Annotated in this window: 50 protein-coding genes, 8 pseudogenes and 1 riboswitch (2 of these 59 cut by a window edge); of the genes and pseudogenes, 44 read left to right on the top strand and 14 right to left on the bottom strand. The window is 60.0% G+C overall.

Annotated elements, in window-relative coordinates:
* Positions 1-244, bottom strand: partial view of an Ig-like domain-containing protein gene (locus tag OMP38_RS07135; protein WP_277564462.1) — the 5' portion only. 3473 nt of this gene lie to the left of the window's left edge; only the first 244 of its 3717 coding nucleotides appear in the window; the start codon lies at positions 242-244; its stop codon lies beyond the left edge, outside the window.
* 348 nt (positions 245-592) lie between these two features.
* Between OMP38_RS07135 and OMP38_RS07130 the strand changes: the two genes are divergently transcribed.
* The 13 genes and pseudogenes from OMP38_RS07130 (at position 593) to OMP38_RS07070 (ending at position 14442) form a co-directional block, all read left to right on the top strand.
* Positions 593-2260, top strand: coding sequence for a GspE/PulE family protein (locus OMP38_RS07130; RefSeq protein ID WP_277565197.1), 1668 nt, complete (start codon positions 593-595; stop codon positions 2258-2260).
* A gap of 28 nt (positions 2261-2288) precedes the next feature.
* Positions 2289-3332, top strand: coding sequence for a type IV pilus twitching motility protein PilT (locus tag OMP38_RS07125; RefSeq protein ID WP_277565196.1), 1044 nt, complete (start codon positions 2289-2291; stop codon positions 3330-3332).
* A pseudogene (locus tag OMP38_RS07120) lies at positions 3332-4541 on the top strand (type II secretion system F family protein). The gene OMP38_RS07125 and the pseudogene OMP38_RS07120 overlap by 1 nt, the downstream one beginning before the upstream one ends.
* Positions 4542-4659: 118 nt before the next feature.
* Entirely contained in the window at positions 4660-5139 is a 480-nt protein-coding gene (locus tag OMP38_RS07115) for a prepilin-type N-terminal cleavage/methylation domain-containing protein (RefSeq protein ID WP_277564461.1), read from the top strand.
* 69 nt (positions 5140-5208) lie between these two features.
* Entirely contained in the window at positions 5209-5967 is a 759-nt protein-coding gene (locus OMP38_RS07110; RefSeq protein ID WP_277564460.1) for a prepilin peptidase, read from the top strand.
* Positions 5968-5984: 17 nt separating this feature from the next.
* Positions 5985-7496, top strand: coding sequence for a pilus assembly protein PilM (pilM, locus tag OMP38_RS07105; RefSeq protein ID WP_277564459.1), 1512 nt, complete (start codon positions 5985-5987; stop codon positions 7494-7496).
* Positions 7468-8091 carry a type 4a pilus biogenesis protein PilO gene (pilO, locus tag OMP38_RS07100; RefSeq protein WP_277564458.1) on the top strand — a complete coding sequence of 208 codons (624 nt, stop codon included), beginning with the start codon at positions 7468-7470 and terminating at the stop codon, positions 8089-8091. The genes pilM and pilO overlap by 29 nt, the downstream gene beginning before the upstream one ends.
* A gap of 151 nt (positions 8092-8242) precedes the next feature.
* Positions 8243-9754 (top strand): DnaD domain protein, encoded by a 1512-nt coding sequence (locus tag OMP38_RS07095; RefSeq protein WP_277564457.1) that lies wholly within the window; start codon positions 8243-8245, stop codon positions 9752-9754.
* A 325-nt stretch (positions 9755-10079) separates the two neighbouring features.
* Complete coding sequence (locus tag OMP38_RS07090) at positions 10080-11027, top strand: ATP-binding protein (protein ID WP_277564456.1); 948 nt, start codon at positions 10080-10082, stop codon at positions 11025-11027.
* A 261-nt stretch (positions 11028-11288) separates the two neighbouring features.
* On the top strand, positions 11289-12419 hold the full coding sequence (locus OMP38_RS07085; RefSeq protein WP_277564455.1) for a sulfate ABC transporter substrate-binding protein: 1131 nt from the start codon (positions 11289-11291) through the stop codon (positions 12417-12419).
* Between the two features lie 36 nt (positions 12420-12455).
* Positions 12456-13292: a sulfate ABC transporter permease subunit CysT gene (gene cysT, locus OMP38_RS07080; RefSeq protein WP_090110531.1), complete on the top strand. Its 837-nt coding sequence runs from the start codon at positions 12456-12458 to the stop codon at positions 13290-13292.
* Positions 13293-13304: 12 nt separating this feature from the next.
* Positions 13305-14190: pseudogene (cysW, locus tag OMP38_RS07075) on the top strand (sulfate ABC transporter permease subunit CysW).
* A 48-nt stretch (positions 14191-14238) separates the two neighbouring features.
* A complete protein-coding gene (locus tag OMP38_RS07070; RefSeq protein WP_090110527.1) occupies positions 14239-14442 on the top strand; it encodes a YezD family protein in 204 nt (67 codons plus the stop codon).
* 93 nt (positions 14443-14535) lie between these two features.
* Here OMP38_RS07070 and OMP38_RS07065 read toward each other — a convergent pair whose 3' ends face one another.
* The 3 genes and pseudogenes from OMP38_RS07065 to OMP38_RS07060 form a co-directional block, all read right to left on the bottom strand.
* Positions 14536-14703, bottom strand: a complete 168-nt coding sequence (locus tag OMP38_RS07065) for a hypothetical protein (protein ID WP_277564454.1) — start codon at positions 14701-14703, stop codon at positions 14536-14538.
* A 46-nt stretch (positions 14704-14749) separates the two neighbouring features.
* Positions 14750-15637 (bottom strand): annotated as a pseudogene (locus OMP38_RS35645) (acyltransferase family protein); the annotation flags it as partial.
* Positions 15638-15776: 139 nt separating this feature from the next.
* Positions 15777-15926 carry a YqzM family protein gene (locus OMP38_RS07060; RefSeq protein WP_090110524.1) on the bottom strand — a complete coding sequence of 50 codons (150 nt, stop codon included), beginning with the start codon at positions 15924-15926 and terminating at the stop codon, positions 15777-15779.
* A 170-nt stretch (positions 15927-16096) separates the two neighbouring features.
* On the opposite strand from OMP38_RS07060, the gene uvrC reads away from it, so the two are divergent.
* Entirely contained in the window at positions 16097-18148 is a 2052-nt protein-coding gene (gene uvrC, locus OMP38_RS07055) for an excinuclease ABC subunit UvrC (protein WP_277564453.1), read from the top strand.
* Here the strand turns inward: uvrC and OMP38_RS07050 are convergent.
* Entirely contained in the window at positions 18086-18655 is a 570-nt protein-coding gene (locus tag OMP38_RS07050; protein WP_277564452.1) for a hypothetical protein, read from the bottom strand. The two genes, uvrC and OMP38_RS07050, sit on opposite strands and share 63 nt — an antisense overlap.
* A 35-nt stretch (positions 18656-18690) precedes the next feature.
* On the opposite strand from OMP38_RS07050, the gene OMP38_RS07045 reads away from it, so the two are divergent.
* Together OMP38_RS07045 and OMP38_RS07040 are read left to right on the top strand one after the other, a co-directional pair.
* Positions 18691-19479: an ABC transporter substrate-binding protein gene (locus OMP38_RS07045; protein WP_277564451.1), complete on the top strand. Its 789-nt coding sequence runs from the start codon at positions 18691-18693 to the stop codon at positions 19477-19479.
* Between the two features lie 450 nt (positions 19480-19929).
* Positions 19930-20541, top strand: coding sequence for a hypothetical protein (locus OMP38_RS07040; RefSeq protein ID WP_277564450.1), 612 nt, complete (start codon positions 19930-19932; stop codon positions 20539-20541).
* On the opposite strand, the gene OMP38_RS07035 is transcribed toward OMP38_RS07040, so the two are convergent.
* Positions 20518-22221 (bottom strand): hypothetical protein, encoded by a 1704-nt coding sequence (locus tag OMP38_RS07035; protein ID WP_277564449.1) that lies wholly within the window; start codon positions 22219-22221, stop codon positions 20518-20520. The genes OMP38_RS07040 and OMP38_RS07035 overlap by 24 nt on opposite strands.
* Before the next feature lie 274 nt (positions 22222-22495).
* A riboswitch (cyclic di-AMP (ydaO/yuaA leader) is annotated at positions 22496-22640 on the top strand.
* 79 nt (positions 22641-22719) lie between these two features.
* Here OMP38_RS07035 and OMP38_RS07030 point away from each other — a divergent pair.
* From OMP38_RS07030 to OMP38_RS07015, 4 genes and pseudogenes are all read left to right on the top strand, one after another.
* The gene (locus OMP38_RS07030; RefSeq protein ID WP_277564448.1) at positions 22720-24063 is read left to right on the top strand and encodes a TrkH family potassium uptake protein; all 1344 of its coding nucleotides are present in this window, start codon (positions 22720-22722) and stop codon (positions 24061-24063) included.
* A 25-nt stretch (positions 24064-24088) separates the two neighbouring features.
* Complete coding sequence (locus OMP38_RS07025) at positions 24089-25432, top strand: TrkH family potassium uptake protein (RefSeq protein WP_277564447.1); 1344 nt, start codon at positions 24089-24091, stop codon at positions 25430-25432.
* A gap of 18 nt (positions 25433-25450) precedes the next feature.
* A pseudogene (locus tag OMP38_RS07020) lies at positions 25451-26114 on the top strand (potassium channel family protein).
* Between the two features lie 77 nt (positions 26115-26191).
* Positions 26192-27034, top strand: coding sequence for a polysaccharide deacetylase family protein (locus OMP38_RS07015; protein ID WP_277564446.1), 843 nt, complete (start codon positions 26192-26194; stop codon positions 27032-27034).
* A 103-nt stretch (positions 27035-27137) separates the two neighbouring features.
* Here the strand turns inward: OMP38_RS07015 and OMP38_RS07010 are convergent, their stop codons facing one another.
* Positions 27138-27776: a 3D domain-containing protein gene (locus OMP38_RS07010; RefSeq protein ID WP_277564445.1), complete on the bottom strand. Its 639-nt coding sequence runs from the start codon at positions 27774-27776 to the stop codon at positions 27138-27140.
* Between the two features lie 179 nt (positions 27777-27955).
* Complete coding sequence (locus OMP38_RS07005) at positions 27956-28864, bottom strand: LysR family transcriptional regulator (protein WP_277564444.1); 909 nt, start codon at positions 28862-28864, stop codon at positions 27956-27958.
* Between the two features lie 155 nt (positions 28865-29019).
* Here OMP38_RS07005 and OMP38_RS07000 point away from each other — a divergent pair, with 155 nt between their 5' ends.
* The 5 genes and pseudogenes from OMP38_RS07000 (at position 29020) to odhB (ending at position 36745) form a co-directional block, all read left to right on the top strand.
* Positions 29020-29685 carry a succinate dehydrogenase cytochrome b558 subunit gene (locus OMP38_RS07000; protein WP_277564443.1) on the top strand — a complete coding sequence of 222 codons (666 nt, stop codon included), beginning with the start codon at positions 29020-29022 and terminating at the stop codon, positions 29683-29685.
* Between the two features lie 18 nt (positions 29686-29703).
* Positions 29704-31461 carry a succinate dehydrogenase flavoprotein subunit gene (gene sdhA / locus OMP38_RS06995; RefSeq protein ID WP_277539594.1) on the top strand — a complete coding sequence of 586 codons (1758 nt, stop codon included), beginning with the start codon at positions 29704-29706 and terminating at the stop codon, positions 31459-31461.
* 3 nt (positions 31462-31464) lie between these two features.
* Positions 31465-32238: a succinate dehydrogenase iron-sulfur subunit gene (gene sdhB / locus OMP38_RS06990; protein WP_277564442.1), complete on the top strand. Its 774-nt coding sequence runs from the start codon at positions 31465-31467 to the stop codon at positions 32236-32238.
* A 345-nt stretch (positions 32239-32583) separates the two neighbouring features.
* Positions 32584-35457, top strand: coding sequence for a 2-oxoglutarate dehydrogenase E1 component (locus OMP38_RS06985; RefSeq protein WP_277564441.1), 2874 nt, complete (start codon positions 32584-32586; stop codon positions 35455-35457).
* A gap of 6 nt (positions 35458-35463) precedes the next feature.
* Positions 35464-36745 (top strand): annotated as a pseudogene (gene odhB / locus OMP38_RS06980) (2-oxoglutarate dehydrogenase complex dihydrolipoyllysine-residue succinyltransferase).
* Between the two features lie 525 nt (positions 36746-37270).
* Here the strand turns inward: odhB and OMP38_RS06975 are convergent.
* Positions 37271-38006, bottom strand: a pseudogene (locus OMP38_RS06975) (M15 family metallopeptidase).
* Between OMP38_RS06975 and OMP38_RS06970 the strand changes: the two are divergent.
* From OMP38_RS06970 to OMP38_RS06920, 11 genes are all read left to right on the top strand, one after another.
* The gene (locus OMP38_RS06970) at positions 37987-38307 is read left to right on the top strand and encodes a hypothetical protein (RefSeq protein WP_277565244.1); all 321 of its coding nucleotides are present in this window, start codon (positions 37987-37989) and stop codon (positions 38305-38307) included. The pseudogene OMP38_RS06975 and the gene OMP38_RS06970 overlap by 20 nt on opposite strands.
* A 179-nt stretch (positions 38308-38486) precedes the next feature.
* Positions 38487-38840, top strand: a complete 354-nt coding sequence (locus tag OMP38_RS06965) for a TrfB-related DNA-binding protein (protein ID WP_277564440.1) — start codon at positions 38487-38489, stop codon at positions 38838-38840.
* On the top strand, positions 38783-39085 hold the full coding sequence (locus OMP38_RS06960) for a helix-turn-helix domain-containing protein (RefSeq protein ID WP_277564439.1): 303 nt from the start codon (positions 38783-38785) through the stop codon (positions 39083-39085). Before OMP38_RS06965 ends, OMP38_RS06960 begins: the two co-directional genes overlap by 58 nt.
* A 17-nt stretch (positions 39086-39102) precedes the next feature.
* Complete coding sequence (locus OMP38_RS06955) at positions 39103-39582, top strand: hypothetical protein (protein WP_277564438.1); 480 nt, start codon at positions 39103-39105, stop codon at positions 39580-39582.
* Positions 39579-40712 (top strand): hypothetical protein, encoded by a 1134-nt coding sequence (locus OMP38_RS06950; RefSeq protein ID WP_277564437.1) that lies wholly within the window; start codon positions 39579-39581, stop codon positions 40710-40712. Before OMP38_RS06955 ends, OMP38_RS06950 begins: the two co-directional genes overlap by 4 nt.
* Positions 40675-41445: an ATP-binding cassette domain-containing protein gene (locus OMP38_RS06945; RefSeq protein WP_338130481.1), complete on the top strand. Its 771-nt coding sequence runs from the start codon at positions 40675-40677 to the stop codon at positions 41443-41445. The genes OMP38_RS06950 and OMP38_RS06945 overlap by 38 nt, the downstream gene beginning before the upstream one ends.
* Positions 41442-41918 (top strand): TlpA family protein disulfide reductase, encoded by a 477-nt coding sequence (locus OMP38_RS06940; RefSeq protein WP_277564436.1) that lies wholly within the window; start codon positions 41442-41444, stop codon positions 41916-41918. Before OMP38_RS06945 ends, OMP38_RS06940 begins: the two co-directional genes overlap by 4 nt.
* Entirely contained in the window at positions 41884-42087 is a 204-nt protein-coding gene (locus OMP38_RS06935) for a hypothetical protein (protein ID WP_277564435.1), read from the top strand. Before OMP38_RS06940 ends, OMP38_RS06935 begins: the two co-directional genes overlap by 35 nt.
* A gap of 79 nt (positions 42088-42166) precedes the next feature.
* Complete coding sequence (locus tag OMP38_RS06930; protein WP_277564434.1) at positions 42167-42724, top strand: MauE/DoxX family redox-associated membrane protein; 558 nt, start codon at positions 42167-42169, stop codon at positions 42722-42724.
* Entirely contained in the window at positions 42705-43172 is a 468-nt protein-coding gene (locus OMP38_RS06925; protein WP_277564433.1) for a hypothetical protein, read from the top strand. Before OMP38_RS06930 ends, OMP38_RS06925 begins: the two co-directional genes overlap by 20 nt.
* A gap of 61 nt (positions 43173-43233) precedes the next feature.
* Positions 43234-44049 carry a sensor domain-containing protein gene (locus OMP38_RS06920; protein WP_277564432.1) on the top strand — a complete coding sequence of 272 codons (816 nt, stop codon included), beginning with the start codon at positions 43234-43236 and terminating at the stop codon, positions 44047-44049.
* A gap of 77 nt (positions 44050-44126) precedes the next feature.
* Here OMP38_RS06920 and OMP38_RS06915 read toward each other — a convergent pair whose 3' ends face one another.
* From OMP38_RS06915 to OMP38_RS06900, 4 genes are all read right to left on the bottom strand, one after another.
* Positions 44127-44435: a winged helix-turn-helix transcriptional regulator gene (locus OMP38_RS06915; protein ID WP_090110453.1), complete on the bottom strand. Its 309-nt coding sequence runs from the start codon at positions 44433-44435 to the stop codon at positions 44127-44129.
* A gap of 120 nt (positions 44436-44555) precedes the next feature.
* Positions 44556-45479, bottom strand: a complete 924-nt coding sequence (locus tag OMP38_RS06910; RefSeq protein WP_277564431.1) for an EamA family transporter — start codon at positions 45477-45479, stop codon at positions 44556-44558.
* A gap of 219 nt (positions 45480-45698) precedes the next feature.
* The gene (locus OMP38_RS06905; protein WP_277564430.1) at positions 45699-46514 is read right to left on the bottom strand and encodes a histidinol-phosphatase; all 816 of its coding nucleotides are present in this window, start codon (positions 46512-46514) and stop codon (positions 45699-45701) included.
* 44 nt (positions 46515-46558) lie between these two features.
* Positions 46559-47461, bottom strand: a complete 903-nt coding sequence (locus OMP38_RS06900; RefSeq protein WP_277564429.1) for a LysR family transcriptional regulator — start codon at positions 47459-47461, stop codon at positions 46559-46561.
* A 204-nt stretch (positions 47462-47665) separates the two neighbouring features.
* Between OMP38_RS06900 and OMP38_RS06895 the strand changes: the two genes are divergently transcribed.
* From OMP38_RS06895 to OMP38_RS06880, 5 genes and pseudogenes are all read left to right on the top strand, one after another.
* Positions 47666-49228 (top strand): MDR family MFS transporter, encoded by a 1563-nt coding sequence (locus OMP38_RS06895; protein ID WP_277564428.1) that lies wholly within the window; start codon positions 47666-47668, stop codon positions 49226-49228.
* Positions 49229-49232: 4 nt separating this feature from the next.
* Positions 49233-49841 carry a PadR family transcriptional regulator gene (locus tag OMP38_RS06890; RefSeq protein ID WP_277564427.1) on the top strand — a complete coding sequence of 203 codons (609 nt, stop codon included), beginning with the start codon at positions 49233-49235 and terminating at the stop codon, positions 49839-49841.
* Positions 49842-50050: 209 nt separating this feature from the next.
* Positions 50051-50533, top strand: a pseudogene (locus OMP38_RS35640) (MCP four helix bundle domain-containing protein); the annotation flags it as partial.
* 34 nt (positions 50534-50567) lie between these two features.
* Positions 50568-51797 (top strand): methyl-accepting chemotaxis protein, encoded by a 1230-nt coding sequence (locus tag OMP38_RS06885; protein WP_277564426.1) that lies wholly within the window; start codon positions 50568-50570, stop codon positions 51795-51797.
* Between the two features lie 107 nt (positions 51798-51904).
* A pseudogene (locus tag OMP38_RS06880) lies at positions 51905-53138 on the top strand (MFS transporter).
* A gap of 22 nt (positions 53139-53160) precedes the next feature.
* Here OMP38_RS06880 and OMP38_RS06875 read toward each other — a convergent pair.
* Positions 53161-54102 (bottom strand): zinc dependent phospholipase C family protein, encoded by a 942-nt coding sequence (locus OMP38_RS06875; RefSeq protein ID WP_277564425.1) that lies wholly within the window; start codon positions 54100-54102, stop codon positions 53161-53163.
* A gap of 246 nt (positions 54103-54348) precedes the next feature.
* On the opposite strand from OMP38_RS06875, the gene OMP38_RS06870 reads away from it, so the two are divergent.
* The 3 genes from OMP38_RS06870 to OMP38_RS06860 form a co-directional block, all read left to right on the top strand.
* On the top strand, positions 54349-54807 hold the full coding sequence (locus tag OMP38_RS06870) for a chemotaxis protein CheX (RefSeq protein WP_090110437.1): 459 nt from the start codon (positions 54349-54351) through the stop codon (positions 54805-54807).
* Positions 54808-55009: 202 nt separating this feature from the next.
* Positions 55010-55786 carry an SDR family NAD(P)-dependent oxidoreductase gene (locus OMP38_RS06865; protein ID WP_420869625.1) on the top strand — a complete coding sequence of 259 codons (777 nt, stop codon included), beginning with the start codon at positions 55010-55012 and terminating at the stop codon, positions 55784-55786.
* A 40-nt stretch (positions 55787-55826) separates the two neighbouring features.
* Positions 55827-57481 carry the 5' portion of a DEAD/DEAH box helicase gene (locus OMP38_RS06860; protein ID WP_277564423.1) on the top strand. It continues 100 nt past the right edge of the window, so the window shows 1655 of its 1755 coding nt (coding positions 1-1655); the start codon lies at positions 55827-55829; its stop codon lies beyond the right edge, outside the window.

The raw sequence follows: 57481 nt of genomic DNA, 5'->3' as shown, positions 1-57481 counted from the left end.
TGCCGTTCGCCTGCGCGCGCAGCGAGACGGTGCCGTCGCCCCAATCGGTCATGACGAATTTGGCCGCGGTCCCGGTCCCAAACTGCAACTGCGTGCCGTTCAATACGACGTTCTGAAAGGCATTGTTCGACGTCGTTCCGGTGAGCGTAACGATCGTGTACGTAGCCGCATGCGAATGAGCCGGCCCAAGTCCGGTTAACGGCAAGCCTCCGAAGATTAGAACGGTCGCCAATGCCAAGCTCAACCATTTCCGAACTCGCGACATCTTTTTCCCCTACGTGGTTTTATCTGAGCGCAATCGTTGAATAAGTGAGTTGAAAACGAAATTATGACATAAATAGGATGATAGACCTAGAACTCTCCGAAACGATTTTACCATATTCTTCTGAAAAATTACTGAACAAATTTCATGTCGCGTTATGGATAATTATGCCACAAAAAGCTGCTTGTCTTTTCATTATACGACAATATATAATCCTTCTGAGAAAGAACTTGGAAAAATGTCGGCTGGTATCATTAATTTCACTGGAAATTCCTAAGACATTAAACATATAGATGCAGGACTATCGGACTAGTGTCAGGGGTGATCGGATTGGCGATCGTGAAGAAAAGATTGGGAGACTTGCTAGTCGAGAGCCAGATCATCTCCGAGGCGCAGCTTCAGGAAGCGCTCCAGGAGCAGCGCAAGACGAAGCAGAAGCTGGGAGACCTGCTCATCACGCAGGGGTATATCAACGAACAGCAATTGATCGAAGTGCTCGAATTCCAGCTCGGCATTCCGCATGTCAGCCTTTTCAAATACCAGATCGAGCCATCGATCACGCAGATTCTTCCCGAAGCGCTGGCGAGGCGCTATCAGGCGATCCCGATCCATAAGGAAGGCGGCAAGCTGCTCGTCGCGATGGCGGATCCGCTCGATTACTTCGCGATCGAAGAGATGCGGATGAGCACGGGGTTCCGGATCGAGCCCGCCATTACGAGCCGGGACGAGCTCAACCGCGCGATCGCCCGCCATTACGGCCTGCAGGATTCGATGAGCCAGATCATGGGCGAGCTTCCGACGACGCAGGAAGAGATCCGCGAGACCGAGATTACCAACGAAGACTCTCCCGTCGTACGCCTTGTCAACCAAATGATTCAACAGGCGATGCAGCTGCGAGTATCGGATATACACGTCGATCCCGGCGAGGCGAGCGTGTCGATCCGATACCGGCTGGACGGCGTGCTGCGGACGGAGCGGACGATTCCGAAGCAAATGCAGGGCTTTATTACCGCTCGCCTCAAGATCATGGCCAGGTTAAACATCGCCGAGCGGCGCTTGCCTCAGGACGGCCGGATGAAGATGACGTTCGACAATCGGACGATCGATATCCGGGTCTCCTCGCTGCCGACGATTCACGGGGAAAAGATCGTGCTTCGGCTCCTGGATCTCAGCACCGGGGTGAAGTCGATCGACCTGCTCGGCTTCGGCAAACGCAACCAGGCTATTTTCCGGGAAATGATCGAGCGCCCATACGGCATTCTGCTCATCACCGGGCCGACCGGCAGCGGCAAAACGACGACGCTCTACTCCGCGCTGAACCATTTGAACCAGGAAGCCGCCAACATCATCACGGTCGAAGATCCGGTTGAATACCAGCTCGAAGGCATCAATCAGGTCCATGTCAATCCGACCATCGGGTTGACGTTCGCGGCCGGCCTTCGCTCCATCCTTCGTCAGGATCCGAACATCGTCATGGTAGGCGAGATCCGGGACACGGAGACGGCGGAGATCGCGATCCGCGCCTCGCTCACGGGACATCTCGTGCTGTCCACCCTGCACACGAACGATGCGATCAGCACGGTGACCCGGCTGCGCGACATGGGCGTAGAGCCCTACCTCGTCGCTTCGTCGCTCATCGGGGTCGTCGCCCAGCGGCTCGTGCGCCGCATCTGTCCGGAGTGCAAGACCGAGCAGGCGCCGACCGAGCAGGAGGCGATGCTGCTCCAAGGACGCGGCCTGCAGGCGGACAAGCTCCATGTGGGCAAGGGCTGCGGCAACTGCAACAAGACGGGCTACCGGGGACGCGTGGCCATCCACGAAGTGCTGGGCATGAACGACGCGCTGCGCCGGATGGTCTCGGAGAACGCGACCGTAGAGGAGCTTCGGACCGCGGCGGCGGAGCAGGGCATGATCAGCCTGATGGACGACGGCTTCGCCAAGGTGCTCGGCGGCATCACGACGCTTCAGGAAGTCATTCGCGAGACTGTCGCCTACTAGTGGAAGGGGGAAAATGATGACAGCTGTGATGAAGAGCCGCATGGTAGACCTGCTGCGAGCGGCGCACGAGGCCGGCGCGTCCGACCTGCATATCTCGGTCGATTCGCCCCCGATCCTGCGGGTGAACGGCAAGCTGCAGCCCGTCGGCAAGGAGAAGGTGATGGCCGACGAGGCGGCGCACATGGCGCTGGCGCTCATCGATGAGGAGCAGAAGGAGCGTTTCGAGCGAGCGGGAGAACTGGACTTTTCCTATGAACTCGAAGGGCTGTCGCGGTTCCGGGTGAACGCTTATCGACAGCGGGGCAAGGTAAGCATCGCGGTGCGGACGATCCCGACGCAGATTCCGACGCTGGAGCAGCTGCAGCTGCCTCCGATTCTGAGCACGCTCGCCGCCAAGCCGCAGGGGCTGATTCTGGTGACTGGACCCACAGGCTCCGGCAAGTCCTCGACGCTGGCCGCGATGATCAAGCACATCAACACGCACGAGAAAAAGCACATCGTAACGCTGGAAGATCCGATCGAGTACTTGCACGGTCACGGTTCGTCGATCATCGATCAGCGCGAAGTCGGCAGCGACACCAAGAGCTTCGCCAACGGACTGCGCGCCGCGCTGCGGCAGGACCCTGACGTCATCCTGGTCGGCGAGATGCGCGACCTGGAGACGATCTCGGCCGCAGTGACGGCGGCAGAGACCGGACATCTTGTTTTCGCGACGCTGCACACGACCGACGCGCCGCAGACGATCGACCGGATCATCGACGCGTTCCCGGGGCATCAGCAGGGACAGATTCGCGCCCAGCTCGCGGCGGTGCTCGTCGCAGTCATCTCGCAGCGGCTGCTGCCGCGGACGCAGAACCGGGGCAGGGCATGCGCCACGGAGATTCTGGTCAATACGCCGGCGGTGGCGAATCTGATCCGTACGGAGAAGATCCATCAGATCAAGAGCGTCATGCAGACCGGCCGTCAGCTCGGCATGCATACGCTGGAGAACTCGATCAAGGAGCTGCTGCAAGCGGGCGCCGTCGAGCCGGCCTACGCGCGGGCTTATCTGGCTGAGTCGGGTGTTCTCTGATGGCGGATTTCCTCTATCAGGTTCGCAGTCAGACCGGACGTCAGATCAAAGGCAAGCTGTCGGCCTCGAGCAAGTCGGCGGCGATGGACGAGCTGCGCAAGAGAAACCTCGTCGTGCTGTCGCTCAATGAGCAGAAGACGACATTCCTTAATGCGGACATCTACATCGGCAACCCGGTCAAGCACGAGCATTTCATCATCTACTGCCGGCAGTTTGCCACACTTATGCGCGCCGGCGTCAGCATTGTAGATGCGACGGCCATTCTGGCCGAGCAGACGGAGAGCAAGCCGCTCAAAAAAGGCGTTGCTGGACGTGCATACGGGGCTGTTGCGCGGCGTGTCGTTCTCGCAGTCGGCAGGCGAGCATAAGAAAATTTTTCCCGCCATCTTCCTCAGCATGATCCGCGCGGGCGAAGAGACGGGCGATATCGAAGGCACGCTGGAACGGCTGGCCAAGTTCCTGGAGAAGCAGCATGTCACCCGGGAAAAGATCAAGTCGGCGATGACTTATCCGCTCGTCGTGGGCGTGCTGGCGATCGGCGCGGTTATTTACCTGCTGAAGGCCGTCGTACCGCAGTTCGTGACCATGTTCGAGTCGATGGACGCGAAGCTGCCCGGCATCACGCTCATGGTGCTCGCGCTCAGCAAGTCGATCGAGCATCAATGGTACCTGTGGCTGCTCGGCGCGATCGCGCTCGTCGTCGCCCATCAGGTCGCCAAGCGCACGGATAAAGGGCGATACTGGATCGACTACGGCAAGCTGAAGGTGCCGATCTTCGGCAAGCTGGCGCAGAAGGGCGCGATCGCGCAGTTGACCCGCACGTTGTCCTCGCTGTACGCGAGCTCGGTGCCGGTGCTCCAGTCGCTGCAGATCGTCGAGGAACTCGTCAACAACGTCGTCATCGGCGGCTACATCCGAAAGTCCGCGGATTCGCTCCGCCAGGGCAATCCGTTGTCCGAGCCGCTCAAGCAATCGTGGGTATTTCCCCCGATGGTCACGCAGATGATCTCGATCGGCGAAGAGACCGGCGCGCTCGACCAGATGCTGGAGAAGATCGCCGACTTCTACGAGATGGACGTCGAGAACACCGTCGACCGGCTCAAGTCGCTGCTTGAACCGCTGCTCATCGTCTTCCTGGCCGGGCTCGTCGGGACGATCGTCGCTGCGATCATGCTGCCGATGTTCACGCTGTACGGACAGATGGGATGATCTGGGGGAGCACGAGGTAGCCAACGAAAGTGCGGTACAGGAACAGGTTGTCCCTGCGTCAACAGGCGCTAGAACATATAGATTTTTAAAAATGAGTTGAAAGCGGAGGGATTGGAAGATGAGAACAGCTGTCATGAAGCGTCTCGGCAAGGCGAAGGAAGATCAAAAGGGCTTTACGCTGATCGAGCTCTTGGCGGTAATCGTCATTCTGGCGGTTATTGCGGCGATTGCGATTCCGTTGATCGGCGGGATTATTAATAAGTCGAAGAAGGATGCAGATGTGTCTACGGCACGTCAAATATATGATGCAGCTAGATTATATGTGACATCAGAATTAAATGGTGAAAATCCAAAAGTTGTAACAACTACCCCTACGTCAGATGGAAAATTGACGGTAAAGCAACTTCAAACCAAGGGATATCTTGACACTAACATTACTTTACCTAGCACTAAAAAACCTTTAAATGTCGATGATAGCTATCTTCAATACAAAGCTGACGGTACTCTCGAAACTATTACACTTACAGATACAAGTTCAACGGCTATAGCAAAGACATATCCTGCATCGGAAGTCATTGCTGTCGAATCAACTAGGTAATGACCGTACAAGGAACCGGCCCAACCGGTTCCTTTTTCCTAACTAACATCGAAAGCGACCATCGCCATCATGACGATTCTTCTATATATATACCTGTTCGCGCTCGGCGCGGTGCTCGGCTCGTTCTACAACGTCGTGGCGCTGCGCGTGCCTGCGGGCGAGTCCATCGTCTCGCCTCCGTCGCGCTGCCCGCGATGCGGGACGCGGCTTGCGGGACGCGACCTCGTCCCGATCGCGAGCTGGCTGCTGTCGCGCGGTCGATGCCGTCAATGCAAGGCGCCGGTGTCGCCGCTTTATCCGCTTGGCGAAGCCGCGACAGGACTGCTTTTCGTCTGGGTATACGTCACCTTCGGTTGGAGCCCGGCCGCGCTCATCGGACTGCTGCTCGTCAGCCTCTGCGTCATCGTGACCGTATCGGATCTGGCGACGATGCTCATTCCGAACAAGGTGCTGCTGTTCTTCGCGCCGCTTCTGGCTGCGGCCTGCCTGCTGCTCCCGAACGAAATCTCCTGGTGGAGTCATCTGCTGGGCGCGGCAGCCGGCGGCGGTGTCCTGCTGCTCATCGTGATCGTCTCGAAGGGCGGGATGGGGCTCGGTGACGTGAAGCTGTTCGCGGTGCTCGGCTTCGTCGTCGGACTGTCGAACACGGCCGTGGCGCTCGTCGCGGCCTGTCTATCCGGCACGCTCGTCGGAGTCGCCCTGATAGCGGCCGGCGTCGTGAAGCGCAAGCAGCCTTTGCCGTTCGGACCGTTTCTGGCGCTGGGCGCTTGCTTCGCGTACGGTTACGGCGCGGACGTGATCGATTATTATTTATCTTTATTTACCTGAACGGGGCGTGACTCACAATGTTCGGATCAGGCGCCAAGACCATTGGCCTGACCCTGGATCCGTCCGGGGCAAGACTCGTTAAGCTTAAGAAAAAGAAGAGCTGGGAAATCGAGCGCGTCAGCGTGTTGCCTCTGCCGCCCGGTCTATTCGAAGAGGACCGGATCTCGGACTATACGGAGGCGCGCCGCCTTCTGTCGGATTGGGTGCGGGCGGAAAAGCTGCAGGGCCAATCCGTGACGCTTTCTTTTCCTACGTCGCATGTCATCGTCCGCCGCCTCCGCATCCAGAGCACCAGCGAGAGAGATCTGGCCGGACTCGTGGCGCTGGAAGTCGAGACCACGCTGCACCTGCCGTTCGAGGACCCCGTGCACGACTTTATCAAGCTTGGCACTGAAGCTGAGAGTACCCATGTACTCGTATTCGCGGCATCCAGGCTGCTGATCCAGTCCTATACGGACATGGTAGAGGGAGCGGGCCTGAGAGTGTCCGGCATCGAGCTGTCGGCGACGGCGCTGGCGCGCGCGATCCGGGAGCTTCAGGACGAGAAGTTCGAGGAGACGATGCTGATCAACCTGGACGCGAGCGCGCTCGAGATTTATATGTTCCATGGCGGATACCCGGTCTTCCTGAAGACGATCGCGCTCTACGGACAAAGCGACTCGGACGGCGCGCTGAACGAGACGCAGTTGTCCGAGGTCACGGCCGAGATTGCGCGGATGCTCAACTTCTACCAGTTCAGCATTCACGAAGGCAATGCCAGAATTACCGAGGCGCTGATCGTCGGTTCGGATCAAGGCCGGAACCAGTTGCTTGCGGAATTGCAGCAGTCACAGCCTGAAGTGAGCATTCGCGCGTTTTCCTTCGACACCTATGCGACCCAGCATACTTACAGCGCGGACAACAATCGCGTCGCGGTCGGCCTTGCGCTGTGGCATCAGGACAAGAAGCGAATCAACCTCATGCCGCGCGTCGACCGGGATGCGCGACTGTATCCGGTCATTCTTGCGGCATCGCTGGCCGTTTGGGTGCTCGCGGTGGCAGCTGTCTCTTATTATTATTTTGACAACAAATCCGATCTTCGGGCCGGCGAAACGACGATCGCGCAGTTGAACGATCAAATCGCGCTGCTGCAGAGCGGGCTGGAGGCTAAAAACAGCCAGCAATCCGGGCAAACGAATCCGCTCAAGTCGATCGAAGACATTCGGGGCCATCGCCGCGACGCGATCGCGGTAATGGCGGAGCTCGAGAGCAAGCTGCCGTCCGGCGGCAGGCTCCAGAGCGTCAGCTACAGCAGCTTGGGCCAGATTGGCCTGACCGTCCAACTGCCGGATTTCGACAGCGCGTCCCGCTATTTGTTCGATCTGAAGCAGATGTCGTTCGCGGCTTCGGCGCAGCTGCAGTCGGTCGCGCAGAGCCCCGCCGGAGAAGGTCCGGCCGTGCTCGTCTCGAAGACGGCGATCTATTCGCTCGATATGAAGAAGCCGGAAGGAGGAGAAGGAAATGACGGGACTGCAGACGCAGCTCAGTAAACGGTCGCTGGGCCTCATCGGCGTCGTCCTGCTTTTCCTGCTTCTCTTGATGTTCGTCGTGTACAAGCAGATGCCGCTCAATACGCGTTTGTCCGAGCAGAGCGATCAGATCGCGAGTCTTCGCAACCAAGCGGACGTGCTCTCGAAAAAAGCCGCCGAAAGCAGCTCCGCCGATGCCGAATATTCGGACGCGTCCGTACAGCAGGCGCTCCCGCTCTCGGACAATACGGAGCAGATGCTGCTCGATCTGAAAAGCGTCAGCCAGGCGACGGGCGTAGCGCTGCTGAACGCGACCTTCAGCGCGTCCGACAGCAACCAGCTGCAGAGTGTGTTGGGCGGCGAGCAAACGCCGTATGCCTCGGTCGGCGAACTCAAAACGGCGGTCGCCATCGAAGGCACTTACGATCGGTTGCTTCAATGGGTAGGCGCCCTGCAGAAGCTCCCGCGTCTCGTATCGGTGGACAACTTCGCGATCGCGAAGCCGTCTGCCGCGGACATGGGCAAAGCGATGACGCTTAACGTCAACTTCACCGCCTACTTCGACCCTTCCTATCGCAATCTGGTAGACGAAGAATTGCTGCCTTACAAAAAGTAACGACCGATGCCCTGCCACATCGGGGACGCTGCGGAGCGACGCTCCGTTCCGTCCTCTTTTCATTTTTTCGGCGGATTTCCAACACCAGCGGGACCGAAGGATATGCTACAATAGAGAGACACTCTATGAAAAAAAGGTTGTCGAATACGGTATGCGAGTGTCGAACAAACTTGAATTTACGGAGCATCATCGCTATACCGCCTGTCGCGACTTCTCGCTCGGCGGCCTGGAGCGACGCGTGCTGGCCGAACTCTATCAACCGATGGCGGGCGCGCTCTCTATCGGCTTATATCTGTTGCTGTACCATCATCTTGGCGACGACGAGACCGGCTGCGTGCAGCCCGAGGCGCAGCGCAGACTGTTCCTCGGACTGGGATTGGAGCCGAATGCGGCCGGGCGGCAGGCGCTCGTCGAGAGCGCCTCGAAGCTGGAGGCCGTCGGCCTCCTGCAGACGTTCAGGCAGCACGATCCGGCGGCGGACGAGACGCTCTACGAATACGTGCTGCAGCGTCCGCTTGCGCCCGGCGAGTTCTTCGCCAACTTGCATCTGTCTTTGCTGCTCAGGGACCGAATTGGCAAGCCGGCGCTGATGGAGCTTCGCGAATCGCTCGCGCCGCGCAGTCCCTCGGGGCTCGCGCGATTCCTGAACCGCGAGGAGATCACGGTGCCGTTCTACGAGCTGTTCCGCATCAATGCGGCGCAGATCGATCCGGAGCTGGAGCAATCGCTGACGCAGCCGGCGCCTGCTCGCGAGGCCGTCGGCGCGTCCCAGCCGGAGCGCGTGCGCCACAGCGAGCTGCTGCTTCGCTTCCCGAGAGGCTCGTCGAACCGGGCGTACGTCGAGCGGCTGAACCGCGCGCCGGAGTCGATGGCGCAGATCAACTTCCTGGCTTACAAGTTCGATCTCGAGCTGCCGGAGGTCAGCCGTCTGCTGGACGAAGACGGCGTCTTCCTGCCCGACGGCACGCTGCATTGGGACGAACTGCAGTCCCGGGCGAACCTGATCTACCGCCAAGGCCGCAAGCGCGGCGAGGAACGCGAGCGCTATCTGTCGCGCATCGGAGACGCCGCCGCGGACGAGGCCGCTTCAGCCGCGATGGACGAAGCGCTGTACGCCGTCCCGCCGTTCGACGTACCGGAGCGGCTTAGCAAGCAGGTCGCAGCGGACGAGTACGGAAGGTTGCTCATGCTGGAGCCGCACACGCGGTTTTTGGAGCGGTTCTTCCCCGGCTCCGTACCCGACGTATTCGCGCGCATCTTCGAGCGCATCGACCTGAATTACAAGCTGCCCGAGGCGGTCATCAACGTGCTGATTCACTACGTCCTCGGGACGAATCACGCGCAGCGCTTGACGGCGAGCTTCATCGATTCGGTCGCCGCCAATATGCTTGCCAAGGGCATCGATTCCTATGACAAAGCCGTCCGGTACGTGCGCGAGCAGGAGAAGCTGAACGAGACGCTCGAGCGCAGGCGCAGAGGCGAGAGCGAACCCGCCGCGCCGGCCGGCAAGGGAAAAACGGCGTCGAGTCGCAGCCGCGCGGGCGCCTCGGGCGCGCGCAAGCCGTCCATGCCCGTGGTCGAGGACAAGGGGCCGGCGAAGGCGCTGTCCGCCGAAGAACGGCAGCGGCTCCGCGACCTCGCGCGGCAGCTGGATAAGAGCTGAGCGGGCGAACGCTGCTCGCCTAATGAATGCATCCGGCCTGAATAACGCTGTGCCATCTTCTTATTTGCCCAAACACGCGCCTGTCCGGCCGAATAACGCTGCGCCATCGTCTTATTTGCCCGTACACGCAGCTGTCCGGTCGAATAACGCTGCGCCATCGTCTTATTTGCCCAAACACGCGCCTGTCCGGCTGAATAACGCTGCGTCATCGTCTTATTTGCCCGTACACGCAGCTGTCCGGTCGAATAACGCTGCGCCATCGACTTTTTGACCCTATACACACTTATACGCTTGACCTATCTCGCTACAGAAAGGAGGGATCGCGATGGAGTCGCTTGGAGAAGCGCTGCGCGGCTGGAAGGCCGCGCCGGGCGTCGGCGATCTGGACAGCCTGACCCAAAGAGTGCTCGCCGACCCGCTGGTCATGCAGATTCGCCGCAGGTACCCCGGCCTGGAAGAGAGGACCCTCCGCATCAACTTGAACAAGCTGTACCAATATGCCAAGGAAGACCGAAGCTGCAGGAATTGTCCGGGGCTGGAACGTTGTCCGAACGATATGCAAGGCCATTATACGTCGATTACCTGCGCGGAGCAGAACGGCAAGTGGCAGCTGTTCGACGGCAAGACGCCGTGCGCGAGATGGCTCGCCAACGAGCATCAGGAGCAGGTCCGCCGCAGGATCACGAGCCTGAGCAGCAACGTCGACATCGAAGCCGACAGCTACGAAGCCGAACAGATGCTGGATCTCGACGGCGAGCGGGAGGATGCGGTATTGCAGCTGCTCGCGTACGTGAACCGGACGCGAACCGACGGTTTGCAGAAGAAGGGGCTCTACCTGATGGGCAGCTTCGGCACCGGCAAGACTTACATGGCCGCTTATCTGCTGCATAAGCTCGCCAAGGAGGGCAAGACCGGCGTCATCGTCTATATGCCCGACTTCGTAGAGGACGCCAAGGCGCTCATGATGGAGCCCCAGAAGCTCAAAGAAACGATGACGCTCATGAAAGAAACGGATTTGCTCGTCTTCGACGACATCGGTGCCGAAAATTTGAGTCCGTGGGTTCGCGATCACGTCATCGGCGCGATTCTGAATCACAGGATGAACCGCAAGCCGACGTTCTACACCTCCAATCACGATCTCGAATCGCTCGAGCGGCACTTCAGCTTCACCCATAAGGAAGGCGAAGAGCTTCATAAAGGCCAACGTCTCATGGACCGGATCCGTCCGTTCGTAGACGTCGTGCACGTACGAGGCCGCAATCAGCGCGGATAAGTATTCATACGGTTTTCCATAACGCATTCTTCTGAATCCGAAGCCCGCAGCTATGCTGCGCGGCTTTTTTTTGCGTTCAAATAACATCTTTATCGATTGATTATTTTTGTTATTCAAGTCCATCTATCAACAAAATTTATATGTGAATTAAATTATGCTTATTGACACTAAACACACCTGCCTGCTATGATTTGTTAAAACCTATTGAAATGGTAGGAATTATATGAATTGCTACCGGATAACCGGAGGGGGGAATTGAAAATGAAATTGAAATCATCTAAAAGAATCATGTCGTTCGCCGTCGCTGCCCTGTTCGTCGCTTTGCTTTCCGCATGCGGCTCGAACAACAACAATGCCGCAAGCTCCGGCAGCGCGTCGGCATCTGCATCGGGATCCGCATCCGCATCGCCGTCCGGTTCGGCTTCATCCGAGCCATCGGCGACGACGACCGCCCAGCCGAAGTCCATCGAGCTGCTGAACGTGTCTTACGACCCGACTCGCGAGCTGTACGAGGCGTTTAACAAGAGCTTCGCGGACTACTGGAAGAAGGAAACCGGCCAAACGGTCAAGATCAACCAGTCGCACGGCGGCTCCGGCGCGCAAGCGCGCAAGGTGCTCGACGGTCTCGAAGCGGACGTCGTCACGCTCGCCCTCGCTTATGACATCGATTCGCTGACGGATAGCGGTCTGATCAAGAAGGATTGGCAGCAGTCGTTTGAATCGAACAGCTCGCCATATACGTCGACGATCGTCTTCCTCGTTCGCAAGGGCAATCCGAAGGGCATCAAGGACTGGAACGATCTGATCAAGGAAGGCGTTCAGGTCATCACGCCGAATCCGAAGACGTCGGGCGGCGCGCGTTGGAACTACCTTGCAGCGTGGGGCTACGCGCAGCAGCAGGACGGCAACGACGAGGCGAAGACCAAGGATTTCATGAAAAAGCTGTTCGCCAACGTTCCCGTGCTCGATACCGGCGCTCGGGGCGCGACGACGACATTCGTAGAACGCAAGATCGGCGATGTGCTGCTTGCCTGGGAGAACGAAGCTTATCTCGCCAAGAAGGAGTACGGCGACGAGTTCGAGATCGTCACCCCGTCGCTCAGCATCCTGGCCGAGCCGCCGGTCGCCGTCGTCGACAAGAACGCCGACAAGCGCGGTACCCGCGAAGTCGCCGAAGCTTACCTAAAGTACCTGTACACGCCGGAAGGCCAAGAGATCGCCGCGCAGAACTTTTACCGTCCTCGCCTGCAGGAGGTCGCCGACAAGTACAAGGATCAGTTCCCTACGCTTAATCTGCTCACGATCGACAAGGATTTCGGAGGCTGGACCGAGGCTCAGAAAAAGCACTTCGCCGACGGCGGCACGTTCGACGAAGTCTATACCAAAGGTTAATATCTCCTAACCCGACAGCGAGGAAGGACGATCGCAATGGCTTCCCAGGTCAAAGAAAAACGCATATTGCCCGGATTTCGGATTACAATGGGTTACTCCATTCTGTATTTGAGCCTTATCGTGCTCATTCCGCTGGCGGCGCTGATCGTGAAAACCGCGGGCCTCACGCTTCCGCAGTTCTGGCACACCGTGACGAGCGAGCGCGTGCTCGCTTCGTACCGGGTCAGCTTGCTGACTTCCCTATTCGCCGCGCTGGTCAACGTCGTGTTCGGCCTCCTTGTCGCCTGGGTGCTCGTACGCTACCGTTTCCCCGGGAAAAAGATCGTCGACGGCCTCATCGACATGCCCTTCGCGCTGCCGACGGCGGTGGCGGGCATCGCGCTCACGTCGATCTACGCGCCCAACGGCTGGATCGGCTCGCTGCTGGACCCGCTCGGCATCAAGGTGGCCTACACGCCGCTCGGGATCACGGTCGCCCTCATATTCATCGGATTGCCGTTTGTCGTGCGGACCGTTCAGCCGGTGCTTCATGAGCTTGAAAACGACATGGAGGAAGCCGCCGCGCTGCTCGGCGCGCACCGCTGGCGAACGTTCCGCAAGGTGTTGCTGCCCGAGTTGATCCCGCCTTTAATCACGGGTTTCGCGCTCGCCTTCTCGCGTGGCATCGGAGAGTATGGCTCGGTCGTCTTCATCTCCGGCAACATGCCGATGAAAACCGAGATCACGCCGCTGCTCATCATCACGAAGCTCGAGCAGTTCGAATACAGCCAGGCGACGGCGATCGCGCTCGTGCTGCTGATCATCTCGTTCGCGCTTCTGCTTCTTATCAACACGCTGCAACGGTGGACCAACCGCCGTCTGCGGACGAGTTAAGGGGGCCTCGCGATGTCAGGAGCCGTACCGGCCGCTGCCGCATCTCAAGCTGCTCAAGTCGCACACGTCCGCCCCAAGCATTTGAACGAATCGCGCGGCGTGCGCATCCTGCTGATCTCGATCGCGCTCCTTTTCGTGGGACTCGTCGTCGTACTGCCCATGCTGACGGTCATCGCACAGTCCTTCCGCAAAGGTTGGGAGACCTACGCGGAAGCGATCTCCGATCCGGACGCCATCTCTGCGCTGCGGCTGACGCTCACGGTCGCGGTCGTCGCCGTACCGTTGAATACGCTGTTCGGCGCTGCGGCGGCCTGGGCGATCACGAAGTTCAAGTTTCGCGGCAAAAATCTGCTCATCACGCTGATCGACTTGCCGTTCGGGGTCTCGCCTGTCATCTCCGGCATGGTCTACATTTTGCTCTTCGGCGCGCAAGGGCTGATCGGACCTTGGCTGATGGAGCACGATTACAAGATCGTGTTCGCGACGCCGGGCATCATCCTGGCGACGATGTTCGTCACCTTCCCGTTCGTCGCCCGCGAGCTGATCCCGCTCATGGAGACGCAAGGCGTCCAGGACGAGGAAGCGGCGGTCAGCTTGGGCGCCAAGGGCTGGCGGGTGTTTTTTTAAGGTGACGCTGCCCAACATCAAGTGGGGGTTATTGTACGGCGTTATCCTCTGTAACGCCCGGGCGATGGGCGAGTTCGGCGCCGTATCGGTCGTCTCCGGCCATATCCGCGGCGAAACCAATACTTTGCCGCTGCACATCGAGATTTTGTACAACGAATATCAGTACACCGCATCGTTCGCGGTCGCGTCGCTGCTCATGGCGCTGGCGATCGTCACCTTGATCATCAAAGGCATCATCGAGCACAAGATGGCGAACAGCCGCACGCATTGAGCGCGAATTATACGGTCATCTAAGGCGAAAACACGAGGAGGAGTCCAAATGGCAAAACCATTGGAGTTGAACGATAGCTGGATTCAGCGCATCACGGAAGCCGTAGAGGGACTGCAATACGGCAACGTGCAGATCATCGTGCACGACGGCCGCATCGTTCAGATCGAGCGCACCGAGCGCCGACGCTTCGACGAAGTGGCTGAGCGCCGCGGCGTCCGTGAGGTGCCGCAGAGCGGCGCTGCAGCGAAGTAGGCGAAGCGACGGCGGTACATAGAGAGCCCGTCCTCCGCGAGGAGCGGGCTCTCTTCGCGTTCCCGCCGGCGTCCCGCTTTGCAGCGCGGACGTTCATGCGAGCGCCCGAGCGGGTTCGGTATCCGCGGAGACTTGCGTTCTGCGTCTCAACAGCAGCTTGCGCATCGGCGTCTCCACGCGGGTATACAACAAGGCGGAGGCGGGAAGCGCGACCGCGAATGCCAACGCGCCGGTCAAATAAGGATTCAGCTTCAGCATCACGGCCGCGCGAAGCAGGATCTCGTGCACGATGTAAAAAAGAGAAAGACCATTCTCCCAGTTTGACCATCCAGGCCCCGCTCAGAAACCTTTTGACCGGGTCGGCCGCACGCAGCCCGGCTAGCACGGGCAGCATCGCCGCGAACGGCGGTCCGAACAGCATCGTGTAATTCTCCTCCTTCACGCCTGCCAGCGACAACACGATCCAGAGGAAAGCGGCGGCGGTCAATAGCCATGCGAGGTGGCGGGAACGGTATTCGGGTTGGCCGGCTGCCCGCCAGTATTTGGCGGCGAGCATGCCCAGCATAAATTCGGATACTCTCGCGAGCGGACAGAAATACAGCAACCAATTCAGTTGATCTGCGCTTATCGAAGGGATTGCGTACGCAACGGAAAACGCGATGGCGGGGACGCCGGCCAAGAGGGTGGCGGAGACGGCGCAGAATGCGACCAGCAGCGCGCGCGTCCGAATCGCTTTTTTCGATAGCAGGCAGCAAAATAAAGGAAAAAGCATGTAAAAGAAAAGCTCGTTGCTGAGGCTCCAAGAGTCGCTGTTATAGGAAAGCGTCGTACGAGGAATAAACGAATGGAGCAGGGCGATATTCAGGACGGCCCCCTTCACGATTACCGCACGACCTAGAAGCGCTAAAAGCGGTATCGATAACAGAAAACCGACCATATGAATCGGCCATACGCGGGCGAGCCTCGCGCGCATAAATCGGAAATAGCCGGTAGCGGTTAGCTTGGAAAACGCGTTTTCGTAATTAACGGTCAATACGAAGCCGCTGAGCGCGAAAAACAGGCTGACGCCGGTAAATCCCCAACCGAAATATCCGGTTCCGCTATGCATGCCCCAATGGTAAAGGAAGACGATCAGCGCGGCAACGGCGCGTACGCCGGTAAGCGCGTCGATCTTTGGGGCAAGGAGCGTAGACATGGGCAAACTCCCTTCGGGTATGAAAATTATGGAAACCTCATCTGATTCCAAATACCCAGCAAGTCCTAAGGATAAACATTAAAAAAGCATCCCGTACTCCGTATTCCCGGAGCGGGATGCTTCGTCATGGACGCGTAAATTAAGAAATCACTTGCTTGATGATCACGGCGATCAGGAACACGAGGAACATGAAGCCGAACATGCCGCCGAAGCCGAATACGAGATCCTGCAGGTCGTCGCGGGGCTCTTCGTTCACGTGCTGGCGCGGATCTTGTACATAATTGTCCATGGGGAAATCCTCCTGAAACAAGTCATTAATGTTAGTATACCCAACTTCGCAAACGCTTGTAAAGCAACTCTTTTCTTCTGTGGTACAATAGAAAATACGGGATCACATGATCGCATCGGCGGTCGTCATCCTCCGAACTCATTTCTTTTCGGGAGGCGCAATATATCGTCATGGACGTCCAATCCAATCCGCCGCTGCCAAGCCGCGAGCAAGCGGCCGAACATATACGCAACAAACTCGCGCTGCTGCCGGACCAGCCGGGCTGCTACCTGATGAAGAACGCGGAGGGCGTCATCATCTACGTCGGCAAAGCCAAAGTGTTGAAAAACCGGGTGCGCTCCTACTTCATCGGCAGTCACAACGGGAAGACGCAGCGGCTCGTAAGCGAGATCCGCGATTTCGAGTATATCGTCACCGGCAGCAACATGGAGGCGCTCATCCTCGAGTGCAACTTGATCAAGGAGCATATGCCCAGGTACAACGTGCTGCTCAAGGACGACAAGTCTTTTCCTTATATCAAAATCACGAGCGAGAAGCATCCGAAGCTCGAGGTCGTGCGCCGGGTGCTCAAGGACAAAGGCAAATACTTCGGGCCCTACCCGAACGCCTTCGCCGCGCAGGAGACCAAAAAGCTCCTCGACCGGCTCTACCCGCTGCGCAAGTGCAATACGCTGCCCGACAAAGTATGTCTCTACTATCATCTCGGGCAATGCGTCGCGCCGTGCGAATACCCGGTCGAGCCCAGCGAGTACGAGCGCATGATCTCGGAGGTGACGCGGTTCCTGAACGGCGGGCACGGCGACATCAAGCGGGAGCTGCAGCGCAAAATGGAAGCGGCCGCAGGCGAGCTCGAGTTCGAACGGGCGCGCGAGTACCGCGACCAGATCCAGGCGATCGAATCGCTCATGGAAAAGCAGAAGATCACGATGACCGACGCCAAGGACCGCGACGTCTTCGGCTATGCCGTGGACAAAGGCTGGATGTGCGTGCAGATTCTGTACATGCGCCAGGGCAAGATGATCCAGCGGCACGTGTCCGTGTTCCCTTACTATGGGGAAGCCTACGAGGACTTCATGACCTATGTTGCCCAATATTATTCGGAAAATCCGGCGTTGCCGCGGGAAGTGCTGCTGCCCGTGACGCCCGGCGAAGCTGCGGAAGCGGAGAGCGCGCCGGCGGCGGCCGAAGGAGCCGGCGTCATGGCCGCGGGCGGCAAGCTGAACGACGCGCTGATCGAGCGGGTCGCGGCGTCGGCCGACGAGACGGATACCGCCGAGGCCGAAGGCGCGACGTACGGAGCCGGCGAAGGCATCGCCGACGTCTCCGACGAGTCCGGCGGCGAGCTTGGCGAATCGCTGCGCAGCTGGCTGAAGATCAAGGTATCGGTGCCGAAGCGCGGCTCCAAGCGTCATCTCGTCGCGATGGCCGCCGACAACGCCAAGGTCGCGCTCGAAGAGAAGTTCCGCATGATCGAACGCGATCAGGAGCGGAGCGTCAAGGCATCCGAGGGACTTGCGGAGTGGCTCAATATCCCGTCGGCGCATCGGATCGAAGCGTTCGACAACTCCAACATGCAGGGCGCCTCGCCCGTTTCCGCGATGGTCGTCTTCACCGACGGCAAGCCCGACCGCAAAGAATACCGCAAATACAACGTCCGCACCGTCACCGGTCCGGACGACTACGAGACGATGCGCGAGGTCGTGCGCCGCCGTTACGAGCGCGTGCTGAAGGAAGGACTGCAGCTGCCCGACCTGATCGTCATCGACGGCGGCAGAGGGCAGATCGGCGCTGCCATCGATGTCCTGCAAAACGAGCTCGGCTTGTTCGTGCCGGTGTGCGGCCTCGCCAAGGACGCCAAGCACCGCACGGCGCAGCTGCTCGTCGGCGATCCCGCCGAAGTCGTGCCGCTGCCGCGCGACAGTCAAGAGTTTTACCTGCTGCAGCGCATCCAGGACGAGGTGCACCGCTTCGCGATCACGTTCCACCGCGAGAAGCGGGGCAAGTCGATGATCGCTTCCAAGCTAGACGCCATCCCCGGCATCGGCGAGAAGCGCCGCAAGCAGCTGCTTAAGCACTTCGGCTCGCTCAAGGCGATCCGCGAGGCGTCAGTGGCCGACTTCAAGGCGGTGTCGATCGGCGAAGCGCTGGCCGCGCGCATTTTAGCCGCATTGAACGAAGAGGAAGACGGGGAAGCTGCCGGGACCTCCGTTCCTTCGGTCTAAGTGCGGCCGCAAGGCAATACGGCATTTGAGATACGGGTTGAAGCGGATTCCTTCTGCTTCATCCCGTTTTTTTTGATGAGGCGGAGAAATAACGACAGGCAATAAACTCACAAAAGTGTGCAAGGCCCGGCATCCGGCGAGGTCGCGGCAAAGCGGGCATCCGGCAAAGTAGGGGCCAAATTCACTTGATTCGCAAAAGATGGTGAATTCGTTCAAAAAAAGCGATTGACGGCGGACACAGGTTCGTTTTATATTGATAACGATTATCATTATCATATATGTGGTGGAGGTTCGTGAATTGCATACAAATCGAAATTGGATATTACCTGTCGTCATGCTATTCATCGTATTCGCGAGCGCATGCGGTAAAAACGCTAACGGCAGCGCATCGCCAAGCGGATCGGCCGTCGCTTCAGCGTCAGAAGTGACGGCTTCACAATCGTCTTCCCAAACGGCTTCGCAGTCGGCCTCGCCGGCGCCCTCTTCTTCGTCTTCCAGCGCTACCAAAAAAAGTCACGGACGCCAAAGGCCGCGAAGTCGAAGTGCCGACCGATCCGAAACGAATCGTCTATGTCGGCAGCGATCCCGGCGATCTGCTCGCGCTGGGCGTCAAGCCTGTTGGCGCCAGCTTGAGCGTCGTGGGCAGCCAGGTCGTTTACGGCGACCAGCTTCAAGGCATTGCGGACGTCGGTTATCCTGCCGACTTGGAGAAGGTGACGGCGCAGGAGCCGGACCTGATTATTTTTAACGATTGGGACGAACGGGGCTTGGCTCCGCTGGAGAAGATCGCGCCTACCGTCGCGATCGCCGAGAACGGAGGCTTTGACCGGATGCGCGAAGTCGCTGGCTTGCTGGGCAAGGAAGGCGCTGCGGACAGCTATGTCGCGGCTTACGACGAGAAAGTGAAGCAAACGAAAGCACTGCTGGCGCAAAAGGGCAAGCAAGGCCAATCGGCAACCGTGCTGCTCCTGATGGGCAAAGTCATGTACGTCATGGGCCATCAAGGCCTGTCCGTATCGTTGTACGACGCGCTCGGATACGAGCCGCCGGCTAAAGTCCAATCGCTGATCGACGGCGACGAGCGCTTCGCCGAGATCTCGGTCGAGGTCATGTCGGAGTACATCGGCGACGAGCTGTACATCTTGAAGGACGAGGAAGAGGAGACCAAGGCACAAGCAGAGGCGCTGTTCACGAGCAGCCTGTGGAAGTCGCTGACTGCCGTCAAAAACGGGCAAGTGCACGCGATGGACAGCCGGTGGAACTTCGACGATCCGGTCACGCGGACGATGCTGCTGGATGAGCTTCAGCGTTTGACCGATTCCGCAGGTTAATGGACGTGACAGGAGTGTAGGCAGAAAGGCAGACGCAAGAGGGAAAGCCGCTCTTTGCATCTGCCTTTTTTGCCGTAACGCCAACCTGATTTAAATGCTGCAATTCAACCATCTATTGGTTATAATACCAATTGTATGCGCCTATATCGCCGCTAAGAAACGATCCAGAGGCGTACCGACATGTCCGATTTTCTCCGCCAAATCGCGTTGCTAATCCTCGCCGGCTGTATTCTCTTCGCAGCATTCGTCGCTTAAGAGAAATGGGTTCGCTCACCTTTACGAAAAATAACGAATTCAGCAGCGCCAAAGGATTGCAGCCATACGCGCGATTTACGGTCATGGGCGACATGAAGCAAAAGATTCATCGCTTTGTTAAAGGCCGTGGGACTGTCTTTCCGCGTTAACCTGCCGCCATTATAGATTCGCCCAATATGAATGAGGAGAACTCGCATGCTCGCTTTTTTCCGCCAATTCGCCCCGCTGATCCTCGCCGGCTGCATCCTTTTCGCCGGTGCCTTGACGAGCGCCTATGCTTTTTTCACAGGCTTTCACAATCGCGAGTACGTCGCGCTGAACGCCAAGACCGTCGTCCATTTGCAGCCAGGCCAATATCAAATCTTTTATGATGATATCGACGATAAAAACGAAAGCGGACCGCGCGCGCTCATGCCGATCCATCCAAGCGGGAGGATGCTCGATCTCGTGACGGCCATGGTAGACGACGGAAGGTCGTCCCTGGATTTGGCTGAAGATTCGTCCGAAGTCTATGCCTTGAAGAGAGTAAAAGGTAAAGCTTTATACCGCTTTACCGTCGAGCAAAAAGGGGCATATGGCATTACGTTGATCAGCAACGCGGCGAACCTGCAGGGACAGGTTCGGTTCGCAGTTACGAGCGACTTTATCCGCGTACTCGTGTCGGCGCTCAAAAAATGGGGACTCTATTTCGCGGCCGCCGCGCCCTTTTTTGCTCGCGGATTTCGTCTTGCATATGCGACTGGAGAAGCGGAAGCTCGTCAAGACGAGGCTGAGCATGCAACCTTAACAGTTCTCCAGCTCTGCTAACGCGAAATGTCTGCGGTCGAACCCGTCCCGCCCCGCCGCCGTTCGTGCAGCCAGGCGATCAGCAACGCGACGGCCGCCGGCAGAAGGACGCTGACGAAGCCGGCGATATTGTCGGACGACAGTCCGTCGGACAGCATCTGCACGGCCATCAGGGTCGAATCGAGCACGACGTGCGCGAAAATGACGGCCAGCAGGCCGAAACGCAGCATAAACCAGGCGAATAGAGCGCCGATGATCATGAGCTCGATGAACCGGGTCTGCCAAGGGTACACCGCGTAGCCGACATGGCCGAACGCCCATACGGCCGTCGCGGGCAGGACCGCGATCGAAGTCAGCGCGCGGGACAACGCCGAGCCGGATCGCCCGCCGGTACCGGAGCCATCGCCTCCCGACTTGGAGCCGCTCAGGGCGCCGAGCCATTTGCGAACGAGCCCGATGCCGAAGAAGCGGGTCTGCAGCTCCTCCGAGATGCCCGCGCACCAAGCGAGCAGGGGGGAGCAGCCAAGGATAGTACATATTGTAGGCGGACTGGCTGGGATCGGAGCCGTAATAACTGCCGAGCAGCAGGCCGAGAACCGTCAGCACGACGCTCTGGGCGCCGAGCAGGATCACGGCGAGCATGTATCCTTGCTTCATGGCGGTCTTGATCCTGATGCCGTAGTCGGCATCCTGCCAGCGCGGCCACAGGGATCGGCCCATCGAGCGCCACAAGCCGTCGCCGCCGACGGCTGCGAAGTACGTGAGCAGCGCCTGTATGAATAGAATAACGACGTTCGTGACGAGCAGCGCCGTCACGTCGCTCTCCGCAGCGATCGCGTTCATGCCTGACGAAGAAGCGCGCAGTCCCGGACGCAGGTTGAACATGAACCCCGCGTACATGACGAAGAAGGCGGCGGACAAGAACAGCCCGCGCTTGAACGACGTCCATCCCCTGCAGGCCGCGGCGTATATGACGGCGAGCACGAACATGACGATCTGCGGCAGGAGGAAGCCGGTCATCGACAGCTTGTCGGCAATCTTGCGTTGCTTAGCGATCTCTTCAGCGAACGAAACGGGAAGCGCGTATCGGTAAGTCAGCACCTTGTCGGGCTGCACGAGCAGTTGCAGATGGGCGTCAGACAAGCCGGTCTTGCGGCTCTGCAGGATGACAGAACCGCCTTCCGTCAAGCTGCCGATAGGCTCCCAAGACGAAGCGTCGAATTCCGGCTGCGTCTTGAGCCAGGCAAGCGCTTTGGCCGTTTGCGCCTCTACGTCGCGGACCGCCGCTTTTTCCGCGTCGGTCATGGCATCGCCGACGCGCGCCCAGCCGACGACTGCGCCCGTCTCCATGTGGACGGAGACACGGTCGACGCTGCCGTCGGCCGCATGCAGATCGACCGCGTAGACGTCCGTCGGGTAGCGCGCGTCCCAGTCGCGATCGTATTCGTCGGTCAGTTTGTGCTTGGTCATGTAAGCAGCCATTCGATCGTCGCCTACATGCGTGATCGTCGCCTCGGACCCTTCGCCGAGATCCATTCCCCAGCGCTCCGAGGCGTAGGCGAGTGCGATCCGCTTCGCCTCGGAGCGGCCGATTGCCGCGGATTCGCCTTTTATAGCCGGGATGATCGCAGGCAATACTTGCATGAAAAGGAAGATAAGAAGGCCGATTGCCGCGGCGGTAGCCCATTTCGATGATCTCAAATTATCCACTCCGATTCCGAATTGATCTGAAAAAGCGTATACATCGTCTTTTTATCCGCAATAGCTGGTCCTTTCGCTTATTATCGATAGGAATTGGAGCCAAAACAAGAGAAAGAGTTAGATTCCCCGTAAAAAAAGCTGTTACACGGCCTAATAACGTCCGTATATCCTCATATAAGGCGATTTTTCGCATTTCTGCTGTTGTGCGTACCTATAGGACAGACTATAATGCGGTGTAATGTTTTTTCTGGAAGCCGGACCATCGTTTCTCCATCATACTACCCAGCCGAATTTCCGCAAAGAAAACGGGGGAACCACTTAAGTTTTCCGGGGTGAATTCCGCGCGCCAAGCGCCGGATAGGGCAGCCTGTTCTGGCCCGAACCCGTCAGCTAACCTCGTAGGCTGCCAGACAGGATCGCCGTGCGCAAGGCACTGGAGCTCCAGTGTCTTTTTTTGCGCGCTTTTCTAACGTTTGCCGACGCGAGGTGAATCGTACGTTGCTCAGAAAAATCATCGGCTGGCTATATGCTTCCCCGCCCCGCGTGCTGACGATCGGGTTCGCGGTCATCATCGCGTTCGGCGCGTTGCTGCTGAGGCTCCCGATCTCGAGGGTGTCCGGCGAGCCGACGCCTTGGCTCGAGGCGTTTTTCGTCTCCAGTTCTGCGACCTGCGTGACGGGGCTCACAAGGCTGGATACGGTCGGTTATTTCTCCGTTTTCGGCCGCTGGGTCATTCTCGTCCTCGTGCAGCTCGGCGGGCTCGGCTTCATGACGATGGGCACGCTGTTCGCGTTTTTCGCCGGCCGCCGCCTCTCCCTTAAGGACCGTCTCGTCCTGCAGGAAGCGATGAACCAGGGCAGCCTCGAAGGCATCGTGCGGCTGGTACGCCGGGTCTTGATCTACGCGCTCTGCATCGAGGCGGTCGGCGCGCTGCTCTTTACCTTCCGGTTCATGCGCGAAATGCATTTCCGGCAGGCGCTTTATTATGGCGTGTACCATAGCGTTTCTTTCTTCAACAACGGCGGCTTCGACCTGTTCGGCGATTTCCGCAGCATGGCCGGATATGTCGGAGATCCTTACATGAACATCCTCGCGATCGCGCTCGTCGTGCTCGGCGGCGTCGGCTTCGTCGTGCTGTCCGACCTCGTCGAGCTGCGTACGCGCCGCAAGCTGTCCTACCATTCCAAAGTCGTGCTCTGGGTATCGGCATTTCTTATCGTTCTCGGCACGGTCACGATCCTGATCTTCGAATATACGAACGAGAGCACGCTGGGCCCGCTTGCTTTCGGAGACAAGCTGCTTGCTGCCGCGCTGCAGTCCGTGTCCACCCGCTCCGCCGGCGTCAGCACCGTCGACATCGGCTCCCTGCGGGACGCGACGCAGTTCGCGATGGTGCTGCTCATGTTCGTCGGCGCTTCTCCGGGCTCCACCGGCGGCGGCATCAAGACGACCGCGTTCGCGGTGCTAGCGGCCGCCGTCTGGGCGATGCTTCGCGGCCGCACCGACGTCGTACTGCTCGGCCTGCGTATCGAGCGAGCCAAGGTGAACCGCGCGATTACGGTCACGATGCTGTCGCTCGCCATCGTCATCACGTCCGTCATGATCCTCTCGATTACCGAAAAGCAGGCGTTCCTGCTCATTCTTTTCGAGGTCATGTCCGCTTATGCGACGGTAGGCTTGTCGGCCGGGATTACCGGGGACCTGTCGTCGTTCGGCCAGATCCTTATCATCGTCCTCATGTTCATCGGCCGTCTCGGCCCGCTGACAATGACGTACGCGCTGGGCTCCAAGTCCGGACGAACGCTGTACCGGCACGCCGAGGGACGTATCATTATCGGTTAAAAAGCAGGCGAAGGAGGAGAGCGAAATGCGCAAAAAAATATTCAGCTGGCTGGTCGCCTCCCCGCCGAGGACGCTGGCGATCGGATTCGCCTTCATCATCGGACTCGGCTCGTTCCTGCTCCATCTGCCGGTCGCTTCGAGCAGCGGAGAGGAGACGCGTTATATCGACGCGCTCTTCACCGCCACCTCAGCCACTTGCGTCACCGGACTCGTCGTCGTCGACACGGGCGATCATTACTCCGTATTCGGGCAGATCGTCATCTTGACGATGATCCAGATCGGCGGTCTCGGCTTCATGTCGATGGCGACGCTGTTCGCGATTTTCCTGAAGCGGCGCATCTCGCTCAAGGAGCGCCTGATCCTGCAGGAAGCGCTCAATCAGAGCAGCATCGAGGGCATCGTCCGGCTCGTCCGCCGCGTCGTGCTGTACGCGCTGACGATCGAGGCGGCGGGCGCTCTCTTGCTCACGATTCGCTTTCTTACCAATATGAGTCCGGGCCGAGCGATATACTACGGCGTTTTTCACGCGGTATCCTTTTTCAACAACGCGGGATTCGACCTTATGGGGGGCTTCAGCAGCCTGACCGGCTACGCGGACGATCCATGGGTCAATCTAGTGAGCATGGCGCTCATCGTCGTCGGCGGACTCGGCTTCGTGGTGCTGTCGGACCTGACGGATCTGCGCGGCGGGCGCAGGCTGTCCTTGCATTCCAAAGTGGTCCTGACGATGTCGGGTTCGCTCATTTTGTTCGGCGCGATCGTCGTGTTCGCCTTCGAATACGCGAATCCCGGCACGATGGGCCCGCTGAATACGGGTACTAAGATTTTAACCGCGTTCATGCAGTCGGTCAGTCCCCGCACCGCCGGCGTCAATACGCTTAATCTGACGGATTTGCGGCAGGCGACGCAGTTTTTCATCATCATCCTGATGTTCATCGGCGCTTCCCCGGGCTCGACCGGGGGCGGCATCAAGACGACGACGTTCGCGGCGCTGCTGGGCGCGGTCTGGGCGATCATACGCGGGCGGGAGGATGTCGTCATGTTCCGCTACCGTCTGGCGCAAGAGCGCGTATATAAGGCGCTGACGCTTACGCTTCTTGCTTTGGCGTTGGTGCTTACGGCGACCATGATCCTGTCCACGACGGAGGACCATCACTTCCTCATGATCCTGTTCGAAGTCGTCTCCGCCTTCGGCACGGTCGGGTTGTCGCTGGGGCTTACGTCGGATTTGACCTTGTTCGGCAAGATCGTCATCATGCTGATGATGTTCGCCGGCAGGCTAGGTCCGCTGACGCTTGGCTACGCGCTCGTGCCTAAGCGGGACAAGGTGCTGTACAGGGAAGCGGAAGGCAAGATCATCATCGGATAACGAAAGAGATGTGCCACCATGAAAATGAATCAATTCGTGATCATCGGCCTCGGACGGTTCGGGGCCAGCATCGGCAAGGAACTGATCGAGCTTGGCTACGAGGTGCTCGGCGTCGACCGGGACGAGGAAAAGGTGCAGGAGATGAGCGGCATCCTGACCCATACGGTCATCGCGGACGCGACGGACGAGGACACGCTGCGTTCGATCGGCGCGCGCAACTTCGACTGCGGCGTCGTCGCGATCGGGGACGACGTGCAGGCGAGCATCCTTGCGGCGATCCTGCTCAAGGAGCTGGGCGTCAAGAAGGTCGTCGCCAAGGCCGTGTCCGAGCTGCACGGGCGCGTGCTCGAACGGATGGACGTGGATCGCGTCATCTATCCGGAGCGGGACATGGGCATCCGGGTGGCGCATCAGCTCGTGTCGCCGAACTTGCTCGACTACATCGAGCTGTCGGATAAGTATACGATCGCGGAGCTCGGCGTGCCGGCATGTCTGGCCGGCAAGTCGATCGAGGAGACGAACCCCCCGCGGCAGGTACGGCTGCAGCATCGTGGCGCTGAACAAGACGCAGGGGATGATCGTCGCGCCGACGGCTACGGACACGCTGGCCGAAGGAGACGTCATGGTCGTCATCGGCACGAACGAGCAGATCGAGGCCTTCCAGGACGCGATCGGCCAATAAAGGCGAGAAAGGTATGATATGGGCCGCATTCGCTCACGCTAACAGCAGTGCCGCTTAGCGACGGGAGTGAATGAGAAATGATGCAGCAGCGTGAAAAATGGAGCCGGCGGCTGGCCGCGTTGACGGTCGGCCTGATGCTCGCGGGAATGGCGCTGGTGCCGGCGGAAGCGAATGGAGCCGGCGCGGAAGAACGAACGCATGCGGCGACCGCGACGGCGTTGCAGGCGCTTAAGCCTGCGTCGGCGCCCGTGAGCTGGTCGGACCTTCAGCGCAGGTACAGAGGCGTGTTCGTGCTGCGCGCCTCGTCTTCAGGCGGGAGGCGCGTGGCGCTTACCTTCGACGACGTGCCCGATCCCCGGTATACGCCCCTCGTGCTGAACGTGCTGAAGCGCAAGCGGGTGCCCGCCACCTTTTTCGTCGTCGGCAGCCGGGCAGCCAAGCACCCAGACTTGGTAAGAAGAATCGTGAACGAAGGCCATGCGGTAGGCAATCACACCTACTCGCATCCCGAGCTGCCCAAGCTGAGCCTGGGGCAGGTGAGGCGGGAGATCGAGCGGACCGGGGCCGCGATCCGGGCGACAGCTGGCTTCGAACCCGCGATGATCAGGCCGCCGTACGGAGATATAAGGCCCGCTCAGCTGGAATGGGCCAGATCCCGGGGGTATACGGTCGTTAACTGGGACGTCGACTCCCAGGATTGGCGCCAGATTCCATCCGGCGTCGTGCTGCGCAACGCAGTCAAAGGACTGCGCCCCGGCTCGATCATTCTCATGCACGCGGGCGGGGGCGCCGGACAGAACCTGTTCGGCACGGTAAAAGCGTTGCCCCACCTGATCGACCAGCTCCGCGCCAAAGGGTACGAGCTGGTGACGGTGCCGGAGCTTCTGCATATTCCGGAGCGCAGGCCGAACCGGGCCTGAGCCGATTGGCGCGGCAGCGACATTGGGCTGCCGGGGCCGCGCGACAAAAAAAGACCGCAACCGCCTTCTCTCGAAAGCGGCTGCGGTCTGGGGCGCATCCGGACTAATTAAGCACGTACAAGTTGACGTATTGAAAGCCGAATTTGCTTGCCTTATCCCGGGAACCGGGCACGAAGATGTCGATGCGGTTGCCCTTGATGGCGCTGCCCGCGTCGCTAGCGACGGCGAACATGCCGCCGACGGGCAGTCCGTCCAAGCTGTAGCCCGTTATGTACACTTTGGTGCCGAGCGGGATGACCTTCGGATCCACGGCGATCGTGCCCAGCTTCAGCGGGTTGCCGAAGTAGTCTACGGGACCCCAGGCGTTTTCTTCGATGGACGCGGAATAGGCCGTCGCCTTCATTTGGATGGCCGTCGCGTAGGACAGCGAGTCGCCCGAGGTCGTTTTGACGAGCTTGGCGGATTGCGCGACCGCGGCGGGTTGGACCGCCTTGGCCGTCACGGAACCCGTCGTAGGCGCAGGGATCGAGAGCTTCAGGCCGGCGTATATGTTTTTCGGATCGACATTCGGGTTGAAGCTCATCAGTTTTTGCAGCGGCACGGCGAACTTTTTGGACAGCGTCCAGAACGTATCCGCGTCCTTGGCCGCGTAAGTCGTAGCCGCGTGCGAAGCGGCTGCAGGGAGCAGCAGGGCGGCCCCGAGCGCGAGCGCGGCGGCTCGCATTCCCAATCGAAAACGCATATGTATTCACCCTCCGGTTCGATTCATGCGCCAAGCGTAGCATGATCCCTCGAACCGGGTTAAGTGGTAAAGGACGCCATGGTTGGATAACCGAGGATATCTGAGAGGCGCTCTCATCCTGCGATTGCGCCCCCGCGGGAAAAACGAAGCAACGATGAGAAAAATGAAAAATCGTTCCGTCAGCCCTGACGGTTGCCCCTGCCGAACAACGCGATCGTCTCTTCGATTAAATAGCGCGTAGAAGGCGCGAGCCAGGCAAGATCGCCATAAATAAGGGAAGTCGTGCGCTTGAACTCCTCGAGCTCCCGGATGCGGACGATGTAAAGGTCGTTGTCGCTGAGCATTTGCGGGCGCAAATACGATTTGGGCAGCATCGTGCCTGCCCGGCTCGCGCCGAGCAGCCGGACGATCGCCTCGAACGAGTCGATCTCCATGCGGACGTCCGGTTTGACGCTGTATTGGCGGAACAGCTCGTCGGTCAGGTTGCGGTACCAGGTGCCGGGCGCGAACAGGATCATCGGAAGGCCGTTCAGGTCGCTCATCGACAGCTGCGTGCGTTCTACTATAAAGTGCGAGCGGGGCAGCACCAGCACGACCGTATCGTCGAAAAGAGGCGTACTCGTGATCGACGGATCGTCCTCGACCGAGGAGGCGACGAGGCCGAAGTCGACTTTTCGCTCCTTGACGAGCGTCGCGATCTCGTGCGTCTTGCCGGTGACGGCTTTGATCTCGAGGTTCGGATGCTTCTCCGTCATGGCCGTGATCAGCTCGGGAAGCGTCGTCTGCAGCGTGGTAAGGCTCGCGCCGATCGTCGCGACGGGCGCCTCTGCCGTCTTGAACGCATTCAGCCGCTGCAGGTAGTCGCCGTGGAATCTGCGCAGCTCGAGGGCGAAATCGTAGGTGAATTGCCCGGCAGGCGTGAGCTCGAGGCGCTTGCCGATGCGGCGGAAAAGATCGACGCCGAGCTCCCGCTCGAGACGCGCGATTCTGCGGGAGAGCGCGGGCTGCGTGACATTCAGCCTGTCCGCCGCCCGATTCAGGCTGCTGTACTCGACGACGGTCGCGAAAACTCTCATATCATCCAGCATGTGGACGCCTCCTCCGCGTTTTTTTAGAGCTTATGTCCATACGTCATAAGTTTTAATAATAAATAAGCAGTTCCATTATAAGCGAAAATGGAGTAACCTATAAACCGTGAAGAATTCGTGACAACGCACGGATCGAAAGGAGAACGCTCACCGACATGAAGGGAAACTCGTTTTACGCGCGCAAGATTCATTCGCTCTTGGGTGTGATTCCGCTCGGATTGTTCATTATTGAACACGCCCTGACGAATTACTCCGCGTTCGAGCACGGCAAGGAGGGCTTCGTAGACAGCGTCAAGGGCTTGCATGGCCTGCCGCTCATTTTTTTCCTCGAGCTGTTCGTCATTTGGCTGCCGATTCTGTTCCACGGGGTCTACGGCCTGTATCTCGCCTTTACGTCGAATTACAACACGGGCCGGTACAGCTACGGACGCAACTGGGCGTTCGCGCTGCAGCGGATTACCGGCGTCATTACTTTCGTGTTCGTCGCCTGGCATATTTGGCAGACGCGCGTTCAGGTCGCGCTCGGCAACACGACCAACGAAGAGATCGGCCAGCACATGCACAATATCGTGACCCAGCCGGTTTACTTCACGATTTACTTCATCGCGGTTCTCGCCGCCGTCTTCCACTTCGCCAACGGCCTGTGGGCTTTTCTCGTGGCATGGGGAATTACGGTCGGTCCGCGGGCGCAGCGCGTATCGTCGAAGATCTGCATGGGCATCTTCGCGATCGTATCCGTGCTGTTCCTGCTGTCGCTGTTCGCGTTCCGCAGCGACGAGTTCGCGGCGGCGCAGACGGCCGTCGTCGGTTTGTTAGGTTGATCGGAGGGAGAATCAGCAATGGCTAATCAGAAAATCATTGTCGTCGGCGGCGGACTTGCGGGTCTGATGGCGACGGTCAAGGCGGCGGAAGCCGGCATGCGGGTCGATCTGTTCTCGCTCGTGCCGGTCAAGCGGTCCCACTCCGTATGCGCCCAGGGCGGCATCAACGGAGCGGTTAACACGAAGGGCGAAGGCGACTCCCCTTGGGAGCACTTTGACGATACGGTATACGGCGGCGACTTCCTGGCGAACCAGCCGCCGGTCAAGGCCATGTGCGAAGCGGCGCCGGGCATCATCCACCTCATGGACCGGATGGGCGTTATGTTCAGCCGTACGCCGGAGGGCTTGCTCGACTTCCGCCGGTTCGGCGGCACGCAGTACCACCGTACGGCGTTCGCGGGCGCGACGACCGGCCAGCAGCTGCTGTACGCGCTGGACGAGCAGGTCCGCCGCTGGGAAGTCGCGGGCCTTGTCCAGAAGTTCGAGCACTGGGAATTCACGTCCGTCGTCGTCGACGACGACGGCGTCTGCCGCGGCATCGCCGCGCAGGACCTGCGCTCGATGGATACGGTCACGTTCCGCGGAGACGCGGTCATCCTTGCGACGGGCGGCCCGGGCATCATTTTCGGCAAGACGACCAACTCGGTCATCAATACCGGCACGGCGGCTAGCGCGGTGTACCAGCAGGGCGTTCACTACGCCAACGGCGAGTTCATCCAGATTCACCCGACGGCTATTCCGGGCGACGACAAGAACCGCCTCATGAGCGAATCCGCTCGCGGCGAAGGCGGACGTATCTGGACGTACAAAGACGGCAAGCCTTGGTACTTCCTTGAGGAAAAGTATCCGGCTTACGGCAACCTTGTTCCCCGCGATATCGCGACGCGCGAGATCTTCGCGGTGTGCGTCGACGAGAAGCTCGGCATCGACGGCGAGAATAAGGTATTCCTCGACCTGTCGCACAAGGATCCGAAGGAGCTCGACGTCAAGCTCGGCGGCATCATCGAGATCTACGAGAAGTTCACGGGCGACGATCCGCGCAAGATCCCGATGAAGATCTTCCCGGCGGTTCACTACTCGATGGGCGGACTGTGGGTCGACTACAACCAGATGACGAACATTCCCGGCTTGTTCGCCTGCGGCGAAGTCGACTATCAATACCACGGCGCGAACCGTTTGGGCGCGAACTCGCTCCTGTCCGCCATCTTCGGCGGCATGGTGACCGGACCGAAGGCCGTCGAGTATATCAAGGGCCTCAAAAAGTCCGCGGACGACGTCGCCGAGTCCGTCTTCGAGCGCGAGCGTTCGAAGCAGGCGAATAAGTACGAGTCCATCCTCAAGATGGACGGCAGCGAAAACGCCTATGTGATTCATAAGGAACTGGGCGAATGGATGACGAACAACATGACCGTCGTTCGCTTCAATGACCGCCTGGAGCAAACGATCGGCAAGATCAAAGAGCTCAAGCAGCGTTACACGAAAATCAACATCAACGATACGGCCCGCTGGAACAATGCCGGCGTCGCCTTCACGCGCCAGCTGTGGAACATGCTGGAGCTGGCAGAAGCGATGACGGTAGGCGCCCTGCTGCGCAACGAGAGCCGCGGCGCGCACTACAAGCCCGAGTTCCCGGAACGCAACGACGAGGAGTTCCTGAAGACGACCAAGGCGACCTGGACGTCCGAGGGCCCGCAGATCTCTTACGAGGACGTCGACACGTCCCTGATCAAACCGCGGGTTCGCGATTACTCCTCGAACAAGAAGAAGGAGGGCTAACCGATGGCAGATACTGCTACCGCGACCGCCAAGCGCACCGTCAAATTCATCATCAAGCGTCAGGAAAAGCCGGACGCCGCCCCCTATACGGAAGAATTCGAGATTCCGTACCGTCCGAACATGAACGTCATCAGCGCGCTGATGGAGATTCAGCGGAATCCCGTCAAGGCGGACGGCGCCAAGACGACGCCGGTCGTCTGGGAGTCGAATTGCCTCGAGGAAGTGTGCGGCGCCTGCTCCATGGTCATCAACGGCAAGCCGCGCCAAGCCTGCTCCGCGCTGATCGACAAGCTCGAGCAGCCGGTTCGCGTTGAGCCGATGTCCACGTTCCCTGTCGTTCGCGACCTGGTCATCAACCGCGAGCGCATGTTCAACGCGCTCAAGAAAGTCAAGGCTTGGATTCCGATCGACGGCACGTACGATCTCGGACCGGGCCCTCGCATGGCCGAGACTAAGCGTCAATGGGCGTACGAACTGTCCAAGTGCATGACTTGCGGCGTTTGCCTCGAGGCTTGCCCGAACGTCAACGACCGTTCTAGCTTCATCGGCCCCGCGCCGATCTCGCAGGTCCGCCTGTTCAACGCTCACCCGACGGGCGAGATGAACGCGCACGAGCGTCTTGAGGCGCTCATGGAAGACGAGAGTGGCATCGAAGGCTGCGGCAACTCGCAGAACTGCGTGCGTTCCTGCCCGAAGGGCATTCCGCTTACGACGTCGATCGCGGCGATCAACCGCGACACGACCAAGCATATGTTCAAGCGCTGGCTGAGCTTCTAATCGCCGCGCCAGCCTGCCCGGCTACGACCGACTCGAAGTCGGCCGCAGCCGGGCTTTTACTTTATTCTTCGCCTTTGCAATAATCGCTTAAAACGCTTTCAAGATGATACGGACATGTTGTGGGGCATTTACCCGGACAACGTCCGGTTACAGGGATAATTCTCCTGTGCGAACGGCATACTGAACATCATGTGCGCTTTTGTTGACGAACGTTCTCATTTTGAGATCATAACGATAGGAAATCCTTATTTTAATGTCGCAAACAAATGCTTTATAATCATGGAGGATAAGCGATACCGCTATGTTCGATAATCAACTTTTATAGAAGACCGAGGGATCACACAAATGGCGAATGGCGAGCAAGACCATCAGAACCCATGGGCAAAGTATTACGGCCCGAACCTTGGCTACATCGAAGAGCAATACGAAATGTATCTACGCGATCCGGAGTCGGTCGCGCAGGAATACCGCGAACAATTCAAAGCGTGGGGCGAGCCGCCGCGCTCGGTCCGGAGCCCAGCCGCTTCGACGCCGGGTGCGGCTGTCGCCGTGGATACGCGTCAGCTTCGCAACGCGGTCTTAGCGGGCAAGCTCGTCTGGAATGTCCGCGCCTATGGGCATCTGGTCGCGGACATCGATCCGCTGGACATCGGCCCCGTCGCTTCGGCGAAGGTGCTGGAGCCCGAGACTTACGGCCTGACTTACGCGGACCTCGCTGCATTGCCGGCGGACCTCGTCTGGGAAGGCGCGCCTGCCGGCGTGTCGAACGGCGCCGAGGCGATCGCCAAGCTCAAGGAAGTATACGGCGGCACGATCGCCTACGAATTCAGCCATATTTCCGACGAAGAAGAGCGTCAATGGCTGAACAACTTTGCAGAGCAGCGGGTGCCCGCTCAGCAATTGAGCGCAGCGGAACGCGCCAACCTGCTCAAGCGTCTGCTTGAAGCCGAACTTTTCGAGGACTTCCTGCAGAAGACATTCATCGGTGTCAAGCGTTTTTCCGTCGAGGGCAACGATGCGCTGATCGCATTGGTCGACCGGATGGTGCAGGACCTGGCCGGCGAAGGCGTCAGCGATATCGCGATCGGCATGGCGCACCGCGGCCGTCTGAACGTGCTCGCGCACATTTTGCAAAAGCCGTTGACGAAGATTTTTGCCGAGTTCCAGCACTCCGCATCGAGCGGCAAGAAGTCTCCGACCGAGGGGACCTTCACGTTCGAGGCTGGCGGCACCGGCGATGTGAAGTACCACCTGGGCGCACGCCATGTTATGAAAAACGCCCTGGGCGGCGAGACGCGCGTCGTTCTAGCGAACAACCCGAGTCATCTCGAGTACGTCAATCCCGTCGTGCAGGGCTTTGCGCGCGCCGCTCAGGACGATCGTACGCAGCGTGGTTACCCGAATCATAAAATGGACGTCGCGGCTTCTATCGTCATGCATGGGGATGCTGCGTTCCCTGGCGAAGGCATCGTCACCGAGACGATGAATCTGAGCACGCTCCGCGCCTATTGCATCGGCGGTACGATTCATATCATCGTCAACAACAAGATCGGCTTTACGACCGACAGCGTCGATTCCCGGTCGACCCAATACTCGAGCGATCCGGCCAAGGGCTTCGAGATTCCGATCGTTCACGTCAATGCCGACGACCCTGAAGCCGTGATCGCGGTCGCCCGCATGGCGGTCGCATATCGCCAGCGCTTCAAGAAGGACTTCCTGATTGACCTGATCGGCTTCCGCCGCCACGGCCACAACGAGACGCTCGATCCCGAGCCGACGCAGCCGACCGTCTACAAAAAGGTCAAGGCGCATCCCGGCGTCAGCCGTGTTTACGCAGACCGTCTCGTCAAAGAAGGCAAGCTGACCGAAGCGCAGTTCGAGGAAGCGAAAAATGGCGTTCTCGCGGTCTTCAAGGCGGCATATGAGGAAATGAAGAGCCTCGAAGATCACCACGAGGGTCCTCAGTCCCATGCGGTTCAGCAGAATACCACTGTCGCGGTGGCGCCCACGAACGTTCCAGTGGCGAAGCTGCGCGAGCTAAATGCCGAACTGCTCAAGTGGCCTGAAGGCTTCAAGCTGTATCCCAAGCTTCAAAAAATTCTCGAGCGCCGCGCCGGCGCCTTTAACGACGGGGAGAAAATCGATTGGAGCCATGCCGAAACACTGGCATTCGCCTCGATCCTCGCCGACGGCCGCGCCATCCGGATGACCGGACAGGACGCTGAGACCGCGACGTTTGCCCAGCGCAACCTGGTGCTGCATGATGTCGAGACGGGCGATACGTTTTGCCCCATGCACACGCTGCCGCAAGCGAAGGCTTCTTTCGCCCTGCACAACAGCCCGCTGTCCGAGTCCGCCGTGCTTGGCTTCGAATACGGCTACAACGTGTATTCGCCCGAGACGATGGTGCTATGGGAAGCGCAATTCGGCGACTTCGCCAACGTAGCCCAGGTGCTGATCGACCAGTTCATCTCTTCGGGCCGGGCCAAGTGGTCCGAGCGTTCGAGCCTGGTCATGCTGCTGCCGCATAGCTACGAAGGACAGGGGCCTGAGCACTCCAGCGCCCGTCTCGAACGCTTCCTCCAGTTGTCCGCCGAAGACAACTGGACGGTAGCGAACCTGTCCAGCGCCGCGCAGTATTTCCATCTGCTGCGCCGTCAGGCGTCGATTACCGGTACGGACGAAGCCAAACCGCTCGTGATCATGACGCCGAAGAGCTTGCTTCGCAATCCGAGAGCCGCTTCGCCGGCCGCCGAACTCGGCGAGGGCGGATTCAAGACGATCCTCGAGCAAGCGGGCCTCGGCGCGAAGCCGGACCGCGTCGAACGTATCGTTCTTTGCTCGGGCAAGGTCGCCATCGACCTCGAGGACGCGCTGTCCAAGGACAAAGACAGCAACAAGGATTGGCTGCATATCGTCCGCGTGGAGCAGCTTTATCCGTTCCCGGCCGAGGAGATCAAGAAGGTGTTCGCTCGCTTCCCGAAACTCACGGAAGTCGTCTGGACGCAAGAAGAGCCTCGCAATATGGGTGCCTGGACCTACATGGAGTCCCGCATCCGCGAGATCGCGCCGTCCGGCGCGGAAGTCAAGTATATCGGCCGTCCGGACCGTGCGAGCCCCGCTACCGGGTTCGCGGACGTACATGCGGATGAGCAGAATTATATCGTGACGCAATCTTTGAAGCAGAGTCCGACGTTGACTCACAACCTGGGGAGGTAAGCCGCAGTGGCAGATATTCTAGTACCGGCAATGGGCGAATCGATTACGGAAGGCACCATCTCGCGATGGGCCGTCAAAGCAGGCGACAATGTAAATAACGGCGATCTGCTGCTCGAACTCGAGACCGACAAAGTAAACTTGGAAATCAGCGCCGAACAAGCGGGCGTCGTTACCGAGCTGCTGTTCGGCGAAGGCGATACCGTGCAGATCGGCCAAGTCATCGGCCGTATCGCCGAAGGCGAGGGCGGTGCCGCGGCTCCTGCAGCCGCGCCTGCTCCCGCCGCAGCTCCTGCTCCCGCCGCAGCTCCGGCTCCTGCCGCTGCTGCGCATGCTGCTCCTGCCGCAGCTCCGGCTGCTCCTGCAGCCGTGCCGTCCGCCGGGCAACCGTCCGCGACGCCTGCAGCCCGCAAGCTTGCCCGAGAGCAAGGCATCGATCTGAGCCAGACGCCTGCTCGCGATCCCCCTCGGCCGTATTTATCCCGAGGACGTCCGGGCAGCGGGCGCCCAGCCTGCAGCATCCGCGCCTGTCGCCCCGGCGGCACCGGCTGCGAAGGCTCCGTCCGCGCCTGCTTTCCAATCGGCCAAGCCGTACGAGCGCAAGAAGATGTCCCGCCGCCGCCAGACGATCGCCACTCGCCTCGTCGAAGCCCAGCACACGGCTGCGATGCTCACGACCTTCAACGAAGTCGACATGAGCGCGATCCTCGACGTTCGTAAGCGCCGCAAGGACGCGTTCAAGGAAAAGAACGAAGTCAATCTCGGCTTCATGTCCTTCTTCACCAAGGCAGTTGTAGGCGCGTTGAAGCAATATCCGCTGCTGAACGCGGAGATTGACGGCGAAGATATCATCGCCAAGCAATTTTACGATATTGGCATTGCCGTATCCGCGAAGGAAGGCCTCGTCGTACCCGTCGTTCGCGACGCCGACCGCCTGAGCTTCGCCGAGATCGAGCGCTCCATCGCAGATCTGGCCGTCAAGGCGCGCAATAACGCGCTTGCGCTGTCCGACCTGCAAGGCGGCACGTTCACGATCACGAACGGCGGCGTATTCGGCTCGCTGCTCTCCACGCCGATCCTGAACGCGCCGCAAGTCGGCATTCTGGGCATGCACAAGATCCAGCACCGTCCGATCGCGGTCAACAACAACACCGAGGTCGCGATTCGTCCGATGATGTATATCGCGCTCTCCTACGACCACCGCATCGTCGACGGCGCCGAAGCTGTCCGCTTCCTGGTCGCCGTAAAGGAAATGCTCGAAGATCCGGAAACGCTGCTGCTGCAAGGCTGATCGGTTTATCGTTCTTAGCCCCGCTTAATTGGCGGGGCTTTTTTGCTTTTAAAGCGAGAGTTCCCGCTCCTGCAGCTGAGTTTCTGCGTACGACGCACCAGTTTTCAGCCATTTGAACGGTATCCCCTTCAGACAGGGAATGTGGGCAAAAAAGTCCGGAGAAACGGTTTTTTCATTGCAATGCATGTTTAAATGCTTACAAGGTTTTACGGAAGTTAATCGCGGCGTGAGCGTTTGGATGAAGCTTGTATGGGCCTTTATGGGGGAGGTTTTCAAGGATTTTAGTGGCTTGCCTGATAACCTTCAGTTGATTTCCTGAACGAAGGGGATAGCGTGCTAATGCGTTGAGGTACAAATGTTCCTGTTCGAAGGGGATATCGTATCAATGTGTTAAAGTTCGCTTGTTCCTGTTCGAAGGGGATATCGTTAAAACGCGCCGAACCGCAGTCTATGCAGCAACCATTAACCTGCAAATACCGCAAAAAAGAACGCTCGCGATCGCGAGCGTTCTATTACGACTTTTATTTAAGCTTTAGTCGCGCCATTTGCGGCAGCTTCGAGATAGGCTTCCAGGGTGACGCCTTGCTTCATGATTTGTTTGGCCGCGTCCTTGCCTACGTAACGCACGTGCCACGGTTCGTACGAATAACCCGTCACGTCCTCTTCGCCTTTGAGGAAACGGATGATGAAGCCGTATTCTGCGCAGTGCGCAGCCAGCCATTTGCCTTCTTTGGTGTCTCCGAATTTGGGTTCGAGCTCGTAGTTGGCGCTCGCGCTGGAGACATCCATCGCGAGGCCGGTTTGATGCTCGCTCTGTCCGGGTCTTGCGCTCGTCCGGTTCGCGACTTCTTCGCCTTTCAAGTCCGCGTTGCGGCTGAAGATCGATTTTTGCGTCGCATAGGAGCGGTAGCCGGAGACCGCTTTTAGCGTAATCCCGTCTTTTTTTGGCGCCTGCGAACAGCTTTTCCAGCGCTCCCGCCGCGGTCTTCCTCATTTTTTGCTTGGGCGAATCGCCGGAAAACGAAAATTCGACATCCGGCTTGACGAGATCGTCCGGCGCATAAGTGGAAGAAAGCTCCCGCTTCTTATTGACCAGAACGAGCATGCTGTCGGAGTTCGTCACGGTCGCTACGCCATTTTTGCCCACCTCGATCGTCTTGTCCGGCGCATTAAGCTGAAGCAGCGCGTTCAAGCTGTCCGAACCGGCGCTATCATTCGACTCATCGGAGGGATCCGAGGGTTTGCCGGACGATTCGGGCATTGCCGTTGAAGAACCGTCGGGGTCGGCGTCCTTCGACGGCGATGGAGAATCCGTAGACGGCGTAGCCGTGCCCGTGGGTTCCGCGCTTGGCGTCGCTTCGTTCGTGCTCGTATCTACGGAACTGTCCGAAGGCGCGGCTGAAGCCGATGCGGTCTCCGTGACGGCCGGCGGCGCGGCGCTTTGCTGCTTGTCCGTTCCAATGATATCGTCCGCTTTCCATATAACGACCGCGACGACTGCGCCCGCGATCAGCCATCTTCCTATTTTCATTTCTATATCCCTCCCGATTCTACTGAATTAGACGTTCATAGAACTAGAATTGTTTCGACAAACTCCGCAAAAAGGGGCAAATGAAATCGGCTGCAGCAAAAATCTTCCCAAAAGCATGGGAACAAATGTTCTTTTTCTGGTTGTATAATGGGAAAGTCAGGCTCCTACATTGATGAGAAGGAAATACGCTGCGGTTAAAGGAGGATGGAAATGGGCGACGAGTTGACCTTGTTCGCGGAATTCAGACAGCGGCTGACGCGAGCCGCCTGGCGCATGCAATATCGCAATCGATCCCGAATGAACCGGGAACTCGCGATCGCCGCGGCCGAGCGAACCGATATGGGAGAGCCTGCGGATCAGGCGATTTCCATGCTTTTCGTGCAGGAGGTGCTTTTAGCGATACCATCGTATCCAAGCAGAACCGTCATGCAGAAGCTGATCGTCGACGGGAAAACAGAACGCGAAATATCGCGCGAACTGGGAATCACGCAACAGGCGGTGAACAAATGCAAACAGCGAGCGGTCGCGGCGCTCCGCCGTCAAATGAGCAGCTCCGCCAACTAGTACAGGCCGCCGGGGACGGGGACCAAGCCGCCAAGCTGCGAATTATCGACTTTTTCGAAAAAGAGATCGACGATCTATCGCGCTTCATGCGCATGCCGCGGGATGAAGCGAAGCAGGCGCTGAGGCTCGAACTGCTTGAGCTGATTCGGCTCAAAGCCGAGGAGATGGCGGCTGGCGGGCGGTTGACGGCTGGCGTTCGATGCGCGGAGCCCCAAACTGCTTACGCCGCCGCAAATCATGATTAGGAGGAGAAGGATTGGCGATGGAATATCGGAAATTTATGCGCGGCAGCGTACCGGCGTATCCGAAGGGGACCAGGTTCCCAGAACGTCTTGCGCTAAGGAGCGGGGACGATGAAACCGACTTGTCGTGGCTACAGCATACGGCTTCGGGCGCAGTCGTGTTCGTGATGAGCGCGGGCTGCGAGGCTTGCGATTTGGATGCGGCGGTTGGATTCATGGAGGAGCGTCCCGAACTGGACTATCTGCTGTTCGCGGAGGCGAGCGAAGCCGAATACGAATTGCTCGCCAAGGAACTTGTTCCGTTCCCGTGCCGCGTCGAGCGATGCGAGATCGCGGTTGTCGCCGAACGAACGCCGATCAAGGTCATCCCTTTTATGATCGTGCTGGATCGCGATGGCTTCGCAGTGGGATCGGGCTTGTTCAATACGACGCTGGACGCAGTCGCCCATGCCCGCTGGCTGGGCGCGAACGGCAAAGCCGTCGAAGCAGCGGGCGGATGAGCAAGATCGCGCGAATCGCGCGGGACGCTCTGGCGTCAACCTGGCGGATCTATCGTTTCGACAAAACGGGCGTGCTGCTCTCGGTATCCGTGCTGACGGGCAACGCGCTGCAGTCCTACGGGACGCTCGCCTTCACGGCGCAAACGGTCAATGCCGCGGTCGGTGGCGATGCCGCGGCCTTCATTCCGCCGCTCGTCGCGCTCGCGGGCCTTCAGTTGCTCGGAGCGGGACTCAACGCCTTTTCCTCGTACCGAACGTCCCGGATGCAGCTGGCCTACGCGAACGCCTGCGAATTGCAGCTGATCGAAGAGAACGGCGCGCTCGCTCTGGCGGAGCAGGAGCATCCGCAGTATGAGGAGCGGCTTGCCCTGCGGCGGTTCGCGGTTACCAAGCCGTTCGAGATGTACGCGCAGGTCGCTCAACTGCTGACGAAGCTGGCGACGGCGATCCTCGGATTCCGTTACCTGTCTGGCGTGCACCCCGGCATCGGCGCGCTAGCCATCGCGGTAGGCTGCCTGAAGGGCGGTCTACACCTGATGCTCGTGAAGCGCAAAACGTTGCTGAACGCTGAACTTCATCGCGCGTCGGTTCGTCCCTCGTATCTTTACGGACTGCTGACCGGGTCGTCCTCGCAGAAGGAATTGACGGTGTACCGCTCGCGGCCGTATTTCAAAGCCCGTTGGCTGTCCGCCAAGCGCTACTCGGACGGGATTCTGTCCAGCATCCAACGGATGCAGCTGTCGGCGGGCTTCGGGGGAGAGGCGATATCCGCCGCGGGCTATGCGGCCGCCGCCTGCGTCGCGGCTTGGACCGTCCGCGAACGCGGGCTGGGAGCAGGCGACTTCATGGCCGTCACGATGGCCATGAGCCTCATCTCTTCAAACTTGTCGTCCGTCTTGCAGAGCTGGGCGGGAGTCGCAGAGACGCACGCTTACCTCTTCGGAGCCACAGAGCCGGATATACCCTCGAGGCGTTTCAAGGAACGCTTGAATGAAAATCATGCGTTGGAAGCAGGCTTGCCTAGCTGCGCGGTGCCGCAAAGGGGTATTGGCTTAGACGGCGGGGGGAAAGCCGTTTGTCTTCGCCAAGGCGATCTCCCTTCCCGCGCTGCGGTACACCTATCCGAATAGAGATACGCCGGCGCTTGAGATCGGGGAGCGGCAAATCAGCCGGGGGGAAAAGATCGCGATCTTGGGCGGCAACGGCTCGGGAAAGTCTACTTTGCTCAAGGTCGTGCTCGGCCTGTACGTACTCGATGGCGAACCCGTCCGCTATGATGGCGTTCCTGTCAGCGCAATCGACAGAAACAGCATGTTTGCCCGGGTTCAGGTGCTCTTTCAAGATTTCGTCCGTTATCAAGGTACGGTGCGGGAGAACATGGCAGCAGGCCATAGCGCTGCGCTTAAAGATGACGCCAGACTGCGCAGCGCGCTGAAGGCGTCGGGCCTCGGCGAGCTGGCGGACGGACGCGGTCCGGATACGCCGCTCGGCCAGATGGACGCAAGCTCGATTTATTTGTCGGGCGGTCAGTGGCAGAAGCTGGCCTTGTCGAGGCTGTTCCTGCATTCGGACGCAGACCTCGTTGTGCTGGACGAGCCTACGTCTGCGCTGGATCCGATGAGCGAGTCCGCCGCGATGGATAGCATCTGGAGGTTGTTCGCGGACAAGACCGTATTGCTCGTCACGCATCGCGTCGCGCTGGCCGGACGGGCGGACCGGATATGGGTGATGGAAGAAGGACGCATCGTAGAAGAGGGCAATCATGAGTCGCTGCTGGCGCTCGGCGGGCGATACGCCCGCGTCTGGTCGGAGCAGCAGGCGCTGCACGATCGAAAAATTTCATTAAGGAGCGAACCCCGATGAGTTTGAGATTAAAATCTGGCGGACGAACGCCGATCGTCCCGCGGCCCGGCTCGGCGATTCCCGAACTAAGGCGGGCGGGCGCGCCGGGACCGAACGGAGAGCCGCGGTTACTGGTATTCGCGTCGCTTCACTGCGCCGATTGCATCGAGCTGCTTCCGCATCTGGCCAATACGAGCGCGAGCCTTCCGGAATATCGGCTTCTGCTGTTGGTCGCGGGAGATCCGCGCGACGTTCGCGAGATGTCGGACTACTTCGAATGGACGTTCCCGGTATTCCCCGTGAACGCTCGGGATATGCACGACATACTCGGCGTACGGACTTATCCGCTGGCCATTTTCGAGCTCGGCGACGGGAAGGTCGCGCGAGCCGCCGCCGTCCACGACGACCGCGAGATCAGGCGGTTGGCCGAAGGATTGCTTTTGAAAGGAGGTGATAAACATGGCTTGCACATGCCCGACGAACTACATCCTTGACGGCGAAATTCCGCAGTACACGTATTGCGTCGCCAAAACCTGCTCCGCAAACGGCACGACGTATCCGAAGGAATACTGGATTAACAAGACGATCCAATGCACGAACACGGTCGTGCCTTACGACGTTTCGTACGTGAATTGCGATCAGCAAGGCGGATGCTGCGTTTAACGACGCGCGGGGAGCCGGGCGAAATGCCCGGCTTCTTGCTTTTTTACCTGCCATCGTAGCCGAGAGGGGAATTCGTGCGATGAACTGGGAATTTGAAGCCGCTTGGTTGTGCGATTATGCGCTGGCCGTCGTGTTTGCCGCTTCGGCAGGCGGCAAGGCCCAAGCCATGACCGATCTGCGCATGGAGATTCGCGCATACGGGCCAGTGCCGGTACGACTCGAGCCGGCGGCCGCTTGGACGGTGCTCGCTATGGAGTGGGCGCTTGCGGCTGCCTTCGCTGCAGGCGGTACGCTGGAGGGCGTCAAGGAGCCGGCGGCGATCGCCGTGCTGCTGGGCATGACCGGGTTAAGCTGGCGCCGTCGACGGGATGGAGGCGGGAGAAACAGGGCGGACGGGACAGGTAGCTGCGGATGCTTCGGCGCGAATCATCCGTTAAGCCGACGTCCGCTCCTGCGCAACGCAGTATTCATCGCGGTCGCGGCAGCCGGTTGGATCGCCGAACGGCCGGCGCCGTCCGGCACGGGATTTGCGGCGTTTGCGCTCGCGGTCGCTTCCGCGGTCTGGCTGCTCGAGGCGCGCAAGATGCAAAAGGAAACAGGCGAATGGAGGGCGGGCGATGGGCAGGTTACCGAATGAAGCGATCGCGATTTTGGCCGGCGTGATCGCCGCTTTGGCATGGTTGTCGTACCGCCGGTCCGCGAAGGCGAGATATAGCTTGCTGCGCGAACTGTTCGTCCGTACGGCCGCCGTCGCGGGCTTCGAGCCCGAAGCCGTGCTCGTCGTGCAGCCCCAGGCCGGTGCCGATTCGGAATTCGCGGGGCAGATTCAAGGCACGCCGCGAAGCTGGCATGTCGTTCTGGCCGGCCCTGCATGGCTGGCGGCGATGAAGAGCGCCGCATGGCGCAGGCCGGTGAGCGGGATGGAAATTTTGCCGTTCGGGAAGGGAGCGCTGAGGGAGCGTTCTTATCTCGTGATTCGAAGAGGTCGTCGCTTTGAGCTTGTACACGAGCTGCTTCCCTATTTGAAGAGGCTGGGAGCGCCCTGGCCTGAGGTCGGGGGGCGAATCCCCTTCCCCAGCCGCTGATGCCGCAGCGAACCGACTGCTACAATGAAGCAAATGGTTCGGAAAGCGAGGTCGCTTCTTTATGAAATCCAATTCGATAAAATCCAATCCGCGCGCAAGCGCTTATGGGGCCTGGAAGCTGCAGCTCGGTCTGCTGCCGCTCGGCGTGACGGCCTTTGTCCTGACGTTGACGGGAATTACGCTCGGCCTGAGCCTGGCGATCGTCGGCATCGGCATTCCCATTTTGGCAGGTACGTTAGCCTGGAGCGCAGCGCGCATGAAGCGCGAGCAAAGCCGCTGGATTGCCTGGCAAGCGGGCGGCCAAGCGAAAGACGAGCCGTATGCCGCGCATCAGCTTCCGGAAGGCGAAGCGGCCGGCTCGGCCCGCGCTTCCTGGAAATCCTGGTTCCGCTCGCTGGGCAACCCGCTCGGCTATCGCGCAGCCGCGCATCAACTGCTCGGGTTCCCGATCCGCATCGCGCTGTTCGTCGTCTCGCTGACGGTGCCGCTGTCCGTCTTCGCGGTCATGCTGGCCCCCGCCGTTTACAAAGTGAGCGATTATTTATACGGCTACGTCCTGTACGACGACGCGACGATGCGAATGCTGCTCCCGCCGCTGTCGCCGTTCGAACGATCGCTCGTCGTCTCCGGGATCGGCGTCGTCCTGATGCTGTTCGTCCCGGCGCTGATTCGGGCCTGCGGGCGTATTTACGCGGCTTGGCTCGACTTCTTTGCAGGGCAGCCCGAGCTCGCGCCTCCCACGGCCATGAGCCAGCCGGTTCAATCGCCTGCCATGCCCGTCGCCGAAGCGGCAGGGGATTGGCTGGCCCGCGCCGAAGCGGCGATCAGCCGCTACGACGAAGACGCGCGTCATGCCCAGTCGCCGCAGGCGCACTAACTTTCAGCCCAAAAGGAAGAGCAGCCCCGCCGATGATCTCGGCGTCGGAGCTGCTCTTTTTTGATGCGGTGATGATCCTACATCCATTTTTCTCCCCAGTTCTGGATAGACTCGATGACGTCCTCCAGATCCCGGCCTTTGTCCGTCAGTTCATATTCGATGCGCACCGGCATCTCCGGGTATACGGTACGCTTGACGAGTCCGCTCGATTCAAGCTCTTTCATGCGATCCGTGAGCATCTTGTCGCTCATATCCGGAATCTGCTCCTTCATGTCCTTGAAGCGCTTCGGACCGCCCATCAGCACGCGAACGATGAGGCCCGTCCATTTCTTGCCGAGCAATTCGGCAGCATGCTCGTATTTAGGGCACATTCTGGAGTAGTCCATGCGGCTCACCCCTTTCGTCCCTTTATTTTAACATAACGAGCTCTAAATGAATAGAAGAAACATTATAAATGTATATTACTAAATAAAAGTTAGTTTAGGCGGTTAAGCGGATTTTCGCGATTAAATGCGGATCAAAACGAGACCTCCAAGCAAGCAGGCCAAAGCCGCATATTGGGGGAACGACAGCTTTTCGCGATAAACGGCGAGCGAGAGTATGACGACCACCAGACTATTGGCGGCAAAAATAGGCGCGACGAGATGCGCCGGTCCGCGAGCCAGCGCGACGGCATAAAGCTGCAAGCCGCCATAGGAAAACGCGCCGGCGGCGAGCCCCCACCGGAAGCCGATGCCGGCGGCACTGGACCGAGCTGCTAAGTCGGCGCTCGCTCGCGGATCGGGGACATCACGGCCGTTCCTGTTGGAAAGCCAGTCGGCAGACACGAACCACAGCAAAGACAGCAAATAGCCGGCCCACAGCACGTTGGCGCTGTCCAGTCCGATGCGGTCCGTCACTTTCAAGCCGCCGTTGCGCAGCACGAACAGGCCCATCGCGGCCAGGGCGAGCGGGTACCAGCTGCGACCAGCGGTCCGCCGCGCTGCGGGGCGGGCGCCTGTCGTCTTCCCGCGCCCGCTCCGCAGCGACAACAGCGCGATGCCCGCCAGCAGCCACAGCGCGCCGACGAGGCCCGTGGCGTGCGGCGTCTCGCCGAACCAGACGATGCCTGCGGCCATGACGATCACGATATTCGCGTTCGTGAGCGGAGAGACGAGGCTGGCCGGCCCGCGAGCAAGCGCGCGCATGAACAGCAGGTTGCCCCAGGCGGAGCCCAGGCCGATGACCGCACCGGCGGTCCAGATGCGCCAATCGAGCGGCTGCCAGGCGCGCGCGAGCAGCGCCTGGATCCAGAAGCCCGCGGTGCCCGAAGCGTACAGGCCGATTAAAAGCGAAGACAGCGCGCCGCCGCGCATCTGGCTTACCTTCATGAAGAAGCCGGCCAGACCGAAGGCGAGCGCGCTGAGGACGGCGACGGCAAACCAATGCAAGCGGCGTGCTCCTCCCTGCGGCTAGCGCGATCCGAAAACGAAATCGTCTTTGTAACACAATTGCAATATGGCTGTTACCGGCGTGTCTTGGACGTCGGTTACAATAACGACCAAGACCCCCCTTTTTCATATCTTTGAAGGCCCGCCAGCGGTGGCGGGCCTCTTTTTTTTGTACGCGCAGCGTCCGAAAACCGGAGGGAAGCGCCCACTTTTAAACCATTACAGCGGCACGACGACTTTTTGCTTCTGTCGGAAATAAACCCAGCGTGTAAAGCCGATTTCCTTAAGACGGCTGCGAACCTGCTCCCAATCGTCGCCGACCCGATCCGGGATATGGGCGTCCGAGCCGAACGTCACGTCCGCGCCGAAGTGCAGCGCCCGCTCGAGGATAGCGTCCGACGGATACCAGCCGCCGACGTCCTTGGTGCTGCCGCTCGTGTTGATTTCCAGGGCAATATCGTTTGCCGCGACCGCTCCGAGCGCTTCGTCGATATCTGCCTCGGCGCCGCGAATGTCGGAGAATGCCGGGAAGTAGGCCTTCATCGCGTCGATATGGCCGAGCACCTGGAACATGCCGGCGTTCGCGGACTCGGTGATCAGCTTGTAATAGAGCTTCTTCTCGGCCGTATGCTCGGACCTGTCAAGCTGCTTCCACCGGTTACGGTTGAAGATGCTGATGCCGCGGGTCTGATGGACCGATCCGATGAGATAATCGAAAGGATACGGCGCGTAGGCCGCCCGGTAAACCTCGACGCTTTCGGGAAAGTAATCCGATTCGACGCCGAGCAGCACCTCGATCCGATCCTTGTACTTGTCCTTGAGGCGCAGCACCTCCGCCACGTAGTTCGGAAATTCGCTCTTGGCCATGGCTATGCCCGGCTGGTAACGGTCTTCCTCGCGGGCGAAGTACGGGGAATGGTCCGATATCCCGATCGCCGTCATGCCCGCCCGGATCGCGGCTTCGATATAATCCTCGATCACGCCGGATGCGTGGCCGCAGCGCTCGTGATGGGTATGCAAATCGAATTTTTCCATGGATTCCGCCTCCTCAAGATCGGCCTATACCTTTATATTTATCCTTATTCGCTGCCGGTGAATTGATCCTCCGGCATGCCCTTCAAGTCGTTCAGGAATTGCTTCATCGCATGACTGACGTAGCGGCCGGACTTGGTGATGACGCCGACGGGATGGCTGACTTCGAGCTCCTCGACCGCGATCATCTTCAGGGTGCCCCGGCGGAGCTCGCTCGCGATCGACAGCTTGGACACGATGGCCGCGCCGAGATTCAGCTCCACCATCCGCTTGACCTCTTCGCTGCTGCTGAGCACCATGACAGGGTTCGGTTCAATGTGATGCTCCCTGAAAATCCGGTCTACGAACCTGCGGCCAAGCGTATCGGGCGACAGCAGGATCAACGGGACGTCTCTCAGCATGCCGACGGTGACGCGGTTGCGGGATGCGAGCGGGTGGCCCGGCGCGACGACCAGCTCGAACGTATCGTAGTAGAGCACCGAAGTCTCGACATGCGCGCTTCGCTCCGCCAGGTAGCCGATGCCGATATCGACGAAGCCGTTCTCCACGCTGGTCAGCACCTGGGAGGAGGGCATCGTATGGATCGTCGTCTTGATAAGCGGGTATTGGTTCTGAAAGTAAGAAAGAACCCGCGGAAGAATCTGCATCGCGATGGAGGTCGTCGTGCCGAGCACGATATGGCCTTGGGGGTTCTGGTCCAGATCGGACAGCTTCTGCTTCAGCTCTTCGACGATGGATAAGATGCGCTGGGCATGCTCAAGAAATACCTGGCCGCGGTCGGTAAGCGTCACGGGATGATTCCGATCCACCAGGATCGTCTTGAATTCGTCCTCCAGGCTCTTGATCTGGGCGGACACGGCGGGCTGCGTCAGGTTCAGCGCTTCGCCGGCTTTGCGGAAGCTGAGCGTCTTCGAGATCGTCAGCAGCGTCTCCAGCTGGTTGATATTCAATCCTGTCACTCCATCCTATTTGAATAATTTATCGACAGGAGTGCATGAATAAGAAGTTTTTCTAACCTTCATTTATTATAGAAGGAATCCGACGGGTAAGCAAAGGGAACGGAGCAAGATTAGGCATTGCAACTTACTCAAATTTGAGTATAATCGATTTTGAAATCCAATTTGCGAACTGAAGAAAGAGGGAGCTATCCTACCATGGATGCGAAAAAAAGCAATGTGAAGCTCGCGATCGCGGGGCTTCTCCTCGGCCTGTTCATGGCCGCGCTCGACCAGACGATCGTATCCACCGCGATGAAGACGATTATTCAGCGCCTGGGCGGGCTGGACAAGTTTATCTGGGTGTACTCCGCCTACATGATCGCCATGGTCGTCGCTACGCCGATCTTCGGCAAGCTGTCCGACATGTTCGGCCGCAAGCGATTTTTCCTGCTGGGCGTCACGCTGTTCCTGTTGGGCTCCATCCTGTGCGGCACTGCGCAGAACATGGATCAGCTGATCATTTACCGCGCGATCCAGGGCATCGGCGGCGGCGCGCTGATGCCAATCGTATTTACGATCATTTTCGACCTATTCCCCGCGGAGAAGCGGGGCAAGATGATGGGGCTGTTCGGCGCCGTATTCGGCATGTCGAGCGTATTCGGGCCGATCCTCGGGGCCGTCATCACCGACAATATCAGCTGGCGCTGGATTTTTTACATCAACGTGCCGATCGGTATCCTGTCGTTTTATTTCATCCTGCGCGCTTACCACGAATCCGCGGCGCGGCGCAAGCAGAGCATCGATTGGCTCGGCGCGATCCTGTTGACGGCCGGCGTCCTATCGCTCATGTTCGCGCTGGAGCTGGGCGGCTCCGACGGCTGGGCGTGGGATTCGTTCAAGACGATCGGCCTGTTCGTCGCTTCGGGCGTGCTGCTGATCCTGTTCCTGCTCGCCGAGCGCCTGGCCAAAGATCCGATCATCGCGCTCGGCCTGTTCAAAAAGTCGCTGTTCACGAGCAGCATGATGATCAGCTTCCTTTACGGGGGCGTCATGATCGCATGCGCGACTTACATCCCGCTGTTCATCCAGGGCGTCTTCCACAAGACCGCCACGCAGACGAGCCTCGTGCTGACGCCGATGATGCTCGCGGTCGTCGTCAGCAGCCAGATCGGGGGATTGGTCGCCGGCAAGTTCCGCTTCCGGACGACGATGATCGTCTCTTCGATCGTGCTGACGATCGGCGCGGCGCTGCTCGGCTTCGCGATGGACTTGACGACGGGCCGCGGCATCATCACGCTGTACATGATCGTCGTGGGCCTCGGAATCGGCGTATCGTTTTCCTTGCTGAACATCTCGACGCTCGGCTCCGTGCCGCCGCAGTACAAAGGCTCCGCGTCCTCGCTGATCACGTTCTTCCGGACGATCGGCTCGGCGCTCGGCATCACCGTGTTCGGCGCGATTCAGAAGCACGCCTTCCAATCCGACGTGCTGGCGATGCCGGGCTCGAGCCCGGAGCTCGCCGCGCAGATCAAGAGCGGTCAGGCGCTGCTCGATCCCGCGGTGCAGGCAGTCATGAAAATTCCGCAGGACGTGCTGCAGAAGCTTCTGGCCGAGCTTGGCGATTCGATCATCACGACCTTCCAATGGGCGGCTCTGCTGCCGGTGCTGGCTTTCGTGTTCGCGCTGCTGATGGGCAAGGCGCGCATGGCGCCTTCCAACGCCGGCAAGCCGGGCGCCGCGAATTCGGGCAACCCGGAGGGCGCGCGGGAGCGCGGCTGACGCCATGTCCATGAAGTTGCTCATTCTCGGCATCCTGATGGAGAAGGACCGGCATCCGTACGAGATACGCCAGACGATGATCAATCGCAGCTGGAACTATGCGTTTAGGCTGCGCGACGGCTCTCTGTACTATGCGGTGGATCAGTTGCGCGATCGCGGCTTGATCGAAGCGGTCCACATCGTCCCGGTACCGGGCGAGCATCGTCCGGACAAGACGATCTACCGCATCACGGACGCGGGCCGTCAGGAGTTCGACAAGCTGATGTATGCCCAGCTCGGGCAGCCCGCTTATCCGCAGCACCCGATGATGATGGCGATGCCCTTTTTGCGCCATGCCGACCAAGCTCGGGTCGCGGAAATCGCCGGACAGCAGCTTGCGGCTTGCGAGGAACGGATCGCCTCTCTTGAGCAGGTGCTGGCGGTCAAGGCAAGCGGGATTCCGGCGAGCGCGCTGCGGATGATCGAGGGCATGCTCGCCTTCGGACGCGCGGAGCGCGACTGGATGGAGACGATCATCGGCGAAGCCAGGAGCGGCGCCTACGATCAAGAGCGCGATCCATCGGGCGGATGGAGAGCCAAGGCTCGCCCGCCCGCTCCGCCGACGCAAGAATGAATAAGTGATGAATAAGCGAAGCCTGCCGTTGCGCCGAGAGCGCATCGGCAGTTTTTTTCGATTCGGACCGATCTTCGCTGCCGCGGCACGTCCGTTTTTAAGCGATTATTCAGTTTGCGTTCATAGGTGCCTCAGCCAACCGCGCTAATGTATTCCCTGTACATAACGTTGGAACGATCATCCAATCAGTCACAGGGAGGCTTAAGTCTATGCGGAATTTGAAGCTGACGGCCAAGCTCGGTATCATCATCGTCATCGCGCTTGCCTTTATTCTTACGGTCGGGCTTGGCGGCAATCAAATGACCCGAATGATGGCAGGCAACGTGGAGGATAGCTATACGGAAAGCCTCCTGCCGCTGTCCTGGCTCCGGCAGATCCAGACGAACGAAAAGTCCGTGGACGCATATACGCTCGAGCTGATGTTGAATTCGGATTCTTCCGAGCGGCAGGCGAAGCTGTCGAAGATTCAGCGGCTGCTGACGGAGACGGACGACCTCATCGGTCAATACGGCGCATCGATCCACGATGCCGGCAGGCTGTCGGCGCTGGCAGACTACAAGCAACTGCTTGCCTCGTACCGCGACGTTCAGGCTAAGGCCGGCGGTTTGGCGCTCCAAGGGAACGGGGAAGGCGCATACGCCGTCTATGCGGACGATACCGGCGATCTTCGCGAACGGATGACGCAGGCGCTCGCCTCGTTGGCGGAGCAAACGCAGCAAGCCGCGGATGACATGTACGCGCAGAGCAAAAAAGGACGCGCGGGTCAACGGCTATATTACCGTCGCCATGATCGTCGCTGCGCTGGTCTTGCTAAGCGCCGTGTCGTGGCTGATCGGCCGCGCCATCACGAGACCGCTCGGCGCGCTGCGCGATCAAATGAAGCGGGCGGCGGCGGGCGACATGACCGTAGGCGGCGATTACCGCTCGAAAGACGAGATCGGAGATTTGACCGCTTCTTTCAACGACATGATCGCCGGCATTCGGGAGCTCGCGGTCAAAGCGAGCGACGGGGCAGCGGCGCTGAGCGGCGCATCGGCGCGCATGCAGGGATACGTGAGCAACTCGTCGGACGCGTCCGAGCGGATCGCGATCGCCGCAGGACAGCTCAGCGTTGGCTTCCTCGAGCAGAACGACGCGGTGACCGGGTTGACCGAGGCGACGGACCGGATGGCCGTGCTGCTGGCCGGTGTCGAATCCGACAGCCGCCAAGTCCAGGCCATGTCCGAAGAGGCGGCAAACGCCGGCGTAACAGGGCTTGAAGCGGTGAAGGCCGCCATGCTGCAAATGGAGGAGATCCAACGGAGCGTGTCGGAGACGCAGGCGACGATCCGGGAGCTTGGGGACCGGTCGGACGAGATCGGGTTCATCGTCACGACGATCGAGGAAATGGCGGGACAGACAAACCTGCTCGCCTTGAACGCGACGATCGAGGCGGCAAGGGCGGGAGAGGCGGGGCGAGGGTTCGCCGTCGTGTCGGACCAGATCCGCAAGCTGGCGGACGACGCTTCCCGTGCCTCGCGGCGCATCGCAGGGATGGTGAAGAGCATTCAACTGGAGACGGGGCGGGCTTCGGCGGCGATGGACAAGGAAGCCGAGTGCGTCAGAACGGGCGTAGACCGCACGGGACAGGCTGCGGAGTCATTCCGCGCGATCGAGCGGGCGATCCGCGGCGTGAAGCAGAAGCTGGCGGAAGTCGCCGATTCTTCGACCGAGGCGATGGATTCCTCTCGTCACGTGGCGGGCAGCATGAAGCTGTTCAGCGCTTTTTCGGCAGAAGGCGCCGCCGGCATTCAGGAGATGTCCGCGGAGAGTGACAGCCAGAGCCGCATGATGAGAGAAGCTGCCGCTTCCGTGGACGAACTCAACCTGCTCGCGACCGAGCTTCGGTCGGCCATCGGCAAGTTCGAGCTGGGCGATGCGGGGGGCGGCACGTCTTTGCCCTCGCAGGAATTTTAAAGGTACGAAGGAGATGCCCACCGCCCGCGTCGAATTGATGAGGAGACATAATTTCGACAGAAGAGGGCGATGCGGTGCTGGACGATAAAAAAGCGATACGCGCGTGGATGATGTACGACTGGGCGAACTCTTCGTTCGCGACGACGATTATGGCGGCGGTCATGCCGATCTACTACGCCGGCGTCGCGGCAAGCGGACTGGAGGACGGCAGAGCGACGTCCTACTGGGGCTTCACGCAGACGGCCGCTGCGATCGTCATCGCCGTGCTGTCGCCGCTGCTCGGCGCGATTGCCGACCGCTCGGGGGGCAAAAAGCGATTTTTGGGTTTTTTCTCGCTCTTGGGCGCGGCGGCATGCATCGGCATGGCGTTTATCGGCGAAGGCGACTGGCTCGCGGCTTCGGCCCTCGTCATCGTCGGCATGATCGGCTTCGGAATGGGAGGCACTTTTTACGATGCGCTGCTCAACGACGTGGCTTCGCCCGCGATGCGTGAGCGCGTCAGCGCGAAGGGCTACGCGATGGGGTATCTGGGCGGCGGCGTGCTGCTCGCGATCAATCTCGCGCTCATCATCGGGTGGAAAGCGTTCGGCTTCAAGGATTCGGCCGGCGCGTCGCAGGTTTCGTTCGCGATGGTCGGCGTCTGGTGGGCGCTTTTCTCGCTGCCGCTCTTTAAGCATGTGCGCGAAGCGAAGGGCTTGCCGGGCGGATCGGCGGCGGATAGCGTGCGGGAGGGGCTCACGAGACTCGGGCAGACCTTCCGCAGCATTCGGCGCTACCCCGAGCTGTTCAAGTTTATGGTCGCGTACTGGTTTTTCTTCGACGGCATCAATACGATCATCGTCATGGCGACCAGCTACGGCACCGACATCGGCCTGGATCAAAACGCGTTGATTGGCGCGCTGCTGCTCACGCAGTTCGTCGGATTCCCCGCGACTTGGCTGTTCGGACGGCTGGCGGACCGGATCGGCGGCAAAAAAGATGCTGTACGGCGCGCTGTCGGTGTACGTGATCATCGTGCTGCTAGGCTATCTCATGACGAACGAATATCATTTCTTCGCCTTGGCGCTGCTCGTCGGACTTGTTCAGGGCGGCGCGCAATCGACGTCCCGGGCGATCTACAGCCGGCTCATCCCGCCGGGGCGAACCGCGGAATTCAACGGCTTCCTCAGCTTCACGAGCCGGTTCTTCTCGTTCGGCGGTCCGCTCGTATTCGGCGTCGTGGGCTTGCTCACCGGCTCGAGCCGGGCGGCGCTGCTCGCGATCGCGCTCTTTTTCCTCGTCGGCATCGCGCTACTCGCCCTGGTCAAGCTGGAGAAAGGCTGGCGCGAAGCGTCGGAATAACGTAGTAAGGCATGCTTGAGGCTTAGATGACCGGTTCCGCGAAGGTGATCCAGGCGTTGCCGCAGGGCAGGCCGGTCTCGTAGGAGACGTTGCCGACGCGCGATTCAAAGGCGGCTTTCGCTTCTTCGGCTCCGCCGGGGCTCCCGGCGCCAAGCCAGGTAAGCCCGGCGGCAAGCGTGAGCTTGCCGTCATCGAAGGCTGCGTCCCATAGATCGTACACGCTCTCCTGCCGGATCTGCGTCCGGTCGACCGGGTCGATCCAGCCGCTGCGCCTCGCGTTCAGAACGTCCCAAGGCGGTATGGTCCGAGGCGGCGAAAAGGGGGCGAGCATCCCGAACGTCAGCCTTCCTTTCCAACCGCGAGGATCGAAGAAGAGGCGCTGGGCGGCGACGAACTGCCGCACGGACGCATCGAGCATGCCGGCGGTCAGCTCGCCGGCAAGACCCGGATAGTGCTTGCAGGACAGTGCGTACAAAATGTCCGTCATGCCCCCTGGGAGCTTACCGCCCGTGTCGATCTCATTCGATACGGGCTTTTTTCCCGTATGAATGCCTGCCCGGCGCCACATGACGACCGAGTCTATGGCGGTCTCGAATTGTTGATGCTTCCATTTGCCGAAGCCGGACAGGCTGAATACGTAGGGATGCACGTGCCGGTCCAACACGTGATGCAGCAAAAAGCCCGCGGCGTACGCCTCGGCCCCCGCGTCTCCGGCTCGCTGGCGCGTCGCTTCGAACAAATCGATTAAAAACGGCCCGCACGACACATTGTGCAACAGGCTCCCTAACCGGTTGGCCGGGGTGTGCGAACGCTGCCAGGGCAGGTAGTGGTCGTAAAACAAAAAATCCGGGCCCTGGCAGCCGAGCTGGAAAGCGGTACGCTGCGCGGGATCGGTCATAAAAGGGAGCCGAAGCGCTTCAGCGAGCTCTCGGCCGAATTGGATGTGCGCCCATAGGTTTGGCATGCTGGATCCTCCGTAAGTTCTGCAGAACTGCGACTAATGATGCCGTTTTATCGGTGTTTTTCGACAGGCCTTTCGACCCATTATCGTTCAAAAGTACCGCGATTTAACGAAAATAAGTATACTTGTCCTACTTATTTAAGTATAATGATGGCAACGAGGCAAGAGAAGCGGTATTTTGTCGAAACGACGCGCAGACAACGAGTTCCGGCGGTACAGAATCGGCTCGCAAGGAGGCATCGCTCGCGAATGAAGGCTGAATATATCAACCCATTCCTGGAATCGGCCCGTATGGTTATCGAGCAAATGGTTCAGATTCGGCCCAGCACCGGCCAGTTGGCGGTAAAGGACATCCAGTTCGTGGACAATCACGTGTGGATACAGATCGGGCTCACGGGCCATATGAGCGGCGACATCGTATTCGGTTTAAGCGAATCGGTCGCGCTGAAGATCATATCCGCCATGATGGGCGGGTTCGCCATCACGGAGATCGACGAGATGGGCAAGAGCGCCATTTCCGAACTGGGGAACATGATCAGCGGCAACGCATCGACCATTCTGTTTAACCAGGGCGTACACGTCGATATTACGCCGCCGCGCGTCGTTCACTCGATGCGCGAGAGTCACGGGGAGACCCGCCGCGCGCTAGCGGTGCCGCTCATCATGGACGGGATCGGCGAGATGGAGATTCAGGTATTGATCGCTTGATTCGTGCGGTGCCAGCCCTTCGAACGGCGCGACATATCGCCGTACCGCTCGATATGCTACAATAAGGAAGCCCCGCAGGGGGCTTTTTTAACGTTCAAACGCAATTGAGAGGCGCATTTCGGATAAAGCGCCGATAAATAGTACCGCTGCGGTCGGATGTTCGATTCTGCCGGCGGCGGAAAGGGGAATGGCCATGTCATCCATAGACCTGCGCGGCCGGATCGTGCTCTTGACCGGCGCGTCGAGCGGGATCGGCGCGTTGACTGCGCGGATGCTCGCGGAGCGGGACGCGGTGCCGGTGTTGGCCGCCCGTTCCGCGGACAAGCTGGCAGCCGTGTCGGCCCAGATCCGGGGCGAGCATGCGGTATTCATCTGCGACGTGCGGAGCGCGGCGTCCGTCGACGAGACCGTCGCGCGGACGCTCGAGCGCTACGGGCGCATCGATGCGCTGGTGAACAACGCGGGATACGGGGATTTCCTTCCCTTCGAGGAGACGGACTTGGCCCGGTTTGAAGCGATGATGGACGTCAATTATATGGGTACCGTGCGGTTTTGCAAGGCAGTGTACCCGGCCATGAAGCGGGCCGGCGCTGGCCACATCGTCAATGTGGCCTCGATCGCGGGCAAGATCGGGACGGCCAAGGCGACAGGGTATGCCGCCTCCAAGCACGCCGTGCTGGGCTTTACCAACTCGCTCAGGCAAGAGCTGCGGGGCAGCAACATCCGGATTTCCGCGCTCAATCCGGGGCCGATCGATACGCCGTTTTTCGACCGGGCGGATCCCGGAGGCACTTACAAACGCAACATCCGGCGTTTTCTGATGCAGCCGGACACGGTCGCAAAGGCGTTGGTGCGACTGCTGGAGACGGGCAAGGCGGAGCGCGATCTGCCCTGGGTGTCCGCCGCCGGCGCGAAGCTGATCCAGCTGTTCCCGGTGCTGACGGCAGGCATCGCCGCCCGTCTGCTCAACAAGAAATGAAGGCTGCGCCGATCGGCGCAGCCGCAAAGGAGAATGAACGATGTCGGAGGAACAAATAGAACGACGGGCAGACCAAGAGGCTGCATCGGCCGGAGCGCGTACGGTAGACAACGCGGACGCGGGGCGCGTCGAAGGCAGCGCAGAAGGAAGTGCCGAAGCCGAGGAGAGGCGTACGTTCGGCGCGCTCGGTCTAGGGGTGGAACTGACCGGTGCGCTGGCCGCGGCCGGCATCCTCGAGCCGACTTCGGTGCAGGCGGGCGTCATTCCCGAGCTGCTGGCCGGCAGGGACGGCGTGCTGCGGTCTCCGACGGGCTCGGGCAAGACGCTGGCTTACCTGCTGCCGCTGCTGCAGCAGGTCGATCCCGCAAAGCGCGAGACGCAGGCCGTCGTCATCGCGCCGACGCAGGAGCTGGCGATGCAGATCGTGCGCGTGTCGGAGAAGTACGGCGAGCCCCTGGGCGTCAAGACGGTCGCTTTGATCGGAGGCGCCGCGCTGTCGCGGCAGCTGGATCGCATGAAGGGCAAGCCGGCGATCGTCGTCGGCACTCCGGGCCGGATCCGCGAGGTCGCCTCGCTCCGCAAGCTGTCGCTCCAGGCAGTCAGGCATGTCGTCGTCGACGAGACCGACCGCGTCTTTTCGCTGGGAGGCAAGAGCGACGTGGAGTTCGTGCTGAAGGGTGCCGCCAGAGACAGGCAGACGGTGTTCGTGTCGGCGACGCGCTCGGACACGATGCGAGCCGCCGAGGCGAAGTGGCTGCGCGATCCGTGGGAGACGACGGTTCGCCAGGAGCAGGAGCCGGGTCTGCCGCAGACGATCGAGCATCTGTACCTGGTCAGCGATCCGCGGGACAAGATCGATCTCGTTCGGCGCCTCGTGCGCACGATGAAGCCGGCTTCGACGCTGCTGTTCGTGAACGACATCGAGCGGATCGGCGAGCTGCTTGCCAAGCTTCGGTTCGAGGGTTTCGCGGTGGACGCGCTGTACGGCGACACGCCGGGACGGGAGCGGGGAGAGGTGCTTCGCAAGTTTCGCGAGGGGAAAACGAAGCTGCTGGTCGCGTCCGACGTGGCCGCTCGCGGTCTGGACGTGCAGGAGCTCTCGCTCGTACTGCAGTTCGAGCCGGCGCTTGACGCGGATCACTACGTGCACCGTGCGGGTCGCACCGGCCGGATGGGGCGGAGCGGGACATCCATCACGATCGTGACGCCCAAGGAGCAGTTCATTATGGATAAGCTGGGCAAGCAGCTGCGCATCGAGATCAGGGAGCGTCGCCTTGCGCACGGTCGCCTCGAAGGCGTGAAGGGCGAAGGGAAGCGAGAGGCGACTGGCGAAAGGTCCGGGCCGAGAGGGAAAGGCTCCTCGTGGGCGCAGGCGAAAACCGGCGCCGCGGCGCAGGCTCGCGGTGCGGCGGAAGCTGGCGGTACGGCGTCGCCGAGACGTACGCCGGGCGGCCGGGTGGCGGAGGCCGGATCGAAGAAGGCTGGGGCCGGGCATCAAGCCGGAGCCAAGCCTCAAGCCGGGGCGGCGAAGACGGCCGGGGGCGCCGAGGGACGGGAGCAGCGGCCGCTGACGGGAGCCGCCCGCGGACCGGCCGGCGAGCGAAGCGGGGAGCAGGTGCGTTCGCAAACTGCGGGCGCGCAGAAGGCGGGGAAAAGCAGCGGCAAAACGGCGCCGCCCGCGCGTCCGGCCGCCAA

The organism is Cohnella ginsengisoli (assembly GCF_029525555.1).
Taxonomy (GTDB): Bacteria; Bacillota; Bacilli; order Paenibacillales; family Paenibacillaceae; genus Cohnella; species Cohnella ginsengisoli.
The sequence above is the reverse complement of the archived record's forward strand: the minus strand, read 5'-3'. Positions and strand labels throughout refer to the sequence as shown.

Bases quoted from the DNA above. Each gene is read 5' to 3' on its own strand.
- OMP38_RS07010 (WP_277564445.1), bottom strand. From the start codon at position 27,776: ATGCGTTTTCGATTGGGAATGCGAGCCGCCGCGCTCGCGCTCGGGGCC.
- pilM (WP_277564459.1), top strand. From the start codon at position 5,985: ATGTTCGGATCAGGCGCCAAGACCATTGGCCTGACCCTGGATCCGTCC.
- OMP38_RS06960 (WP_277564439.1), top strand. From the start codon at position 38,783: ATGCAAACAGCGAGCGGTCGCGGCGCTCCGCCGTCAAATGAGCAGCTC.
- OMP38_RS06935 (WP_277564435.1), top strand. From the start codon at position 41,884: ATGGCTTGCACATGCCCGACGAACTACATCCTTGACGGCGAAATTCCG.
- OMP38_RS07000 (WP_277564443.1), top strand. From the start codon at position 29,020: ATGAAGGGAAACTCGTTTTACGCGCGCAAGATTCATTCGCTCTTGGGT.
- OMP38_RS06965 (WP_277564440.1), top strand. From the start codon at position 38,487: ATGGGCGACGAGTTGACCTTGTTCGCGGAATTCAGACAGCGGCTGACG.
- OMP38_RS06870 (WP_090110437.1), top strand. From the start codon at position 54,349: ATGAAGGCTGAATATATCAACCCATTCCTGGAATCGGCCCGTATGGTT.
- OMP38_RS06985 (WP_277564441.1), top strand. From the start codon at position 32,584: ATGGCGAATGGCGAGCAAGACCATCAGAACCCATGGGCAAAGTATTAC.
- cysT (WP_090110531.1), top strand. From the start codon at position 12,456: ATGGCTTCCCAGGTCAAAGAAAAACGCATATTGCCCGGATTTCGGATT.
- OMP38_RS06890 (WP_277564427.1), top strand. From the start codon at position 49,233: ATGTCCATGAAGTTGCTCATTCTCGGCATCCTGATGGAGAAGGACCGG.
- OMP38_RS06875 (WP_277564425.1), bottom strand. From the start codon at position 54,102: ATGCCAAACCTATGGGCGCACATCCAATTCGGCCGAGAGCTCGCTGAA.
- OMP38_RS07070 (WP_090110527.1), top strand. From the start codon at position 14,239: ATGGCAAAACCATTGGAGTTGAACGATAGCTGGATTCAGCGCATCACG.
- pilO (WP_277564458.1), top strand. From the start codon at position 7,468: ATGACGGGACTGCAGACGCAGCTCAGTAAACGGTCGCTGGGCCTCATC.
- OMP38_RS07015 (WP_277564446.1), top strand. From the start codon at position 26,192: ATGATGCAGCAGCGTGAAAAATGGAGCCGGCGGCTGGCCGCGTTGACG.
- OMP38_RS07115 (WP_277564461.1), top strand. From the start codon at position 4,660: ATGAGAACAGCTGTCATGAAGCGTCTCGGCAAGGCGAAGGAAGATCAA.
- OMP38_RS07060 (WP_090110524.1), bottom strand. From the start codon at position 15,926: ATGGACAATTATGTACAAGATCCGCGCCAGCACGTGAACGAAGAGCCC.
- OMP38_RS06950 (WP_277564437.1), top strand. From the start codon at position 39,579: ATGAGCAAGATCGCGCGAATCGCGCGGGACGCTCTGGCGTCAACCTGG.
- OMP38_RS06885 (WP_277564426.1), top strand. From the start codon at position 50,568: ATGACATGTACGCGCAGAGCAAAAAAGGACGCGCGGGTCAACGGCTAT.
- sdhB (WP_277564442.1), top strand. From the start codon at position 31,465: ATGGCAGATACTGCTACCGCGACCGCCAAGCGCACCGTCAAATTCATC.
- OMP38_RS06915 (WP_090110453.1), bottom strand. From the start codon at position 44,435: ATGGACTACTCCAGAATGTGCCCTAAATACGAGCATGCTGCCGAATTG.
- OMP38_RS06940 (WP_277564436.1), top strand. From the start codon at position 41,442: ATGAGTTTGAGATTAAAATCTGGCGGACGAACGCCGATCGTCCCGCGG.
- uvrC (WP_277564453.1), top strand. From the start codon at position 16,097: ATGGACGTCCAATCCAATCCGCCGCTGCCAAGCCGCGAGCAAGCGGCC.
- OMP38_RS06955 (WP_277564438.1), top strand. From the start codon at position 39,103: ATGGAATATCGGAAATTTATGCGCGGCAGCGTACCGGCGTATCCGAAG.
- OMP38_RS07125 (WP_277565196.1), top strand. From the start codon at position 2,289: ATGAAGAGCCGCATGGTAGACCTGCTGCGAGCGGCGCACGAGGCCGGC.
- OMP38_RS07005 (WP_277564444.1), bottom strand. From the start codon at position 28,864: ATGCTGGATGATATGAGAGTTTTCGCGACCGTCGTCGAGTACAGCAGC.
- OMP38_RS06905 (WP_277564430.1), bottom strand. From the start codon at position 46,514: ATGGAAAAATTCGATTTGCATACCCATCACGAGCGCTGCGGCCACGCA.
- OMP38_RS07110 (WP_277564460.1), top strand. From the start codon at position 5,209: ATGACGATTCTTCTATATATATACCTGTTCGCGCTCGGCGCGGTGCTC.
- OMP38_RS07090 (WP_277564456.1), top strand. From the start codon at position 10,080: ATGGAGTCGCTTGGAGAAGCGCTGCGCGGCTGGAAGGCCGCGCCGGGC.
- sdhA (WP_277539594.1), top strand. From the start codon at position 29,704: ATGGCTAATCAGAAAATCATTGTCGTCGGCGGCGGACTTGCGGGTCTG.
- OMP38_RS06895 (WP_277564428.1), top strand. From the start codon at position 47,666: ATGGATGCGAAAAAAAGCAATGTGAAGCTCGCGATCGCGGGGCTTCTC.
- OMP38_RS07095 (WP_277564457.1), top strand. From the start codon at position 8,243: ATGCGAGTGTCGAACAAACTTGAATTTACGGAGCATCATCGCTATACC.
- OMP38_RS07040 (WP_277564450.1), top strand. From the start codon at position 19,930: ATGCTCGCTTTTTTCCGCCAATTCGCCCCGCTGATCCTCGCCGGCTGC.
- OMP38_RS06920 (WP_277564432.1), top strand. From the start codon at position 43,234: ATGAAATCCAATTCGATAAAATCCAATCCGCGCGCAAGCGCTTATGGG.
- OMP38_RS06930 (WP_277564434.1), top strand. From the start codon at position 42,167: ATGAACTGGGAATTTGAAGCCGCTTGGTTGTGCGATTATGCGCTGGCC.
- OMP38_RS07085 (WP_277564455.1), top strand. From the start codon at position 11,289: ATGAAATTGAAATCATCTAAAAGAATCATGTCGTTCGCCGTCGCTGCC.
- OMP38_RS07025 (WP_277564447.1), top strand. From the start codon at position 24,089: ATGCGCAAAAAAATATTCAGCTGGCTGGTCGCCTCCCCGCCGAGGACG.
- OMP38_RS06925 (WP_277564433.1), top strand. From the start codon at position 42,705: ATGGGCAGGTTACCGAATGAAGCGATCGCGATTTTGGCCGGCGTGATC.